Annotated in this window: 50 protein-coding genes and 1 pseudogene (1 of these 51 running past the window's edge); 40 read left to right on the forward strand and 11 right to left on the reverse strand. The window is 40.9% G+C overall.

Features of this window, described 5'->3' with window-relative positions:
- Positions 1-183: pseudogene (locus RI557_RS03075) on the forward strand (lytic transglycosylase F); the annotation flags it as partial.
- A gap of 2 nt (positions 184-185) precedes the next feature.
- Here the strand turns inward: RI557_RS03075 and RI557_RS03080 are convergent.
- The 3 genes from RI557_RS03080 to RI557_RS03090 are packed head-to-tail and all read right to left on the reverse strand — an operon-like array spanning position 186 to position 2,364.
- Entirely contained in the window at positions 186-911 is a 726-nt protein-coding gene (locus RI557_RS03080) for an outer membrane beta-barrel protein (RefSeq protein ID WP_310682050.1), read from the reverse strand.
- Positions 912-937: 26 nt separating this feature from the next.
- Entirely contained in the window at positions 938-1,282 is a 345-nt protein-coding gene (locus RI557_RS03085) for a hypothetical protein (RefSeq protein WP_310667592.1), read from the reverse strand.
- Positions 1,279-2,364, reverse strand: coding sequence for a M23 family metallopeptidase (locus RI557_RS03090; RefSeq protein WP_310682052.1), 1,086 nt, complete (start codon positions 2,362-2,364; stop codon positions 1,279-1,281). The genes RI557_RS03085 and RI557_RS03090 overlap by 4 nt, the downstream gene beginning before the upstream one ends.
- A 91-nt stretch (positions 2,365-2,455) precedes the next feature.
- Here RI557_RS03090 and RI557_RS03095 point away from each other — a divergent pair, with 91 nt between their 5' ends.
- From RI557_RS03095 to RI557_RS03155, 13 genes are all read left to right on the forward strand, one after another.
- The gene (locus RI557_RS03095) at positions 2,456-3,088 is read left to right on the forward strand and encodes an SRPBCC family protein (RefSeq protein WP_310682055.1); all 633 of its coding nucleotides are present in this window, start codon (positions 2,456-2,458) and stop codon (positions 3,086-3,088) included.
- Between the two features lie 60 nt (positions 3,089-3,148).
- Positions 3,149-3,757: a CPBP family intramembrane glutamic endopeptidase gene (locus tag RI557_RS03100; RefSeq protein ID WP_310667589.1), complete on the forward strand. Its 609-nt coding sequence runs from the start codon at positions 3,149-3,151 to the stop codon at positions 3,755-3,757.
- Complete coding sequence (locus RI557_RS03105) at positions 3,732-4,877, forward strand: glycoside hydrolase family 3 N-terminal domain-containing protein (RefSeq protein ID WP_310667588.1); 1,146 nt, start codon at positions 3,732-3,734, stop codon at positions 4,875-4,877. Before RI557_RS03100 ends, RI557_RS03105 begins: the two co-directional genes overlap by 26 nt.
- 2 nt (positions 4,878-4,879) lie before the next feature.
- On the forward strand, positions 4,880-5,329 hold the full coding sequence (locus RI557_RS03110) for a DMT family transporter (protein ID WP_310667587.1): 450 nt from the start codon (positions 4,880-4,882) through the stop codon (positions 5,327-5,329).
- Positions 5,330-5,410: 81 nt separating this feature from the next.
- The gene (locus RI557_RS03115) at positions 5,411-9,946 is read left to right on the forward strand and encodes a PKD domain-containing protein (RefSeq protein WP_310682058.1); all 4,536 of its coding nucleotides are present in this window, start codon (positions 5,411-5,413) and stop codon (positions 9,944-9,946) included.
- Positions 9,946-10,950 (forward strand): PorP/SprF family type IX secretion system membrane protein, encoded by a 1,005-nt coding sequence (locus RI557_RS03120; RefSeq protein WP_310667585.1) that lies wholly within the window; start codon positions 9,946-9,948, stop codon positions 10,948-10,950. The genes RI557_RS03115 and RI557_RS03120 overlap by 1 nt, the downstream gene beginning before the upstream one ends.
- Positions 10,950-13,157 carry a tetratricopeptide repeat protein gene (locus tag RI557_RS03125; protein WP_310682061.1) on the forward strand — a complete coding sequence of 736 codons (2,208 nt, stop codon included), beginning with the start codon at positions 10,950-10,952 and terminating at the stop codon, positions 13,155-13,157. Before RI557_RS03120 ends, RI557_RS03125 begins: the two co-directional genes overlap by 1 nt.
- A gap of 150 nt (positions 13,158-13,307) precedes the next feature.
- Positions 13,308-13,898, forward strand: coding sequence for a transposase (locus RI557_RS03130; protein WP_310682063.1), 591 nt, complete (start codon positions 13,308-13,310; stop codon positions 13,896-13,898).
- Between the two features lie 146 nt (positions 13,899-14,044).
- A complete protein-coding gene (locus tag RI557_RS03135) occupies positions 14,045-14,368 on the forward strand; it encodes a metalloregulator ArsR/SmtB family transcription factor (protein ID WP_310667582.1) in 324 nt (107 codons plus the stop codon).
- 11 nt (positions 14,369-14,379) lie between these two features.
- Positions 14,380-15,267 (forward strand): arsenite methyltransferase, encoded by an 888-nt coding sequence (locus tag RI557_RS03140; RefSeq protein ID WP_310667581.1) that lies wholly within the window; start codon positions 14,380-14,382, stop codon positions 15,265-15,267.
- Between the two features lie 9 nt (positions 15,268-15,276).
- Positions 15,277-15,906 (forward strand): hypothetical protein, encoded by a 630-nt coding sequence (locus RI557_RS03145; RefSeq protein ID WP_310682065.1) that lies wholly within the window; start codon positions 15,277-15,279, stop codon positions 15,904-15,906.
- Positions 15,899-16,933, forward strand: a complete 1,035-nt coding sequence (gene arsB, locus RI557_RS03150; RefSeq protein ID WP_310682067.1) for an ACR3 family arsenite efflux transporter — start codon at positions 15,899-15,901, stop codon at positions 16,931-16,933. The genes RI557_RS03145 and arsB overlap by 8 nt, the downstream gene beginning before the upstream one ends.
- A gap of 3 nt (positions 16,934-16,936) precedes the next feature.
- On the forward strand, positions 16,937-17,995 hold the full coding sequence (locus tag RI557_RS03155; protein WP_310682070.1) for an ArsO family NAD(P)H-dependent flavin-containing monooxygenase: 1,059 nt from the start codon (positions 16,937-16,939) through the stop codon (positions 17,993-17,995).
- A gap of 43 nt (positions 17,996-18,038) precedes the next feature.
- On the opposite strand, the gene RI557_RS03160 is transcribed toward RI557_RS03155, so the two are convergent.
- Genes RI557_RS03160 through RI557_RS03170 form a run of 3 tightly spaced genes read right to left on the reverse strand, consistent with a single transcriptional unit; the run spans position 18,039 to position 20,033 of the window.
- A complete protein-coding gene (locus RI557_RS03160; RefSeq protein ID WP_310682073.1) occupies positions 18,039-18,701 on the reverse strand; it encodes a hypothetical protein in 663 nt (220 codons plus the stop codon).
- Positions 18,701-19,606, reverse strand: a complete 906-nt coding sequence (gene rimK, locus RI557_RS03165) for a 30S ribosomal protein S6--L-glutamate ligase (RefSeq protein WP_310667576.1) — start codon at positions 19,604-19,606, stop codon at positions 18,701-18,703. Before rimK ends, RI557_RS03160 begins: the two co-directional genes overlap by 1 nt.
- Positions 19,581-20,033, reverse strand: a complete 453-nt coding sequence (locus RI557_RS03170) for a RimK/LysX family protein (protein WP_310682076.1) — start codon at positions 20,031-20,033, stop codon at positions 19,581-19,583. The genes rimK and RI557_RS03170 overlap by 26 nt, the downstream gene beginning before the upstream one ends.
- A gap of 134 nt (positions 20,034-20,167) precedes the next feature.
- On the opposite strand from RI557_RS03170, the gene RI557_RS03175 reads away from it, so the two are divergent.
- The 3 genes from RI557_RS03175 to RI557_RS03185 all read left to right on the forward strand — a co-directional run bounded on the left by RI557_RS03175 (position 20,168) and on the right by RI557_RS03185 (position 24,568).
- Positions 20,168-22,336: a T9SS type A sorting domain-containing protein gene (locus RI557_RS03175; protein WP_310682079.1), complete on the forward strand. Its 2,169-nt coding sequence runs from the start codon at positions 20,168-20,170 to the stop codon at positions 22,334-22,336.
- 5 nt (positions 22,337-22,341) lie between these two features.
- A complete protein-coding gene (locus RI557_RS03180; RefSeq protein WP_310682082.1) occupies positions 22,342-23,652 on the forward strand; it encodes an OmpA family protein in 1,311 nt (436 codons plus the stop codon).
- 70 nt (positions 23,653-23,722) lie between these two features.
- On the forward strand, positions 23,723-24,568 hold the full coding sequence (locus tag RI557_RS03185) for a universal stress protein (RefSeq protein WP_310667572.1): 846 nt from the start codon (positions 23,723-23,725) through the stop codon (positions 24,566-24,568).
- On the opposite strand, the gene RI557_RS03190 is transcribed toward RI557_RS03185, so the two are convergent.
- Positions 24,565-25,767: a PAS domain S-box protein gene (locus RI557_RS03190; RefSeq protein ID WP_310667571.1), complete on the reverse strand. Its 1,203-nt coding sequence runs from the start codon at positions 25,765-25,767 to the stop codon at positions 24,565-24,567. The two genes, RI557_RS03185 and RI557_RS03190, sit on opposite strands and share 4 nt — an antisense overlap.
- 110 nt (positions 25,768-25,877) lie before the next feature.
- Here RI557_RS03190 and RI557_RS03195 point away from each other — a divergent pair, with 110 nt between their 5' ends.
- The 5 genes from RI557_RS03195 to RI557_RS03215 all read left to right on the forward strand — a co-directional run bounded on the left by RI557_RS03195 (position 25,878) and on the right by RI557_RS03215 (position 32,940).
- The gene (locus RI557_RS03195) at positions 25,878-28,061 is read left to right on the forward strand and encodes a S9 family peptidase (RefSeq protein WP_310682095.1); all 2,184 of its coding nucleotides are present in this window, start codon (positions 25,878-25,880) and stop codon (positions 28,059-28,061) included.
- A 64-nt stretch (positions 28,062-28,125) separates the two neighbouring features.
- A complete protein-coding gene (locus RI557_RS03200) occupies positions 28,126-30,042 on the forward strand; it encodes a peptide MFS transporter (RefSeq protein WP_310667569.1) in 1,917 nt (638 codons plus the stop codon).
- 12 nt (positions 30,043-30,054) lie between these two features.
- The gene (locus tag RI557_RS03205) at positions 30,055-31,680 is read left to right on the forward strand and encodes a peptide MFS transporter (protein ID WP_310667568.1); all 1,626 of its coding nucleotides are present in this window, start codon (positions 30,055-30,057) and stop codon (positions 31,678-31,680) included.
- Between the two features lie 172 nt (positions 31,681-31,852).
- Positions 31,853-32,386 (forward strand): thioredoxin fold domain-containing protein, encoded by a 534-nt coding sequence (locus RI557_RS03210; protein WP_310667567.1) that lies wholly within the window; start codon positions 31,853-31,855, stop codon positions 32,384-32,386.
- Positions 32,386-32,940, forward strand: coding sequence for a DUF255 domain-containing protein (locus RI557_RS03215; protein ID WP_310667566.1), 555 nt, complete (start codon positions 32,386-32,388; stop codon positions 32,938-32,940). The genes RI557_RS03210 and RI557_RS03215 overlap by 1 nt, the downstream gene beginning before the upstream one ends.
- Before the next feature lie 63 nt (positions 32,941-33,003).
- Here RI557_RS03215 and RI557_RS03220 read toward each other — a convergent pair whose 3' ends face one another.
- The gene (locus RI557_RS03220; protein ID WP_310667565.1) at positions 33,004-33,621 is read right to left on the reverse strand and encodes a hypothetical protein; all 618 of its coding nucleotides are present in this window, start codon (positions 33,619-33,621) and stop codon (positions 33,004-33,006) included.
- 47 nt (positions 33,622-33,668) lie between these two features.
- Here RI557_RS03220 and RI557_RS03225 point away from each other — a divergent pair, with 47 nt between their 5' ends.
- From RI557_RS03225 to RI557_RS03260, 8 genes are all read left to right on the forward strand, one after another.
- Complete coding sequence (locus RI557_RS03225; protein ID WP_310667564.1) at positions 33,669-34,442, forward strand: hypothetical protein; 774 nt, start codon at positions 33,669-33,671, stop codon at positions 34,440-34,442.
- Between the two features lie 37 nt (positions 34,443-34,479).
- Positions 34,480-35,433 (forward strand): alpha/beta hydrolase, encoded by a 954-nt coding sequence (locus RI557_RS03230; RefSeq protein ID WP_310667563.1) that lies wholly within the window; start codon positions 34,480-34,482, stop codon positions 35,431-35,433.
- A gap of 33 nt (positions 35,434-35,466) precedes the next feature.
- The gene (locus RI557_RS03235) at positions 35,467-36,057 is read left to right on the forward strand and encodes a hypothetical protein (protein WP_310667562.1); all 591 of its coding nucleotides are present in this window, start codon (positions 35,467-35,469) and stop codon (positions 36,055-36,057) included.
- A gap of 241 nt (positions 36,058-36,298) precedes the next feature.
- Positions 36,299-37,315, forward strand: a complete 1,017-nt coding sequence (locus RI557_RS03240) for a hypothetical protein (protein ID WP_310682097.1) — start codon at positions 36,299-36,301, stop codon at positions 37,313-37,315.
- A gap of 25 nt (positions 37,316-37,340) precedes the next feature.
- Positions 37,341-37,754, forward strand: a complete 414-nt coding sequence (locus tag RI557_RS03245) for a hypothetical protein (RefSeq protein WP_310667560.1) — start codon at positions 37,341-37,343, stop codon at positions 37,752-37,754.
- A gap of 30 nt (positions 37,755-37,784) precedes the next feature.
- Positions 37,785-39,089, forward strand: a complete 1,305-nt coding sequence (locus tag RI557_RS03250; RefSeq protein ID WP_310667559.1) for a serine hydrolase — start codon at positions 37,785-37,787, stop codon at positions 39,087-39,089.
- A gap of 94 nt (positions 39,090-39,183) precedes the next feature.
- Positions 39,184-40,632, forward strand: coding sequence for an MBOAT family O-acyltransferase (locus RI557_RS03255; protein WP_310682099.1), 1,449 nt, complete (start codon positions 39,184-39,186; stop codon positions 40,630-40,632).
- A gap of 13 nt (positions 40,633-40,645) precedes the next feature.
- Positions 40,646-41,572 carry a hypothetical protein gene (locus RI557_RS03260; protein ID WP_310682101.1) on the forward strand — a complete coding sequence of 309 codons (927 nt, stop codon included), beginning with the start codon at positions 40,646-40,648 and terminating at the stop codon, positions 41,570-41,572.
- On the opposite strand, the gene RI557_RS03265 is transcribed toward RI557_RS03260, so the two are convergent.
- Positions 41,569-42,645 carry an acyl-CoA desaturase gene (locus tag RI557_RS03265; RefSeq protein WP_310682103.1) on the reverse strand — a complete coding sequence of 359 codons (1,077 nt, stop codon included), beginning with the start codon at positions 42,643-42,645 and terminating at the stop codon, positions 41,569-41,571. The two genes, RI557_RS03260 and RI557_RS03265, sit on opposite strands and share 4 nt — an antisense overlap.
- A 196-nt stretch (positions 42,646-42,841) precedes the next feature.
- Here RI557_RS03265 and RI557_RS03270 point away from each other — a divergent pair, with 196 nt between their 5' ends.
- Together RI557_RS03270 and nth are read left to right on the forward strand one after the other, a co-directional pair.
- Positions 42,842-43,465 carry a DUF4412 domain-containing protein gene (locus RI557_RS03270; RefSeq protein WP_310667555.1) on the forward strand — a complete coding sequence of 208 codons (624 nt, stop codon included), beginning with the start codon at positions 42,842-42,844 and terminating at the stop codon, positions 43,463-43,465.
- Positions 43,466-43,475: 10 nt separating this feature from the next.
- Positions 43,476-44,126, forward strand: coding sequence for an endonuclease III (gene nth / locus RI557_RS03275; protein WP_310667554.1), 651 nt, complete (start codon positions 43,476-43,478; stop codon positions 44,124-44,126).
- On the opposite strand, the gene RI557_RS03280 is transcribed toward nth, so the two are convergent.
- Positions 44,117-45,046: a diacylglycerol kinase family protein gene (locus RI557_RS03280; RefSeq protein WP_310682113.1), complete on the reverse strand. Its 930-nt coding sequence runs from the start codon at positions 45,044-45,046 to the stop codon at positions 44,117-44,119. The two genes, nth and RI557_RS03280, sit on opposite strands and share 10 nt — an antisense overlap.
- A gap of 29 nt (positions 45,047-45,075) precedes the next feature.
- Here RI557_RS03280 and RI557_RS03285 point away from each other — a divergent pair, with 29 nt between their 5' ends.
- Positions 45,076-45,981 (forward strand): App1 family protein, encoded by a 906-nt coding sequence (locus RI557_RS03285; RefSeq protein WP_310682116.1) that lies wholly within the window; start codon positions 45,076-45,078, stop codon positions 45,979-45,981.
- Between the two features lie 87 nt (positions 45,982-46,068).
- Here RI557_RS03285 and RI557_RS03290 read toward each other — a convergent pair whose 3' ends face one another.
- Complete coding sequence (locus RI557_RS03290) at positions 46,069-46,674, reverse strand: superoxide dismutase (protein WP_310682118.1); 606 nt, start codon at positions 46,672-46,674, stop codon at positions 46,069-46,071.
- Between the two features lie 280 nt (positions 46,675-46,954).
- On the opposite strand from RI557_RS03290, the gene RI557_RS03295 reads away from it, so the two are divergent.
- The 7 genes from RI557_RS03295 to RI557_RS03325 form a co-directional block, all read left to right on the forward strand.
- Positions 46,955-47,707: an isoprenylcysteine carboxylmethyltransferase family protein gene (locus RI557_RS03295; protein WP_310667550.1), complete on the forward strand. Its 753-nt coding sequence runs from the start codon at positions 46,955-46,957 to the stop codon at positions 47,705-47,707.
- Between the two features lie 33 nt (positions 47,708-47,740).
- Positions 47,741-48,061 carry a DUF6660 family protein gene (locus RI557_RS03300; protein WP_310667549.1) on the forward strand — a complete coding sequence of 107 codons (321 nt, stop codon included), beginning with the start codon at positions 47,741-47,743 and terminating at the stop codon, positions 48,059-48,061.
- A 71-nt stretch (positions 48,062-48,132) separates the two neighbouring features.
- Positions 48,133-52,503 (forward strand): CusA/CzcA family heavy metal efflux RND transporter, encoded by a 4,371-nt coding sequence (locus RI557_RS03305; RefSeq protein ID WP_310667548.1) that lies wholly within the window; start codon positions 48,133-48,135, stop codon positions 52,501-52,503.
- Between the two features lie 6 nt (positions 52,504-52,509).
- Positions 52,510-53,700 (forward strand): efflux RND transporter periplasmic adaptor subunit, encoded by a 1,191-nt coding sequence (locus tag RI557_RS03310; protein WP_310682120.1) that lies wholly within the window; start codon positions 52,510-52,512, stop codon positions 53,698-53,700.
- A complete protein-coding gene (locus tag RI557_RS03315; protein ID WP_310682123.1) occupies positions 53,700-54,578 on the forward strand; it encodes a cation diffusion facilitator family transporter in 879 nt (292 codons plus the stop codon). The genes RI557_RS03310 and RI557_RS03315 overlap by 1 nt, the downstream gene beginning before the upstream one ends.
- Positions 54,579-54,658: 80 nt before the next feature.
- Positions 54,659-55,753: an exonuclease subunit SbcD gene (gene sbcD, locus RI557_RS03320; protein WP_310682125.1), complete on the forward strand. Its 1,095-nt coding sequence runs from the start codon at positions 54,659-54,661 to the stop codon at positions 55,751-55,753.
- Positions 55,754-55,871: 118 nt separating this feature from the next.
- A protein-coding gene (locus RI557_RS03325) for an SbcC/MukB-like Walker B domain-containing protein (protein ID WP_310682128.1) crosses the window boundary here: on the forward strand, positions 55,872-57,671 show its 5' portion. It continues 1,215 nt past the right edge of the window; 1,800 of the gene's 3,015 nt are visible here — the first part of the coding sequence; the start codon lies at positions 55,872-55,874; the stop codon falls past the right edge of the window.

Below are 57,671 nucleotides of genomic sequence, written 5' to 3' on the forward strand. Positions count from 1 at the left end.
GATAAAGATCCCAACAAGTGGGATAACAATGTAGCGTCAATGCTGCTCAAGAAAAGTAATCCCGAGTTCTACCAGGATGAAGTGGTTTTACACGGTTATTGCCGCGGTGTTGAGCCGTACAATTACGTAAAATCTGTTTACAGCCATTACGATCACTACTCCAACTTTATGGATGAGAAGTGATACTAATCCCTCACCTTCCTCTCCATCGGAGGTTCAGGAAAGTAATAACGGAAGTCAAGGGTGAGATATGTTCCCTCAATATCGAGAGTGTTCTCCGTTAATGGTGAATCGTAAAAACCTATTTTAGAGAGATAAAAACTGTCAAATGGTTGATGGAATGATCCGCCAACGTAGAATATTCCGTGTTTTTTGTGCCTGAACTCAAAACCTAAATTCGCCATGACAGATCCCTGTATCCAACTCCTGCGAACCGTTTCGTGAACGTAGTCTCCGCGATCAGCTTCGCTGAATACATCTGACGGAAAAAGGTCGATCACGCCTCCCATTCCGGCTGTCATGTAAACACGATTATCGAGCTGAATGAAGACAAGCCCCATAACCGGAATTTCATATCCGATAAGGCGGTAATCCATATTGGCCTCAAAGCTGTTGTTGAGGCTATCGACTTTTAAATTGAAATTGCGCTGTACATAGGAAATACCTGATTCAATCGAGAAGCGGTCACTTATTCCGTAACGAATCATTCCGCCAGCGTTATAACCAAATTGCTGGTTATTGCTGTAAGTAACATTGTTTTCTGTCTTAGAAACTGTTCGTGCATTTAAAAAGCTCACCGGAAGCATGGGTTTGAACTGTAATCCAAAAGTGAGCACCCTGTCCTGAGCATTCAAACTCAAAGACCCCAGCGTTAATAAAGTGATACTAAATGCACTCAGTAGTTTCTTCATAATGACGTAACGCAATAATAAGAGTTTTATGCTTTGATGAGTCCTACAATTAACAAAGTGATCATGATCAAAAGAAAAACAAACAGGATAATCCGCAATCCTTTATAGGGGATGAAACGCTTGCGGTATTTCCCAATAGCCATGTTGTTCAGCGGTTTCACGTGTTTTACATCGTTGGCTCTGACCGCGAACATCACTTTCCTTGAATGATCCTGCTCTGTATCAACATCCTTCTCGTACCAAATCCCTTTTTCGATCAACAATTGCTCAAAGTAATCACCTTGCTGTTCTGACTTAAAGAAGAAAACTTCAATTCCTTTTGCTGTTGGATGCTTTCGCCAATTTGTGAGATCAAACCTGTCTAAACTCATATTACTCTTATCTTTTGTCCCACGTAAAGCGTTTGATTCCTGCTTATCCCATTCATTCTGCAAATCTCACTAACTGATGTCCCGTATTGCTTTGCAATTTTATATAAAAAATCGCCTCGTTTTACTTTGTGAAAGTGCGTGCCGGCAGGAAAAGCAGCATAGCCAAATTGTGTCTTTTTGAGAACCAACACATCGTTTTCTACCTGTTCAGAACCGAAATCGATAAACGTGTGCGGATTGAGCGGAACGCCCTTAAACCGAACTTCAAAGTGAAGGTGACTTCCTGTAGAGTGACCGGATGAACCACCCAAACCAACGACATCACCGGCTTTAACAAAATCGCCCGGTTTTACTTTGAACCGGTGCAAGTGAGCATAAATCGTTTCCAATCCGTTGTAGTGGCGAACAACCACTACTCTACCATAACCTCCGTAATATTTGGCAACTCTCACCATTCCGGGAAATGCAGACTTCACCGGATCCCACACCTGGAGGTCGATATCCACACCATTGTGGTTCCGACCATTACGCCAACCGAATTTAGAAGTGATCTTACCAGAATAAGGATGATGATAGTCCTCTAAAAGTTTGCTACCTGTAAGTTGCAAATTGATCACCGTATCAGAGGCAATTAACTCTTTTGAATTGTAGGGATTGGGAATGTTCGTATTCCATTCGGGATAATAAAATGAAGCGGGATAAGCTGATGTATCAAAACCCTCATTCTCCTCAAAGTTGTGGTGAGCAACAAAATAATTGATCTGGTTGATGAGCGGATAGGGAATAGTATCGAGCTCAAACAACGAGTCGATTACCGTAAAGACTTCATCAAACGTCATGGTTGGAATCGACAAATAGAGATCTAACTGTTGTATCAAATCAGATGAAGCATCGGGAAGCGCAGCTAAAGAGTCCCTGTAATGTAAGGCTTCAGGCCTGTTGAGTTCTTCCACTTCTTCAAAGAGCATTTTCTCTCCATACATAACCATAGCGGATAGAGTATCGCCTTTGGCATAAACATTATTGGCTCCTAAAAAGCTCAACAAAACGACTGTTATAAAGGTGTGACGCAATAGTTCCACGATTCGCACAAATATTTATATCAAAAGGGGTTACGCTAACACGCGTACTTCAACAGGTTTCATTATTTTGCACTACCAAAATTAACAAACCATGAAAGCTCTCAAAATTATAGGTTTTACTTTAATAGGCCTACTACTAATTGTAATTGTAGTTGGTTACATGCAACCGAGCAAGGTTGAGTTGAGTGTTTCTAAAGTGGTTAACGCTCCTGTTTGCGCTGCATTTGATCATGTTAACGATCTCGAAAAAAGAACTCAATGGTCTCCATGGGAGCAGGTTGATTCGGCAATGTCAATTCAATACGGACAGGTAAAAAAAGGTTTGGGAGCTAACTACAGTTGGGAAAGTCCGGATCAGGGTCATGGCGAATTACGTTACATTGAAGTTGAAAAGAACAAACGAATAAAGTCTGAAATCGATTTCGGTCAATCGACAAAATCATACGGGACAATGACATTTAAAGAAGTTCCCGATGGGACTAAAGTAACCTGGAAATTTGAAACCAACCTGGGCAGCAATCCTTTCCAGCGAATTTTTGGCGTAATTGTGAAAACAGCCATCAAAACTTCATTTGAAGGCGGACTGAAAAACCTTGCAGAGAACGCCTCAGCCGATCAAAACAATCCTAATTGCATTGAAGCTATACCATCAGAGGCTCAGCAACCTGCTCAGGATAGCGCAACGGTAAATACACCACAGCCCGATTCAACATCTGCAAGCTAAATTTGCGGTACTCTCATTAAAGTAGCACATTTGTTCAGCCTCACGAAAAGGTGAAGTTGAATGGATAAAAAACGCTTATATTTTCTCGGTCTCATCACCCTTATCGGGTTTCCACTTGTCGGAATCACAATTGTTGGTTTTGTAGAAGATCACCCCCGCTCCTTTCCCTGGGCATTTGAACAATCGTGGTATGTGCAGCTACTCATAGGAGCCGCAATTGGTACAGTAGCGGGTTTCATAGCCTGGCGCATCACACTCACAAAATTCATGAGCGATATTCTCAACCGCTACGGCAAACTCGTGAAATCCTTTAAAATGAATACCTGGGATTCACTTTTCATGTCGGTTTGTGCAGGTGTTGGTGAAGAAATCCTATTCAGAGGTGTCATTCAACATTACTGGGGAATTTGGATTACAGCTATCTTCTTTGTCGCCATTCACGGCTACCTCAACCCGCGCGACTGGCGCATTTCCATTTACGGAGCTTACATGACTCTCGTTATTGCCGGAATTGGTTATCTTTACGAATACTCCGGAATTGTAGCAGCAGCTACAGCTCACGTAGCCATAGACTTTGTACTATTCACCAAAATGAACAACCACCGTTACCAAACCAAAACAATTGAGGAAAAAGAACCAATCGATGAAAACGAAATTGATACTCTTTAGCTTGCTCGCTACTTTCAGCGCCTGCAACGGACAACCAAAACAAGAAAAATTGACGTCACAACGGTCAGAGCCGAAAAAGCTGTCGTTTACCCTCAATGACTTCTATTCCAATCGAGCAGAGTTGGACGAGAAAGTTGCCAAAGTTTTTGATCAACTCAACACTCAAGAGCGACTTGCGCAAATGATCATCACAAGTGCCGGAGAGCTGGGAAAACCACAAGCTACAGTTGCGAGTCTGGTAAAGAACAACAAAGTTGGCGGAGTTATCTTTTTGAAAGGAAACGGATCAGATCACCAGAAATTCATCGATTCATTAAACGCAATTTCATCAAAGCAAAATCAACTTCCACTTATCTACAGCATTGATGCTGAACCATCATTGATCAACAGTCGCTTACCGGATGTCAAAAAGAAATTCCCAAAAACGATCGACATCAAATCTCCAGAAGAATCAGCACAGGTTGCAACGGATATTTCCAAAACGATCAAAGATTTTGGGTTTCACTACAACTACGCTCCGGTTGTGGACCTCAGTCCTAACAACGAAGCCATAAAGTCGCGTAGTTTCGGATCTGACCGTGACAGTGTGATAGCAAAAGCAAAAGCATTTATCGAGGCAACTCAAGATGAAAATGTTGTTTCGTGCGCCAAGCATTTCCCCGGTCACGGATTTGTGGAAGGTGATACGCACAAACAATTGGTTTACATAGATGGTAAACTGCGTGAAATTGATGTTTACAAACCATTGATCGAAGAAGGTGTTTTGAGCATCATGATCGCGCACATCGCAGTTGAAAACAACGAAAAATACGGAACTGATGGAGCTCCGGCCAGCATTTCAAAAAAGATCGTGACAGATTTGCTACGCAACGAATTAGGGTTTGAAGGCATCATCACGACTGATGCAATGAATATGGTTGGCGCTACGAGCTCTGGTGAAAGTGCTCCATTCCTGTCTGCTGAAGCGGGTTGTGACATGATCCTGATGCCGCCCAGTGAAACTGCTCTTTTGAAAGAAATGCAGGCAGAATACGAACAAAATGAATCATTCAGAAGTCAGATTGATGAGAGCGTAAAGCGTATCCTCAAATTAAAAATCTGTCTTAGATTAATCGAATAATTATGAAGAGTTCAACTTTATTTATCGTTCTGTCATTAGCAGCCGGATTGGTAATTCCGCTACAGGGAGCTTTAAACGGTATTTTGGGTAAGCAAATGAATCACCCACTACAGGCGACTTTTATCTCCTTTTTGGGTGGCGTTTTTTTCCTTTTCATCTTACTCATCATCATCAATCCCGATATTCCAACCTGGAGCATGCTCAAGAGTAATCCGTGGTACATCTACACCGGTGGATTTCTTGGAGTTATTTTTGTGACCATGGCACTTTTGTCAGTTCCGATAATAGGAGCCGGAAACTTTTTAGCTGCGGCTTTGACCGGCCAAATGGTAGGGGCCATTATTATCGATCACTTTGGAATATTAAATGTTCCGGTTCAGCCTATTACGTGGACTAGAGTTTTAGGTGTTCTCTTTTTGTTCTTAGGTGTTTACCTTGTAAAAAGAGGGTGAAGCCGTCTTTTGCAGAATGATTTTCGTCTGTTCTAATGTGATTATCATTCTTATATTTGGTAACTTTCGATTTTAGAACACATGAAAAGACTCGGGGTTATATTGGTTTTTCTCGGACTGTGCAATGCATTGAGCTTTGCTGTAGAGTCTGGATACAAATTCATCATCAACCATGGTCAGTTCCACGAAAATGTACTTTTCAATGCTGAAATTCCCTCCGGAAATATATTTGCCGAAAAAGACGCTCTCACCTATCACCTATACGATGCACAACTTTTACAGGATCTTCACCACAGCCCTCAAGCAGACTCCAACCCTAACCAAAAGATGCAGCATCACGCCTTTAAAATGCAGTTTGTTGATGCAAATCCATCAATTGTTGAGGGTAAAGAAAAATACAAGCACTGGTTCAATTACTACATAGGGAACAATCCTGATAAATGGGCGAAAAAAGTTCCGGCTTTTAGAGAAGTGCAATGGCAGTCGCTTTACAACGGAATCGATATGCGGCTTTACACGAGCCAGAATCAGCTCAAGTACGACTTCATCGTTAACCCGGGATCTGACCCTGCTGTTATTAAATGGAATTATACTGGATTAGATGATGTTACCATTAGAAAACGATCGATTACTTTAAGTACATCATTGTTCGATATTTCTGAAAACAGGCCGTATGCTTACCAGCTTATCAACGGTGAAGAAATCGAAGTCAAGTGCTTTTTCAAACAACTAGAAGACGGATCAATCGGTTTTAAATTTCCTGATGGGTACAATCGGTCAGAACCACTTATCATTGATCCCACACTTATCTTTTCAACTTATTCAGGAAGTACAGCCAACAACTTTGGATATTCCGCAACTTTTGACGCGCGTGGATATCTCTACTCTGCCAGTACAGTATTTGACAACGGATATCCCACAACAATGGGAGCTTTTCAAACAAGCTGGGCCGGTGGCACCGGTGGTGCTCCGGTTGGTGCTCCAACATTGACCGGAACTGACATCGCCATTACAAAATGGGATACGAATGGTACAGCACCAATCTACAGCACTTACATTGGAGGTTCGGGTGATGAGCTTCCTCACAGTTTGGTTGTTAATGATAATCAGGAACTCTACCTCATGGGAACAACAGGATCTCAGGATTATCCTGTGATTGCAACGAGTTACGATACTTCATTTAACATAGATCAAAACAATGTCAATCAGGTCAATTTACTCGCTGGACTGGGAGTGTTCTTTGACAATGGATCTGACCTTGTGATCTCACGTTTCGATTCCAGCGGAAATAACCTATTGGGTTCTACATTCCTTGGCGGGACACACAATGACGGACTCAATGACGGCCCCACAAAATTCAATTATGCCGATGAAGTGAGAGGTGAAATCGCAATCGACAAAAACCAAAATGTTGTGATTGTAACCTGTACGAGATCTGATGATATTCCTATCGCTGGATCGCCTTTTCAGGCAACAAAACCGGGAGCTACAAACAACCTCGATGCAGCTATATTCAAAATGAGCTATGACCTCACATCGCTCACATGGTCTTCATACCTGGGAGGTATTGCTGCTGATGGTTTGTATTCAGTCGCTTTTGACGATCAGAACCGATTGTATGTTTCGGGTGGTACTTCATCCATTAATTTCCCAACAACGAGCGGAGTTATAGGGACAGCACATAATGGTGGAATCGATGCTTTTGTGTCACTTATCAGCGAAGATGGGAGTAGCCTGATCCACAGCTCTTACTGGGGCTCAAATAATTACGACCAGAGCTATTTCGTTGAAACAGACGACAATGACGATGTCTATATTTTTGGGCAAACAGCAGCTATTTCTGGCCAGTTGATATTTAATGCTCAGTACAATGTACCGGCTGGTGGCCAATTCATCACGAAACTCTCACCACAACTCGACAGCATAATTTGGTCTACCCGATTTGGTAGTGGCGATGGCGACCCTGATATTTCTCCAACAGCCTTTTTAGTTGACCTCTGCAACGCTGTATACCTCTCTGGCTGGGGAAGTTCAATTCAGGGAGGTAGTTTGAGTACAAATGGTTTACCTACTGCCGGAAATCCTATTCAGAGCACGACAGACGGAAACGATTTCTACCTCATGCAGCTCGCTGATGACGCCTCATCACTCGATTACGCAACATTTATGGGCGGATCCGCAGCAGAACACGTTGATGGCGGAACGAGTAGATTTGACAAAAAAGGGAAAGTCTATCAGGCTGTTTGTGCTGGTTGTGCAACTGCCTCCTCTCCTCCTTCCTCTGACTTCCCCACTCACCCTAATCCCGGAGCACACAGTACAACAAACAATGCCAATGGCTGCAATCTCGCTGTCTTTAAAATTGACTTCCTCTTGCCACTGGTCGTTGCAGATTTTCTCGCACCAGATCAAGGTTGTGCTCCTTTTACAGTAGATTTTGAAAATGTAAGCTTACAACAAAGTGCTACTAACTTTTACTGGGACTTTGATGATGGAGATACCTCAAACCTATTTGAGCCTATACACACTTTTGACTCAGCAGGAGTGTACAACGTGATGCTGGTACTTTCTGATACTGCTTCCTGTAATCTCAACGACACGCTCTTCAAAGAAATAACAGTAAGTAACGATACTTCTTACACACTCCCAACGGTAACAAAATGTATTAACGAAGAAGTTAAAATAGGACCTAACTCCACTCCTACTCCCGGAATCTCCTACAACTGGTCACCATCACAGTTTTTGTTGGATACAACAATCCCAAGAACTGCTACTACAATTCCATTTGATTTCACTTATGAATTAATCATCGACAATGGTGTTTGTCCTGATACTGTTTTTCAACCAGTAGAGGTAGATTCTGTGAAAATTGAACTTCCAAACGACACACTTCTATGCGATGATCAATTTCCGCTCAATCTTTCAGGAAACAGCTTTGGTACAGGAAACCAGTTTGTTTGGAGTACAGATTTGGCTCTGACCGATACACTCAATACTTCATTGACAGACTCTACATTACAGGCTGATTCGGCAAATACTTACTACTTCACAGCTATCTCATCAAATGATTGCCAGCGTACCGATAGCATTGATGTTTTATCAGTACAACAGCAAGATCCTTTAATCACCGGATTTGACGATCCGGGAACCGGCTGCACCCCTTACGATATTAACTTTAACAATACATCAACACACATTGATTCAGCCCAGTTTTTCTGGGATTTTGGAACAGGAGATACCAGCATGCAGGTAAATCCGAGTTACCAATTCAGCAATTCCGGCACTTTCACCATTCAACTTGTTGCTTTGGATACAGGGATTTGTACTCAAATTGATACAACAGAACTGCAAATTGAAGTGATTGAACCGGTTACTGAAAATGTGGCTGATACAGGTTGCCTCAATTCAACCATACAAATTGGTTCACAGTCAGAACCGAACACGACTTACTCCTGGGTTGAAAGCGGGCTCGTGGGCGACCCTAACGCCTCTTCAACTTCAGCACAATTGAATTCAGATACAACGCTAACATTGTTAGCTACATCAGTTTGTGTGGACACGCTCTACAACTCGATAAAAATCGACTCCATTACAGCTAACACTGACTCGCTGCTTATCGCGTGTTCTGACCAAAACCCGGTTCAGATTAACGGAACTGCACAGGGTGATAACCCAACTTTCCAGTGGGATACGCTCCCCGATTTTTCAAACCCTGTTGGTACACAGCAAACGCTCAACTTCTCTGCAAGTAGAGGTGTAAACACTCTCTATTTCAAAGCAACAACAGCTTTTGGATGTGAAGCAATCGACTCAACGAGTTTAGTTGTAAGTGATTTAACTGTCAAAACCGATGGCGACAGCATTGTTTGCTTCAACGATTCTGCTCAGTTGTTTGCCGAAAACCAATTTCCGCAAAATCAGCTCAGCTTTTCCTGGGAACCGATTGAAACGATCATCACTCCAACCGATAGCCAACGTATTGTTGCAACTCCCACAACTACAACATCATACATTGTAACCTCGATCAACGATAGCGGTTGTGTGGGAAAAGATACTGCTACAGTTGATGTTTCATCACTCAATCAGGGAGTAATGTCAGCACTGGCGAGTCAGGACACGATATTGAAATCACAAACGGTAGATCTGCTCGCAAATCCAGACTCGTCTATTTATTCGTACTCATGGTTTCCTGAGGATGTTCTCGTTTCAAACGGGCTCGCAAGTGTTATCGCTCAGCCCCAGCAAACCACAACTTTTGAGGTGGCTGTAACTGATAGCCAGTACCCGCAGTGCTCTGACCGAGCTGAAGTAACCGTTGTGGTTGAAGAACTCATTTGTGGTCCACCTGAGATTTACGTCCCCAATGCATTCACTCCCGATGGAGATGGCTTAAATGATGAATTGCTCGTTAAAGGTGAAAACATCAGCGAGCTTACATTTAAGATTTACAACCGCTGGGGTGAGCTCGTTTTTGAATCGACCAATCAGCAAGAGGGCTGGGACGGCATTTGGAACGACAGCCGCGTTGAAAACGGTGTTTATGTGTATCACCTCGATTTGACGTGCATTGACGGGCAGGAATATTTTGAAAAAGGAAACGTGACGATATTAAAATAGTGCGCAGACTGGTAATTTACATAGCGTTTTTCTTTTTCGTCATCGGGCTGAAGGCTCAGGATGCGCGCTTCACTCAGTTTTTCAATGATCCGCTTTACACGAATCCGGCTCTGACCGGCAATTTTTTGGGAAAATACCGCTTTGGTGCGCATTATCGCCATCAATGGGCATCTGTAACACGAGCTTTTCAAACGGGTGGAGTCTCTGCTGATATCGCCAACATCCTCCCTTCTACCGGAGTAGGATTGATGATTTACAACGATATTGCCGGTGACGGAGATTACAGCAATACGCAAATATCAGTTCCGCTCAGCTATACTTTCAAGCTATCGGCTGATTCTACCCAGCGATTGACACTGGGAGCTCAACCTGTTTTCCAATTCCAACAACTCAACTTTGGTGATTTTTTCTTTGATGATCAATACGATAACGGCTCGTTCAATCCCAGCATTCCAACTGCTGAGACTGGTTTTTTGCAATACGAAACGCAACGCTTTTTCAATCTACATGCCGGAGCTGTGTACACTTCTCAAAAATCAAAACGTGAATATTTTCAAGCTGGATTAGCCGTTCACAATGCACTAGAACCTGAAAACTCGTGGTTTGGTCAAACTGCTCAAATGAACATGCGCTACAGCGTTCACGCTAATGCAGCTATAAAGTTCACTGAGGGATTCAACGTAAATCCCGGAATTCGTTATATGAGGCAAGGGCCACATCAGGAAATTATGGGCGGAGCTAATTTTGCCTTCCACTTCAGCGATTCACCGTTTGAAAACAAAAGCATTGAAGTGGGTCCGTGGTATCGACACAACGATGCCGCCATTCTCTATGCCGGTGCGCATATCGATAAATGGAAACTAGGACTGTCTTATGATATCAACATTTCATCACTGGAAAGAGCAAGTAACAACCGCGGTGCATGGGAAATTGCGCTGCTGTATACCATTGAATACATCAAACCTGATCGAAATAAATTCAAAAACTGTCCAACCTTTTTGTAATGAGAATAAAGTCGCTCATAGGATTTATCTTTTTGTTGATGCTGGGTAGCAACAGTTTTGGTCAGAGCCCTGATCAATTCCGCGAGCTGGCCGATGACGCAATCCGTGAGGGCGATCACTACGGGGCAGCGGTGTATTATCAAAAAGCTTTTTTACTCGATAGTCAGAACCTGGCCTACCCCTACAATGCGGGTAAAGCTTTCCGCAAAACGAATGACTACGAGAATGCTAAAGAGCTCTTTTCTTATGTAGTTGAAAAGGACGACATGGATGAATATCCGCTCGCGTTATACTACCAGGCCGAGATGGAAAAATACAGAGGCAATTACCTGCAGGCCCGCGAATTATTTGAGCAGTACAGCAAGATTTACCGCTATAAATCTGCATGGCATACCAAAAAAGCCAAAAAAGAACTTGAATCCTGTGAATGGGCTTATGAACATCAATTCGACAGCAACAAAGTAGAGTTTTACCGCTACGAACATCCTATCAACACAATTTACTCAGAGTTGAGTCCGTGGTTGAGCTATGACTCGAGTTTTTATTTTGCAGCTCTGCGCTACGACACCGGCTATTCGTGGAGAATCCCGAACGCTGACCAGAGCTACTTCACTGAGGTTCTGACCGTGGAAAAAGATACCAACGAAGTTTATTCGATTAGCGAAGTTGATGACATCAACGAGAGCTTTGTCCACACAGCTAATTATTTCTTCGATTCAACATTTGCTGTAGTAACACGCTGCGATGATAATTGCCACATTTACGCTGCTAAAAAGGAAAATGGCGAGTGGTCGTCCTTCGAATACGTGGAGCAACTCAACCGCAGCGGATATGAATCTACCCAGGCTTTTCCTGTCATGATCGATGGAAAACGGTATGTGTTTTTCTCGAGCGATTTCAGGCGCGGTGAGGGCAAAATGGATATCTGGTACAGCTCGTTGATGCCTAATGGTAAGTTTTCTCAGCCACAAAACCTCACGGCTATCAACACGCCCGGAAATGAGATCACACCTTATTACGATACAGCACACAAAGCGCTCTATTTCTCGTCAGACTGGCACAATGGATTTGGCGGACAGGATGTTTTTCGTGTGACAGGTTTCCCAAATGAATTGTCTGAACCGGAAAACCTCCTCCATCCTATCAATACATCGGTGAATGATTTATACTTCAACCGAAACGATCTTTACGGCATGGGCTTTTTAGTATCAAACCGTGAAGGCGGCATGGCGATCAAAAGCAAAACCTGCTGCAACGAGATTTACGGCTTTGAAAAAATCGAAGCTCCTGAAGTTGAAGAAGAACCGGTTGAACCAGATACGGTTATTGAACCCGATACTCTGATCGTAGAGGATGCCCCGAATGAAATTACGCAAAAGCTGGTCAATTTAAAGCTGTTGCCGCTCGAAATGTATTTTCCCAATGATCAGCCGGATAAAAACACGTATGCCACAACAACTGAACAAACCTATTTTGATGTCATAGAAACCTACCGTAAAGAACTGTCAACTTACACAGAAAACAACGCTGGTTTTAAGTCTGAATTCTACGACTATTATGTTGTTGACCGCGATGAAATCCTCACTGCATTGATGGACACCATCAGTTCATTGATCGGAAATGGAAAGCGCATTCAGCTCGGTGTTCAGGGTTATGCCTCTCCCATCGCATCCAGCAAATACAACCTCAACCTCGCCAAGAGACGAATTCACAGCTTGGTCAACACCATGACCACCGATTCGGTTCTGAACGAAGCCTACATCCGTGGAGATCTCCTCTTTTATGAAATTCCGTTTGGCGAGTTTTTCAGCACAGATGAAGTGAGTGATTCAGACAGCAACCAAATAAACTCTGTTTACAGTAACAGCGCTGCTCTCGCAAGAAAAGTTTCCATCAACTGGATCGAGATGAAAGACCAAAGCGTTCAGCTACCAACTTTTCGTTTCAGTGATCCGGTTATCGAAACTTTACCAGTTGATGAAATCACGACCCAAATCACGAATACCGGTAATGAAACGCTGAAATTCTCTATCGGTCAGAGCCCGGCTAGCATTCGTTTCACCCAGCAGAGTTGGTCTGTTCCGATAAACGAAACAGCAGAGTTGAAAATCGACATCTCTGACCTCAAACCCGGAGTGCATAAAGTCGTGTTTAACTCCAACAGCTACTCTGAAAAGCATGAACTGTTTATTAAGGTTTTGGAGTAGGTTGCTTCTGTTTAGAGTTTAAGGTTTAATGGTTTAGTTTCAAAATTTGACTATATTAGTTATAGTATATAACTATAATACAAAAGTAATTTGCATTAACATCCTGATCTTATTACACAATGCAGAAAGCCTTAATCCAAAGAATTTTGCATGAATTACAACCCCAATAAACATCACCGAAGATCCATTCGCCTAAAAGGTTACGATTACAGCAAGAAAGGACTATATTTTATTACCCTCTGCTGCCAGGATAGGATACACCATTTTGGGGAAATCAAAAAAGGAAAAATGAGAATGAACAGAGCAGGAGAAATCGTGAAAGAAGAATGGGAAAAAACTCCTCTCATTCGTGATAACACAGCACTTCATGAATTCATCATAATGCCAAATCATTTTCATGCAATAATCGAAATCAAATTTTCAAAAAATAAAGAAGGCAACGTAGGTGAATTTAAATCACCATCTCATACAATCGGGGCGATTATTCGCGGATTTAAAGGAGCTACCACAAAAAAGATTAAGGAATATTATTTTTCAAAAAATTCCCGTACGGGCGAATCGCAATTCGCCCCAAAGCAATTCGCCCCAAAGCAATTCGCCCCAAAGCAATTCGCCCCAACGGATAAAATCTGGCAGCGAAATTACTACGAGCACATCATCCGCAGCGAAAAATCATATCATAACATTAGCAGATATATCAAAAATAATCCAGCTAATTGGAATAAAGATAAATTTCATTGATAATAGGCACGGGCGAATCGCAATTCGCCCTATCTATAATCCAACTAATTGAAGAAAAGATGTATTTATTCCTCTAAATAAAAAGAGGATGATGAGTGCGCCCATTCAAATAATTTATCGTAATATTGCGATTAAACAATGTAACGATGGGAGTAACACGTACTGATCTCTTCACAGAACAACAAAACGAATTGGCCAAGATTGCCAGGATATTAGGGCATCCTGCACGGATTGCGATCGTTCAGCATCTGTCAAGAATCAATGCCTGTATCAACAGTGACCTGGTGCAGGAATTAGGATTGGCACAGGCTACGATTAGTCAGCACCTGAAAGAACTCAAGAATGTGGGAATCATACAGGGAACTGTAGAGGGATCTTCAATGAGCTACTGCATCAACGCAACGAAATGGAACGAATGTAAAGACCTGCTAACTGGTCTGTTTGATGAATACAAAAATGAATGTTGTTAAAATAAAATATCATGAATAAATCAGAAGAATTAAAAGAGACTGTTCGCAAGAAATACAGTGAAATAGCTGAACAGGATAAAGCAGAAAATCAATCTTCCTGCTGCGGAGCGGGCGGAACTTCACAAAAAGTGTACAACATCATGACGGATGACTACACAAAAGTTGAAGGCTATAATGAAGAAGCTGATCTCGGACTGGGATGCGGACTACCCACTCAGTTCGCTCAAATCAAAGAAGGTGACACGGTAATCGATTTGGGTTCAGGTGCCGGAAACGATTGCTTTGTAGCTCGCCACGAAACGGGTAAAAAAGGAAAAGTCATCGGGATTGATTTCACTGATGCGATGATCACGAAAGCACGTGCAAATGCTGAAAAGCTGGGCTACAACAACGTAGAATTTAGGCAGGGTGATATCGAAGACATGCCGGTCAATGACAACGTTGCTGATGTTATCGTGAGCAACTGTGTGCTCAACCTCGTTCCCGATAAGCAAAAAGTGATTCAGGAAATTCACCGTACGCTCAAGCCGGGTGGACACTTCAGCATATCGGATATCGTGCTCGTTGGCGAGCTTCCCCAGGAACTGCGCAACGATGCCGAAATGTATGCCGGTTGCATTGGAGGAGCAATTCAAAAGGACGACTACCTCGGTCACATCAAAGAAACCGGATTTGAAAACATCACCATCCAAAAAGAAAAGACCATTACCATTCCAGATGATATCCTTTCAAAATACCTCAGCAACGAGAAAATGGAAGAATTTAAAAATGGTGACATCGGTATTTTCAGCATCACCGTTTTTGCTCAAAAAGCCGGAGCTGAAAAGAAGGAAGTCAACATGGCAATGGCCGGTGATGCTGCACAATCAGAATGCTCTCCGGGTGGCGGTTGCTGCTAATCACAGTTTATGTCACAGTCAGATCCAAACAAACGGCTGAAGTTATTGACGGAATCACTCAACGATTCTGAAATCAAACCATCACGAATTGAGCGACTCAACAATATTGCTGAGTCGCTCAGTTCTGTTTATAGCGAAGCGAATACGCTCAGCCTGAATTTTATTTGCACCCATAACTCAAGGCGTAGTCAGCTCGCTCAGGTTTGGTCGCACTACTTCAGCTACCTCTACGATCTCAAAATCCACTCCTACTCCAGCGGAACCGAAGTCACAAAGGTTCACCCCAACATATTGAACGTTCTTGAGGAAGCCGGTTTTGAAATAAAAAAAGATACAAGGCCAGTTGATAATCCAATTTTCAAGCTATCGTTTTCAAAAAAAGAGAACCTTATCGAGCTCTTTTCCAAGTCTATCGATGATGAATCGCTTCCCAAAAACTATATTGCCATCACGACCTGTTCTCAGGCAGATGAAAATTGCCCGTTCATTCCTCAAGCCAGCATGCGTTTTTCACTCACCTACTCAGACCCGGGCAGCTATGATGGCTCTGACCGTGAAATGGAATTTTATAGAGAAACTAACATGCAGATTGCAAGAGAAATAAAATACTTGATCAAAAAAATAAAAACAGATGAGTAAAGAGAAAGGCGGAATTGGCTTTTTTGAAAAATACCTTACCGTGTGGGTGTTGATTTGTATTGTAGTTGGTGTTGCAGTAGGATCGATTTTTCAGGATCAAATGGCTGTGATTTCATCGTGGGAAATAGCTCACGTCAATATTCCGGTCGCTATTTTGGTTTGGATGATGATATTCCCCATGATGGTTCAAATCGACTTTTCTTCACTTAAAAAACCAGGTAGGAATATCAAAGGTCTCAGCCTAACCGTGATTGTGAACTGGTTGATAAAACCCTTTACAATGGCCTTCTTTGCCTGGTTGTTTTTTGATAACCTATTCAACGCCTTTATTACGCCTCAGCAGGCTGATGAATACATAGCCGGAGCCATAATATTAGGAGCCGCTCCCTGTACAGCAATGGTATTTGTTTGGTCTTATTTATCAGGTGGAGATCCAAACTACACGCTCGTTCAGGTTTCAATCAATGACCTTATTCTACTCGTTGCTTTTATCCCAATAGTTCAATTTCTACTTGGAATTACCGAATTTCAAATTCCATTTGATGTACTCACTACTTCTGTAATCGTATTTGTTGTGATTCCCCTCGTAGCTGGATACCTAACAAACAAGTACCTCATCAGGCGAAAAGGAAGAAAATGGTTCAATGAAAAGTTTTTGCCAACCTTAAAACCCGTTTCAATCATAGCTGTTTTGTCCACTCTCCTACTCCTGTTTTCCTTTCAGGGTGAAACAATCCTCAACAAACCCGCTCATATTTTGCTCATTGCTATACCGTTAACCATTCAAACATATTTCATCTTTTTCCTAACCTGGTTTACCGGAAAATTTTGGAAATTGCCTTACCGTATTTGTGCGCCAGCTTCAATGATTGGATCCAGCAACTTCTTTGAGTTGGCTGTGGCTGTGGCAATTGCAATTTTCGGGCTCAACTCCGGAGCTGCTTTGACAACTGTTGTGGGAGTCCTAATTGAAGTTCCCATAATGCTTTCACTGGTTCAAATAGCTAAACGCTGGAAATACGAATAAAACATGAAAAAAGACCTCATCATAATTGGCGCGGGACAGAGTGCGCTCGCCTGTGCCTACTATTTGCGCAGGACTGATATCGATTACACAATTCTCGATGCATCCCGGCAATGTGGAGGTTCGTGGAACGAGTACTGGGATTCATTGACGCTATTTTCGCCTGCAAAGCACAGCTCACTGCCGGGTTGGTTCATGCCGCCTTCAAAAGAGCGTTACCCAACGCGCAAGGAGGTGATCGACTATCTCTGCAAGTACGAAAAGAAGTACAACGTACCGGTGGAGCGCCCTGTGGAAGTTGAGAGTCTGCACAAAGAGAATGATCTTTTCACTTTAAAAACGTCTAAAGGTAACGTTCAGAGCCGGGCAGTCATCACGGCAACGGGCACATTGCGAAATCCTTACATCCCGAATGTCCCGGGAAAAGAACTATTCAACGGAAAGCAAATGCATTCTGCTCACTATCAGAAACCTGATGGGCTCACGGGCAAAAAGGTTCTGATCGTGGGAGAAGGAAATAGCGGAGCACAGATTTTAGCTGAAGTCTCAAAAGTTTCTGACACTCACTGGGCTACCAAAAACTCACCTGACTTCCTCCCTGATGATGTGGACGGACACGTTCTGTTTGATGTGGCATCAGCAAAATACTACGCCAAACAAAAGGGTGAACATTTTGATGCGAGCCAGTACAACCTGGGTAATATTGTCATGGTTCCGACTGTAAAAGAAGCTCGTGAGCGTGGCGTTTACGAAAATCCAAAACAACTGAAAAGCATCTCAGAGAATGGAGTATCATGGACTGATGGAAGTTTCGAGGAAATTGATGTTATTATTTGGTGCACAGGATTTGGCTATGCTACCCAACACCTCAAACCTTTAGTGAAAACAGATCAGAAAGGAAAAATTGAGACAGATAAAACACGTGCAATCAATCATCCCGGGTTGTGGCTCGTTGGATATGGTGGGTTTACGGGTTTTGCATCTGCTACATTAATCGGAGTTGGAAGAACAGCGAAGCAAACAGTTAAAGAAATTGAGGAATTTCTTTCTAAGCTCAATGATTGATGAATTGACAGTAATTTGCTGCTACTGTGAAATTGAGAAAAAACTAACCTTCTTTTTTATCTGGAAACGATACCGGATACTTCTCGTTGTACTTCCTCACATAAATGTACATGGCCACATTGCGCTCTCTGCGTTTGAGGTTCATAAATTGCTGATAGAGCTGCTCATCATCCTTAATGAATTCTGCCACATTTTGCGGAGTCATTTCCTTGATTTCTCCACTCTGGAATTCAAAAATGAAAGAGCGCATTTCATTTGAATAGCCTCCAACCGGAATTGAAACTCCTGCTGCAGTACCAAAACTTCCTGCGGCTAAACCAACCTGTGGTTTAAATCCGCTTTGCACATCGTTAATGAGAAAATACGACAATTTCCCGAGGACCATTATCTTGTAAAAACCGCCACCGGCCTGCACATAAGGATTTCCGTTTGCGCACAACCCAAAGACTTCATCTGTAAAAACATTCACAAGCTCACCGTTTTCGTTTTCATATCTAAAGCTCGTGAGCTCAAACAATTTCGTGAAAAATTCAGGGTCATTTTTATCTAGAGGTGTATAAACCTCCTGCGGCAAGAGCGGATCATTGAGCTGAAAGTCTTCATATTTTAAATATATTCCATCCCTGAAATCAATATTAGTGAAGTTTCGCTGAGCAATTGTCAATGAAGGGATAACAACTAACAGAAATATGAAAAACCTCCGCATTACGCTCCCACTTTATCGACCTTTATTCTCTTCTCTGTTCCTTTTTCCACGAACTGGATAATGCGAGTGGCGATATCTTTTTTGAGAGCCTTTTCAATTCCTTCCAACCCCGGAGATGAGTTTACCTCTAAAATCAGTGGTCCGCGAGAACTCTGTAAGAGATCTACACCAGCAACAGATAATCCCATCGCTTTCGCTGAAGCAACTGCCGCTTTACGTTCAGCAGGTGATAACTTAACTGCTGATGAAGTTCCGCCACGGTGTAGGTTACTTCTGAATTCACCTTCAGCTCCCTGTCTTTTCATGGCACCAACAACTTTTCCGTTGACAACAAATGCCCGAATATCAGCTCCGTCAGCTTCCTTGATGAATTCCTGAACGAGTATATCAGCTTTGAGACCGTGAAAAGCTTCCACTACACTCTTGGCTGCTTTGCGCGTTTCGGCAAGGACAACGCCAATTCCCTGTGTTCCTTCAAGTAACTTAATCACTACTGGCGGACCACCGATTAGCGTAATCAGGTTGTTAATGTCTTTAGCGTGATTGGCAAAAACCGTTTTGGGAATACCAACGTGATGACGTGATAGAATTTGGATGCTGCGCAGTTTATCCCGGGCTCTGACTATTGCCAATGATGAATTTGCAGAAAAGACCTTTTGCATTTCAAACTGGCGAACAATTGCCGTTCCGTACATCGTAACAGAGTTCCCAATGCGCGGAATTATCGCGTTGATGCCTTTTACTTCTTTACCGTTATAAAATACTTGAGGATTGCCGATTTCAGATGTAACAGAACATTTTAAATGATCCAATACAATGGCTTCATGCCCTCTCTGCTCGGCAGCCTCAACGAGTCTTCTTGTCGAATATAAATTCGCGTTACGAGATAATATTGCTATTCGCATCCTTGTTTATCTTCTTTTGATCGTATGATAAATTCTTTTTACTCACATCTACTACGTAACGGTTGCGCAGTAATCTACGGCCCAGTAAAACCGGATAGCGCATTTCTTTTCTGCGCGCCAAAGTAAAGTCAGTCAGGGTCCTGTGACCAAAGATCTCGACCCTTAACTTTACTACAAATCGCTTTTGTGTTTGTCCGTTACTACTCTTCACCTCTCTTGTCCAATACTGGTCAAAATAGTACGTTTTTTTTCGATTTCCCAGCAGGCAAAAGCGCAAAATCTTCTTACCATCTTTCTCTGTCTCTTTGATGTAGCTGGCTCTGATCGATGAGCTCTTGGCTCCTGTGTCAATTCGTGCCTCTACATTTTCGAGTTCTAATTCCGGAAAATCGATACGGTCAGAACCGCCAATAATTCTTTTCATCATAATTTACAGCTAATAAGATTAGCGATAATCCAACACAATTGCAAATTACAGGTTAAGTGTTAGTAAACAATAAACTTTACGAAAACTTCTTTTAATACAAGAATTTCGTACATTAGAAACGAAATTGTAAAAGTATGCTAAAGCAGTTTATAACAGTTGCAATCTTTGGTATTTGTAGCGTTAGTTTATCTTTTAGTCAACAAGAACATCAGCCTAAAAATTTCACAGCTAAAAAGATCAATCAATACACGCCTAACAATAAAACACCAGATTTTGATGCCCGAATAAAAAACGTAGAAGCTCCAACTCCTGGTGGCGATTCTTATAAATCTTTTTTATTGCGTCAAAAAATTAAAGGGTCACGGCTTCACAAAAAAGGAGCTTTTAAAGCTACCAATTCAATCAACATGAACGCTCCAGCGCCCACAATCAATTGGCAAATGGCGATGTATCGTTACCTGGCTCCTCTCGATACAAATTATTTACTCTCAGGTGGTGTTCCGCTTGACAATACTATAGCCGTCAATAATGACAACATTCTTTTAGCCTCGGTCAACTCTTACCTGTGGGGTTACGATCTCGAAGCTGATACAATTCTTTTCAAGGATCAAATTGGTTCTACAAAAACAATTTCATTCAAGGAATTTGCTGGAGATTCAATCAGTCCATCAAACGAAAACACTTTCCCATTTGATCCCAAGCTACTTTACGACCCTAACCACGACCGATTCATCTTTGCCTTTTTGGATGGCCGCGGGCCAGATGACAGTCAAATAGTTGTGGGTTTTTCAAACACGTCAGATCCGAGAGATGGATGGTCGGTTTATGCGATTACAGGGAATCCTCGTGATGTAAACGAGTGGACAGATTATCCGGCTCTGACCATTACTGAAAATGAGCTTTTTGTAACAATCAATCTCATTGAAAATAATGTGAGCTGGCAGGAAGGCTTTCGCGGATCAGTAATTTGGCAAATGGATTTGGATGGCGCTTACGCAGGAAATTCTGAAGTTGATTTACAGCTTTGGGACAATATTAAATACCAGGGACGTTACTTGCGAAATCTCAATCCCGTTGAAGGCCCTGACGGTCCATCAGGCCCAAACGCTTACTTCCTCAGCAACCGCAATTTTGATGTGCAAAATGATTCTGTTTTTATTGTAGAAGTTACAAATACTATGCAGAGTGGAGAAGCTGCGCTCAACATTGGGATGGGCAAACTCGATCAGCCTTATGGTGTTCCACCAAATGGAAAACAAGGTGACACACCTCCCGGCAGTGCAGATTCTTTGGGCTTGCAAACAAATGATGCGCGCTGGTTAGGTGCTATTTTATTTGAAGATGAAATTCACTTTGTGGGTAATACACGTGATTTTGAAACGAATAACGCTGCAGTTTATCACGGTGTAATTGATTCGCTAAACGGAAACAGAACTTTTACCGGAAATATTATTGCTAGCGACACACTCGATTTCGGTTACCCCAAACTGGCTTACACCGGAATGAGCGATTGCGATAATACGTACATGATCGGTTTTAATCACACCTCTCCTACTTTTCACCCGGGTGTTTCGGCAATTTACTACAACCATAACACTCGCGAATATTCGCCAAGAGTGACGCTCAAGCGTGGTGAGGGCGTTGTCGATAAACAACAGGGAGCTACTGAAAGATGGGGCGATTACTTTGGCATTCAGCGCGTTTATAACAATCCCGGAACTGTTTACACAGGAGGTTTTTACGGCAAAGGTGGAAATCAAAGCAATACATGGTTGAGTAAACTCACCATTGCTCCCGCTGAAACCAGCGATCCTCAATTAGCTGTTGACACAACATTCTCACCTGCTAATCGCTGCGAAGTGAAACTTTCAGCAAATGTAAGTGGCGGAAAGGCACCTTATACTTTTTTGTGGAACGGTGAACAATCAGATAGTTCTTACACGTTCAACGGGTGTAATGGCCCGTTTGAATTGAAAGTTATTGATGACTGGAACTGCGAAGTTTCGATGAGTGGTAATATCGCTGAGGAAAATCAATTCAGCGTTGGAAAGTCACGCATTTTTCCAAACCCTGTTATCAATGACCTCACGATTGATTTCTCAATGAGTCAGCAACAGAAAGTCGATGTTTACATCATTGACGCAACCGGCAAAATCGTTAAAAAATTGATGAGTACAAGCGTTCAGGAAGGAAACAATCAGCTCATTTTCAATACCGCCCCACTCCAAGAAGGCATTTACCGCGTTGTCATTCAAGCGGGCGATAATCAACTTTTAGAGGAACCTTTCGTTAAACTCCGCTAATCTTTATGTCTAAGAAATTATTCATCGCACTATTTTTGCTGTCTGCAGTTTCGGTCAGAGCCCAACTGCTGATTGACGAAATCAAAACACTCGACCATGTGGTCAACAATGTACTCACAAAAGGTGAGTTGGAAACGCGAAACCTCGATTACACACGAGGAGCTCGCGGCAGTTTCAAGCTTTTCGAAAACGAGAATTCAATACTACCCATTAAAAGAGGTGTTGTTTTGAGTACCGGAAGTGCCGGCATTATTCCAATGCAAAATGTTGAAACCGGTGCGAGTGGTTCAATGGGCGTTCCCGGAGATCCAGATCTTGACAGAATAGCAAAAGGAGTCACATTTGATGCAACGGTCCTCACCTTCGACTTTGTACCGCAACAAAACACCGTCTCATTCCGCTATGTTTTTGGATCTGAAGAGTATCCAGAATATGTAAATCGCGGTTTTAATGATGTTTTCGTCTTTTACCTAACTGATCTCAAAACGCAGGAAAGACAGAATCTTGCGGTAATTCCAAACACTGATGAAGCAATCACAATTGACAACATCAACAGTGAGCGATACAGTCAGTTTTACATCGACAACACAAATTTCAAACCGATGTCTGTAGCGCAAAAAACGATTGAATACGATGGAATTACCAAACCATTGATCGCATACGCTAAGGTGAAACCGGGAAGAGCTTACCGAATAAAAATTGCAATTGCTGATGCAGGAGATTCACGATACGATTCTGCTGTATTTTTGGAAGGTGGCTCGTTTAAGAGTCAGGACGAAGAGGAGTTCATCATGGAAAACAGGCGCTATTTTGAGCAATTTGAACAGGAAAGGCTGAAAATTGAAGGTTCAGAACCGCTTACTCAAAAAGAGCTCGAAAACCAGGAAATACAGGTACTTGAGACTGAAAGTAAGGATCTGACCGAAACCAAACAAAAGGAAATTAAAACGGTTGATGATCCTGAAAAAGTTAAGGATAAAAAGAAGTACGAGTATGCTATTTACTTTGATTTTGACGAGCAAATTCCAAATGAAAACCAGATTGCACGATTTTCAGAATGGCTTGAGGAAATCCCTAATAATTTGGATGTGAAGCAAGTGAAAATTGAAGGACACACTGATAATAAAGGAACAAAAAAGTACAATCGAACACTCAGCTACCAGCGAGCCATGTGGGTTCAAAACTATTTAATTGATCAGGATGTTGAATGGGATATGACACCTAAAGCTTTTGATTTTTCAAGGCCGGCTTCTGATAATAATTCTGAAGAAGGAAGAGCTAAAAACCGCAGAGTCAGAATTATTTTTGTTCAATAAATGTTGAATAATTTGATTTAACAAATAACTATTCTATTTTCGAAACGATTCATGAATTAAACCTAGATTAATGAGCACACAAGACACAAACAAAATTGCAGTTTGCACTGACTTCACTTCTATAGCTCAGCATGCATTTGAAGAATCTATTGCACTAGCCAAAAAGCTGAGAGCTGAAATACATCTGGTTCATGTTCTTTTAGAGGACTCTGAAACAGAAGTTACTGCTGATAGAAAGATGGCTAGAATGGTTGATCAGGCAAAAGATCAACTGGGTGATGTGGAAGTGAAATTCAATATTGTTGATGGTGGTGGCGATATTGTAGAAGAATTAAACAGAGAAGTAACCAAACTCGCTCCGGCATATTTTGTTGTTGGATATCAAGTTAAAAAAGGTCTTGATCGCTTTTTTGGCCCCAATATCATGAAGATTGTTCGCGGCACTAAGCTTCCCGTTTTAGCGATTAAAGAAGACGAAACGCTAAAAGATCTCGAGGACATCGTTTTCCCATTAAACCTTTGGGATTATGCCAGGCAAAAGACTTTTGCTACAATAAGATTAGCACAGCGACTAGGTGCTACAATCCACCTCATAGGGCTTGATGTTGATATGACTGACGGAGATCGTAGAGATCTCAAGATTTTCATGAATCAACTCAAAAAGCAGTTTGAGGAATACGGAATAAAATACACAGATGCTATTTTACAGGGCGATGATGAGGTTAGTGTTGTGGTTGACTTTGCCAATAGAATAGATGCTGACCTTGTTGCCAAGGTATTCCACCACGATCCGGGATTGATCAGTAGACTGAGAGGAAATCAAGATGAAGAAACACTTGTGAAATCAAATATGCCCCTATTCGTTATTAAATCAACTGATTACATGCAGGGAAACTGGAGTGCAATGAGAGGTTAATCTACCTGCTTACGTTGCGTATATTCTAAATCATTGATGAGTCTCTTTGTTAACTTATCGAGTTCATCACTACTATTTTCTAAAAGCCGCGCATAATGCGTGGCTTTTTCTTTATCTTCAATATTTTCAAAGAGTAAATTAGTTAATCCCAGTATATTAGATATGGGTTTACGCAATTCGTGCGAAGCTGAAAATGCATAATTTTCAATCTGTTTAATGTATGATTCGCGCTCTTTTTTATAATTGATTTGGTCTGTAATATCAATGGTGATTCCTCGAAAGGTAGAATTTCCATTAATCATACTCTTCCAAACCTTGTTTGAAACCCATTTGATGTTACCTATTTCATCCTTGATTCTGTAAACGATTTCTTTTTGATACGTAGGGTGTTTTTGAAATTCATCCAATACCTTATCAACCTTTGGTTTATCTTCACTTAAAATATACTTGTACCAGTACATAGGATCGTTTTCGAGTAGTTCAATATCCTTTGCATAGAGATCTTCAGCAGCCTGGCTCACATAGAAAAAGCCATCATCAGCGCTGGAGTCCCACCAAATTGTATAGTCGATACCATCGAGAACCTGCTGTAACCGCTCCTGGCTCTTTTTTAATTTTCTTTGACTCCTGATTTTTTCGGTCAGATCCTCAACCATAATGAGTCTTTCCACATTATCAGAGTCGTGAGTTACAGAGTGTGAAACAATAGAGACCTCAGCAACATCACCGTTGATTTTGTGAATCTTCCACCCCAAAGACCTGTATTTGGATTTTGTACGTGCTGTATTCACCACCTTATTAAAGCGTCCATATTGATTGTGATCAAGAAACTCATTGATTCCGATTCCTATCACTTCTTCTTTTGTTCCCTGCAAAAAGGACAGGGAAGCTCTGTTAGCATTTACAATTTCTAACGTATTGGTGTTGTAGATAACAATTGGATTGGGGTGGTTCTGAAAGAAATAGCGGTATTGTTTATTGGAATGCTCTATACGTCCTGAAAAATTGCGAATTAAAATCAATAATAATAGAGCCGTTGTAATGACAAAAAACAGTCCCTTGATTGTTTGAAAAACGCCATATCCGTTTAATTCAGGAAATAATAATTCTCCTACATAATCTGAAAGAAGAATGTAAACACAGCCTATTGATGCGTATGTTAAGACAATGCTAAAGCTATTTTGATCTGGACTCCACATTTTCGTTCAACAATGTATAAAAATAGTTTCATCTAACAATATTGTTGAGTCCTTCTAAAGTTACCCGCTTTTCAACACAAACTATTATATTGCGCAAAAATATTTTGGAAATGAATGTAAAGTCTATCACAATTGCTATTCTGGCAACAGTATTAAATACAATTGCCTTTTCTCAAGACAAAGAAATTCAAACCAGCGACATTTGGTTAAAAGGAATGTTCAGGCAGGATCGTGTGTGGGGATTGAGATCGATGAATGACGGAATCCACTACACAACTCTTGATAGAAGCAAAAAAGGACTGCACATTGTTAAACATGCTTATAAAAATGGCGAGGTTGTAGATACATTATTCTCAACTACTGATCTTGATAAAGAAAACTTCCTGTTCAGTGGATACAGCTTTTCAAACGATGAAGCTCAATTATTACTCAAAACTGAAGTTGAAAAAATCTACCGCCATTCCACTAAAGAGTACAACTTCATCTACGACCTCAAAACGAAACAACTCACCAAGCTACCCAGCGAAGCAAAACAACTATTCGCTACATTTTCTCCTCAAGGTGACAAAGTAGCTTATGTAGCTGAAAACAACCTTTACATTTATGATATCGAGTCTAAAGAGACTACTCAAGTCACTAAAGACGGAGAAAAGAACAAAATCATTAACGGTGGAACAGACTGGGTTTACGAAGAGGAATTCGCATTTGACAAGGCCTTCTTTTGGTCACCAGATGGCGAGCACATCGCCTATTACCGATTCGATGAAGAACACGTGAGAGAATTCTCAATGGCTATGTATCAGGGAGACCTTTACCCTGAAAATTACAAATTCAAGTATCCTAAAGCAGGCGAACGAAACAGCAATGTTCAAATTAAGCTCTACAACTTAAATAAAGGTAGCTCAAAGAAAATCGCTGAAACCAACAAGCCTTACACTGAATATTTCCCTCGCGTAAAGTGGACTAAAAACCCAAACATGGTTGCTATTCAGAGCATGAACAGACACCAAAACCACCTAACAATCAAAACATTCAACGCCAAAAGTGGAGAGGAAAATGTCATTTATGAAGAAGAAAACGACACCTACATTTCTATAACTGATGACTGGACATTCCTCAAAGACGGAAAATCATTCATCATGAGCTCTGAAAAAAGCGGCTTTAATCATCTCTATGAAGTGAGTTTGAAAGATGGTAAGGCAAAAGCTATTACAGAAGGCAACTGGGTAGTAACCGATTTCTACGGAATCGATGAAGAAAGCGGCTACCTCTATTACCGCTCTGCTGAGCAGAGCCCCATGAAGCGCGATGTTTACCGAATCAAACTCAACGGAAAACGCAAACAAAAAATAAGCAGCCAGGATGGCTGGAACTCTCCCAGCTTCAGCGAAGGAATGAAGTTCTTCATCAACACTTACAGCACTGCTAACTCCCCAAACTACATCACGCTCAATAACGCAAATGGAGATGAAATCAGGGTTCTGAAAGACAGCGAAAACCTCAAGAACAGATTGAAAGAATACGCACTTTCAAACAAAGAATTCTTCAGCTTTAAAACTGAGAAAGGACACGAACTCAACGCATCAATCATCAAACCCATTGACTTTGACGCTACAAAAGAATATCCGGTTCTGATCAATATTTACGGTGGCCCGGGATCACAAACAGTAACTGACGAATGGGGTGGCGGAAATTACATGTGGCACCAAATGCTCGCTCAAAAAGGCTACATCGTTATTTCAGTTGACAACCGCGGAACAGGTGCACGCGGAGTTGATTTCAAAAAATCGACATACAAGCAACTCGGTAAACTCGAGTTGGAAGATTACATCGAAACTGTGAAATACCTCGAAAAACAAGATTATGTTGACGATGAACGCATCGGGATTTGGGGTTGGAGCTTTGGCGGTTACATGAGTTCACTCGCCATCACAAAAGGAAGTAAGTATTTTGATGCTGCAATTGCCGTTGCTCCGGTAACAACCTGGAGGTATTACGATAGCATTTATACTGAGCGGTACATGCAAACACCAGAGGAAAACCAGGATGGGTACGACAACAACTCCCCCATCAACTATACAGGCGAGCTAGAAGGAAACTATTTACTCGTTCACGGAACTGCCGATGATAATGTTCATTTCCAAAACGCTACAGAGATGATCAACGCATTGGTCAGATCCAATAAACAGTTCGATCTCTACGTCTACCCCGATCGCAATCACGGTATTTACGGAGGAAATACACGCAACCACCTGTACGACAAGTTTACGAACTGGTTAGAAGAAAATCTTTAAGAATACCTATATTCGGCCCGTCAATTTAGAATCAATTCACAAACCAACGTAATAACACAATCTAATGAACGAAGGAGCACACAAGATAGAACGCAAAGAGCTTTTTGGTCATCCCATGGGACTTTACATTCTCTTTTTCACAGAGTTGTGGGAAAGATTTTCCTATTACGGGATGCGTGCCATTTTGGTACTTTACATTATCAGTTCAGTTTCAGATAAAAATCCCGGCCTCGGCTGGGAAGAGAGTGACGCACTCGCACTTTATGGCTGGTACACCATGTTGGTTTACGTAATGTCCATTCCAGGCGGTATTATCGCTGATAAATGGCTCGGACAAAAGAAAACAGTTCTATACGGTGGACTCCTGCTCTGTGCCGGTCACGGTATTTTGGCTGTAGAGCAAATGTGGGCCTTCTACACTGGTTTAATTCTCATCGTATTGGGTGTAGGCGGTTTAAAGCCAAACATATCCACAATGGTTGGCGGTCTTTATGGCCCGGGTGACGACCGTAGAGATAAAGGTTTCACAATTTTCTACATCGGGATCAATATTGGAGCACTCGCTTCATCTCTACTCGTTGGGTACATCGGTGAAACCATTGGCTGGCATTACGGCTTTGGATTAGCCGGTATTGGAATGGCTCTAGGCCAAATCGTGTATATGGCCGGTCAAAAATACCTTGAAGGCATTGGTGAAAAACCAGAATCAGTCATCAAAACCAACGAAGCTGGTGAAGAAGAAATGCCGAGCAATATGCTCAAGCAAATTTTTGAAAAACCACTATCACGTTATGTTACACTCGCCATAATTGCACTTGGTGTTTACCTGATAGCTGTCGAAGGGATTATCGGCTACGGTATCCTCACAATTGCATTGAGTTTTGGTATTGGTGTTATTATGGTGATTTACCAGGATATTACACAAATTGAACGAGACCGAATGACCGTTATCCTCATCTCCTTCCTCATTGTAATCGTCTTTTGGGGAGCATTTGAGCAAGCAGGCGGACTCATGAACATCTACACAAAACAAAAGATCAATCGTGTTGTAATGGGATATGAAATACCGGCATCAGCCTTTCAGGCAGTAAATGCGGCATTTATTATTCTATTCGGAACCGCTGTTGCAAACTTTTGGGTTTGGTGGAAACACAGGGGGAAAGAATCCTCTTCCATCCTCAAAATGTCAATGGGTACCATTATCATGGGTATCGGATTTATCTTTATGGCAATCGCTTCACAACAAGCCGGAACTGAAGTTGGCGCTAAAGGAATGCTGATTTTCCTCATTCTCGCCTACCTCTTCCACACACTTGGTGAGCTATCAGCCTCTCCGGTTGCCCTATCGTTTATCACGAAACTGGCACCGGCAAAATACGTGTCCATTATGATGGGCTTCTACTTTGCCGCAACCGGACTTGGAAACAAGCTGGCCGGAGCCATTGGAGAATCTGCCCAGGCTGAACCTATTAAAGTTGAAGTGAAAGCTGAAAAGGATCAACTCACTCAGTTTGTAGCTGACACAACAATCGAGAATGGCCACAACTTTGAACTTCACGGAGATCTGACCATTGTGAATCAGAACCAAATCAATGTTGATAAAGATGGTCAGAACCTGAGCGAATTCATCGTTCTCAATGAAGAAAACATCAAAACAATCAGGACACGCGTCAATGAATCTAACGAAAAGGATTTAACGGCTGTCATCAAGTTTGAGCAGGATGAAGAAAAGAAAAAAGAAGTTGACGCACCAATACAAGCTTACAAGGCTGAAGTTGAAATTTTTGAACTTGAAAACGATCGTGAATTCAGCACATTCATGCTGATCTTTGCATTTACTGCAGGATTTGGAATTCTGTTGATCATGTTCCTCAAGAAACTCAAAAAGCTTACTCACGGAGCTGAAGATACTCGTAAAGGCTCAGCTCACGAAGAGCAAGAAGGCTTTGAGGTTGCTGATAAGGAGGATGACGACAAATAAAAATCAGATCGTATGGATTTGACTTATTGGATCATGATATTTGGCTGGGTATTCGTTTTAATATGGATACCCGCCATTATTTATTCCAATAAGAACACGCATCCAAAAGCGCTGTTTATTCTCTTTTTTGCCGAGATGTGGGAACGCTTCTCCTACTATGGCATGCGGGCATTGCTCACACTTTACATGGTTCAGGTTTTGTTCGCAGAATTGTCACAGTCTGCTGCCGATACAAAAGCGCTTGGTATTTATGGCTCTTACACAGCCATGGTGTACCTCTTTCCTGTTATTGGCGGTATCGTTGCCGATAAGATTTACGGCTTTAGAAAAGCGATTATATTGGGCGGAATACTCATGATCTTTGGTCATTTTTCGCTCGCTCTGGAAGGTATGTTCTTCGAGGGAAACATGATGCTCTTCTTTCTTTCGCTCGCCTTAATTATAGTGGGTAACGGGCTCTTTAAACCCAATGTATCTTCCTTTTTAGGGAAATTCTACACAGCTAATGATCCGCGAAAAGATGGTGGCTTTACGATCTTTTACATGGGCGTAAACATCGGGGCGTTTTTGTCGATTTTAACCTGTGGGTATGTCGGTCAAACAATTAGTTGGCACTATGGCTTTGGACTCGCAGGAATTGGCATGTTCCTTGGTCTGCTCGTTTTTGTGATGTTTGGTCAGAACGCTTTTGGTAACAAGGGAATTCTACCGAGTACGATCAGCAACGCAGATGATGAGGACGAGGGTTCTGAAAGTGAAACTTCTACTACACCAACAACACTACCTCAAAAAATCAAGACACAGCAACTACTCACAACCATTGCAACAATCGCAGTTGTGCCGGTTTGTGCATTTATGCTAGGCTACAGTGAAGCGATGACCTATATCCTCATCTTTTTGAGCATCGGAATATTGGGTGTGCTGGTTGCACAATCATTTGCAATGGAGAGCAAAGCTGCCGGGCAAAGACTTTTGGTAGTTGTAGTACTTTTCGTTTTCCACGCTATGTTTTGGGCACTGTTTGAGCAGGCAGGCGGATCGATCACATTGTTCACTGAGCGGAATGTTGACCGCGTGGTTTTTGGATCTGAAATTCCCGCTTCCATATTTCAATTCTTCAACTCACTATTTATCATTCTGCTCGCTCCGGTATTTAGCTGGATGTGGGGAAAAATGAGTAAAAAAGGAGCCGAACCCTCTACACCAATGAAATTCGTATTGGGATTGAGTCAGCTCGCCTTGGGATTCGCAGTACTTGTCCTGGGAGCCAAATTCTTTGCTGATGATGGCCTCATGCCAGTTTTATTTCTGGTGATCATGTACCTTTTCCACACAACCGGAGAATTGAGTATTTCACCCGTTGGTTTGTCAATGATCACTAAATTGTCTCCGGCTAAAGCAGTAGGGTTTGTGATGGGCGCATGGTTCCTTTCGATGGCGTTAGCCAATAAAATGGCCGGACTCATTGGAGAGCTCACAGCCAGTGATGACAGTGATAGAAAGCTGAGTGTAATGGAGAGCCTGCCCGTTTACACCGATACTTATTTGATTTGGGGTGTTTTCGTTGTGGCAGCCTCTGCCATTTTACTCGTCTTGTTAGTGCCGCAGCTCAAGAAATGGATGCACGGAATCCACTAAAATTGCTGTTAATTTGGAGTTAATCAAAGTATAAACAGGCAATCATTCTTTAATTCTCCGTTGTTAATCATAAATTTGAGGTTATGAAACGAGTCATGAAAAAGATTTTTCATATTAGAGAATGATAAAATTATGACGAGTTCCATGTTACCTTAAAATAAATTATGAACACATGAAAGCAAAAATATTTTCTCTTTTACTCGTTATAGCGAGCTCTGTTTCAATGGCACAGGTTAACTGGATGTCTTTTGAAGAAGTCAAGAAAGCCATGAAAGAAGAGCCCAAAAAAGTAATTGTTGATGTGTACACAAGCTGGTGCGGCCCCTGTAAAATGATGGAAGCTCGTACATTTAGCAATCCGCAAATCGCTTCCTACATCAACAAGAACTTTTATGCTGTAAAGTTCAATGCTGAAGGTCCAAAACCAGTAAACATACTCGGAAAAACATTTGAAAATCCCAATTACGACCCCAACAAACGCGGTAGGAACGGAACTCACCAACTCACCAGAGCAATTGCTAATGTAAATGGCAGAGTTGCCTACCCAACTGTTGTGTACATGGATCAAGACTTTAATATAATTACACCCGTTCAGGGATTTATGCGTCCTAAACAAATAGAACCCATCTTGCATTTTGTTGTTGATGAAGCGTATAAAGATCAGGAATGGGAAGCCTACCAGGAATCATTTGAATCTAAATTGTAATGAATAAAGCACTTACTACACTCACAACTCTTTTGTTTTTCACTGTTTTAGGTTTCGGTCAGAGCCAAATCAACTGGCTAACCTGGGAGGAAGCCTCTAAAAAGATGGAAGAAGAACCCAAAAAGATTTTCATCGATCTCTACACCGATTGGTGCGGATGGTGCAAGAAAATGGATCAAACAACTTTTAAAGATCCCGAGATCATCAAAGCGATGAACAAAAACTTTTACGCAGTTAAGTTTGATGCAGAACGAAAAGATACTGTCGTTTTTGACGGGTACACTTTTGTGAATCCAAAACCAAACGGAAAACGGAGTACACATATGTTTGCCGCTTCACTGCTCAACAAACAACTCTCCTACCCTTCTTTTGTCGTGTTAGATAAGAACTTTAACAGACTACACATCATCAAAGGCTACAAGCGTGTAGACCCGATGAAAGGCTTGCTCTATTTTTTTGGTACAGATCAGCACAGATCTTACCAGAACTACGTAGTGCAACAAATACAACAGCGCCAACAACAAGCTCAACAGAAAAAGAATAACAAAAGATGATTTAATCATGATCATCTTATTCTTTTATGCTGGAAAGATCGTATGAAGTTAAATCTGTAGATTTTATTTTATTGATTTTCTAAAAAACAAAAACTCAAATTCTTCTCCGTCCTTGAAGTTCCCGCGTTTAAAGATTCCAATTTGCGTGGTTGAATCAGCTAAGTTTTGCCTGATACCGTAGCCGTGTAGTTCTTTGTTTCGAAATGATCCGGCTTCGTAGAGCTGGTTCTGAATAGAGTGAACGCCCTTCACAAAATCGTCTTCTACAAACTTGCCGCGGTAATACTCGGTTTGTTGGGCATTCGTCCTTATTCCCTCACCGTGAAAATTGCCTGCTTTCATTTCTCCTTTGTAAACGTCTCCGCTGGCGAGGTGATACTCTCCCACTCCATCGGGTTGGCTGAAAGCGAAGTCGCCTCGATACCAACTGCTATCGGCAAAAGTGATTTTCCCCTTTCCGTGTGCCATGTCATTTTTGAAATCACCCTCGTAAACGAGATTTTCTTTGATCATTTTTCCGCTCACCTTTTTGCCACCTTTGAATTGTCCTTCAAAAATGTACCCACATTCGCATTTCAACTTGCCATAGCCATTTTCACAGTTTCCGCTAAGGCACTCGTCCTGTGCGGTGACATGGATCTGACCGAAAAATAAGAACAACAGAAGAATTTGCCATTTCATGGGCAAAAGTTAAGAATAACATCCCAAATTTTACATTACTTTGAACCATGGATGTAAGGCAAATACTTTTAGATACAGAATCTACCCTGCGAGATTTTGTTTCCATGATTATGGAACAACAGCATGGTGAGGACTGGATTCAAAACAGCGGTTTATCCAGTGAGCGCATCAGGTTACTGGAGGAAGAAAAAGATGCAAATGATGAGCGCAAAATCTCTATCCAGGATGAAAACAGGCTCATCAATAACACGAATATCATCGATCTTAAAACGATTATTTCAAAAAACTGGACGGGTGATTTTGAAGTAGCTTTTGGTGATTGGGATACGCTCAGTATTTACCTCTCTACCCTTTACCGCTACTACGATACTGATAGTCATCAACGAGCCTTACTCACTCATCAAAAGCACTTGATTTTAGGAATTTCCGGTTTTATCAGAAATCGTATTGTTGTTTACCGGAGCTGGAAAGACGGCAACAAAAAAGGCTTCCCTAAAATTGAAAGTGTTCGCGATAACCTGGGCAATATTTGGGTACCGGGCAAACCGAAAAAGATCAAGACCGGACTTACTCTACATCCGGGAGATACCCTAGAGTTTGTTATTACTGGAAAAGATCCTAAAGACCAGGATTTGAGCTACCGCATTTATCCGTCAAAATGGAGCACTAATAATGTGCAGCTCATTGAGTTGACAGAAAAACATATTGGGTCACAAACCGTTTTTCACATTGGTATTCGAGGTCCGCAAAAACATCATGCCTATCCTTTGGGGCACGATGATCGTGTAACTTTTGAATACGAAGTGTTACCCAACGACTAAAAAAATCGTAAATTTGATTGTTACGCCTTCTTGAACGATGATGGAATTTGACGATTTTTTAACCCGTGACATAGAATTAAAAGATGATTATGAAGGGCACGCAAAGGCCGTGCTGGTTCATTATACGCCATCGTCAAGTCACGAAAAAGCAGTACTCTACGTCCACGGTTTTGCCGATTACTTTTTTCAAAAACACCTCGCCCATTTTTATAATGATGAGGGATATGCATTTTATGCACTCGATTTACGCAAACACGGCAGATCCATGATGGATCACCAACGCCCCAACTTTGCACGATCTATTACTGAATACTACGAAGAGCTTGGAAAAGCAGTAGAAATTATTCGGTCAGAGCACAATTATCTTCTGCTCAACGGTCACTCTACTGGCGGACTCATCACCCCGCTGTTCGTGGCAGAGGATCCGAAGGGGAAACTCGTTGATGCTCTTTTCCTGAACAGCCCGTTTTTCGCTTTCCCCTATCCCAACTGGATGAAGCGCATGTTACTTCCTGCAATTATCAATACCGGGAAATTTTTTCCTTACAAACAATTGCCTGCTAAATTCTCAAAGTGTTACGGTCAGAGTATCAACAAAGCACACCATGGCGAATGGGAGTACGACACCAGCCTAAAACCGATTGAAGGATTCAATGTGTATTTCGGATGGGTTTACGGAGTTTATAGAGCCCAGAAACGTTTGAGACGAGGCTTACACCTCAATATTCCGGTATTCGTTATACACAGTGATCACAGTATATTTAAAATAACTGGCTGGAGCAAAGAATTACAACAAGCCGATGCCGTGTTGAATGTCAACGACATCAGAAAACACAGCGAAAAAATAGGAGAAAATGTAAAGCGCGTTGAAATTGAAAACGCCATGCACGATGTGTTTTTGAGTCCGCCCGATATTCGTCAAAAAGCCTTTGAAGAACTCCACCACTGGCTGCACGATTTAGAGGTTGACCGGGAGTGGAATGAGGGATAAAACTGCTCATAAATAAACAAGTATATCAGACAGATGATTAAATCAGCTTTCATTTTTCTGCTCACATTGAGTCTATTTTCTTGTTCATCTAAAACTAATAGCACTCATTTTAAACCTGAAATAAAAGTTCTATCAGACAGTACTATACTTTTCAATAAGAACCTTATCAAGATTGACAGATTAGAGGATAAGCTCAATTTACATACTCGAAAATACGGAGATGTTAATCACGTTATAGTAGAGGCTGAAAGAAATCAGGATATGAGCATTATTGAAGAAATACAAAGACTATTGGCAGCTGATTCTGTCAACACGATAACTTATGTACTCGAAGGAGATTCGTCAACTGCTTCATTAATAGATGCTTCTAATCTTACTACTCTTAAACTTCACAAAGATGGTATCGTATCAGTTGATGGTCAAAAAGCGAAAAGCAATACCGCAATTCAGAATTTGATTCAGCAAAGTATCAACAATAATAAAGATCAGGTTATTGAGCTATCAATTGATACCGGAGTTGGCTATGATATGTACATAGCAAAAAAGCATGAGCTTCAAACAGTAGTGAGTAGAATCGATTCTTCATTATATATTGAAGAAGAGTCTTTTCAATATTATAGATAGTCTATTATTTTAAGTTCAAGAACAGTCTTGATTTTTAGATGGTAATTTGAATTGTATACTAATCTTATTAAGTTTATAATCACTTTACCTAAAAACAGATATGAAACAACCAATCATCTTGATTGTGGGAATTTGCTTTCTTTTTTGCTTTAACGGGTGTGAGAAAGAAAGTGAATCCGAGAGTAAACAGTCTTCCGGTATTAAAAATCTCAAACTTTCTGGTTCTGACTGTGAAAGCTTTGTGAGATTAATCAGTGGACCTCATTTTGAAGAATTCAATGATATCATTCAGACCAATGATGGAGGTTATGCATTTTGTGGCTACACAAATACAGAGGCAGAAAGCGAAAAGGATATTCTCATAGTAAAAACTGATTGCTACGGTAAAACAGAATGGATGCAAAAAGTATCAAACGAACATTCTGATTACGGGAAAAGTATCATTCAATTATCGACAGGTGACTATTTAATATCAGCTACTTACATGGAAAATCAATTAGTGGCTCATGGCAACTCACAATCAGCTCAATTGATAAAGATTGCCGAGAATGGTGAATTATTGTGGAAAAGGGATGAGGATTCACATGTTTCCAACCAGGAAATAAGAAAGACTAAAGATGAAAATCTATTGCTTTTCAGCTCGTATGAAAATGGTGATTACACGTTAAAAAAAATCACACCTTCGGGTAATGAACTATGGAAAAAGACCTATGAAATTGTTGGTACAATAACTGATGTAAAAGTATATGACAATGGCGAAATAATGCTGAGTGGTTCGAGTAGTGATAGTATTGTTTTGACTAAGCTATCGAGACAGGGAGATACCATTTGGGCTAAGAAAAGTGCCCGGGGAAACAGCATTGGCCTTGTTGTTTCAGATTCGAGCATATTCGTCAACAGCGAACAAAGAAAATCAAATACAGAATTTGAATATTTTATATCGAAATTTGATTTTAAGGGTGATTTAGTTTGGCAAAAACCATTAGAAGAATTTGGAGTTAATACATCGAATTTAATCACTAAAACTCATGATAATCACTTATTGATCGTTTTCAATTATTCTACTGGCTTAAAGTTTCTAAAGCTGAATAGCATTGATGCAACAGTTTTAAATGAAACACAGCTCAATCTCCCTAATTCGTTTTTTAAAGATTTAATCTCAACTGATGATAACGGCTTTATCTTATGTGGCAGGAATCGAATTTCTTTAGGAAATTCTGAAGGGCTTGTAGTAAAAACTGATCAATATGGAAATTGAACTTTATAGACAAAACCAAAGAAAAATGAATCAACTTGTATTCTTTTTATCCTTTTTGATGTATTTGACTTCCTGTCAAAAAGATGATGAAAAAACTGAAGTCATTGAAACTGTTGATTACAGGAATGAAATCGTAGGTGATTATAAAGGAGTATATGTTTACAGTTCCTATGATAACAACAATGACACATTAAATCATGATACAAATGATGTGGTTATTACTTTAAAAAAGAAAGAACATGACTCTTTAGTTGAAGCTGAATTTGAACCCACTCTTACTGAATCCAAAAAAACTTTTAACTTAAAATACAGAAATGGAAAGTTGATCTCGAGTATAGAGAACCACCCTCCTTCCTTTAGTTTTTCAGGCGATAGTTTGTATTTCTATTATCATCCGGTTTCAGGACCTATATTTCACAGATGCTACACAATTAAATAGTATATTAGCTTTGACTATCAATTAATAAAGATGAAAACGAAAGCATTCAATATCTTACTAGGGCTAGTACTTTTTTCACAATGTATTAATGCTCAAATGTACTTCCCTCCTAACAATTCAAATGATTGGGAAACAACTTTACCTTCAAGCCTCAATTGGTGCCAAAGTGAAATTGATAGTCTTTACGCTTTTTTGAATATCAATAACACCAAAGCATTCATCTTACTTAAAGATGGCAAAATCGTCCTGGAACATTATACAAAAGGTCATTCTGCCTCATCAAACTGGTACTGGGCATCAGCGGGTAAAACGATTACGGCTTTTGCAGTTGGGATTGCACAACAGGAAGGCTACTTATCTGTTACTGATAAAACCTCAACTTATCTCGGTCAGGGTTGGACGAGTTGCACGCCTCAACAGGAAGAGAAGATTACTATTTGGAATCAGCTTACCATGACAACCGGTTTAGATGACAATGTCTCTAACCCTTTCTGTACTGAAGACTCCTGCCTGCAATATCTATCTGATGCGGGAACAAGATGGGCATATCATAATGCTCCTTACACACTGTTGAGAGATGTAATTGAAAATGCAACGGGACTTGGGTTGAATATCTACATCAACCAAAAACTCAAAAATCCTACCGGGATGAATGGGTTATTTGTTCAACAAGGTGACAACAGCGTTTATTTTAGTACGGCAAGAAGTATGGCTCGCTTTGGACTACTGGCACTCAACAATGGTAACTGGAATGGAACTCAGGTTCTGACCGATTCCAATTACTTCAATTCAATGGTGAATACATCCCAAAATCTAAACAAATCATACGGCTATTTATGGTGGCTCAACGGAAAAGAGTCTTACATGATACCACAGTCTCAAATGGTTTTTCAAGGCAGTAAAATTCCCAATGCTCCTGATGATATGTATTCTGCAATGGGACTTAATGGACAATTCATCAATGTAATTCCTTCAAAAAACATGGTTTGGATAAGAATGGGAGAAGCTCCGGATAACTCTCTTGTACCGTACGTACTCAATAATGAGATTTGGAAAAGGATAAATGATCTGGAATGTGAAGCACTATCAACTAAGGAGAAAAGCAATAATAGTGAATGGAAAATATACCCTAACCCTGTAACAGATTACCTTAAAGTATCGTCAGGTAAACTTCATACTCCGTTTAAATATTCCATCTATAACACGAAAGGTATTCTCGTTAAAGAAGGTGTTTACAGAAAAGGAATTGACTTATCACAGCTATCAAATGGAGTATACTATTTATCAGCCAATAATAAAGAGGGTAACAATGTGATTAAGTTTATTAAGAACTAGTTGGTACTTTAATGAGATTTAGGCTAAAGCTCCTAAAATAAATTAGTTTTGGAGAGATCAATGAATAAAGGAAAAAGCTCTACCAGGTTATAATATGCTCTTCAACTCTCTTGACTTTGCTGTTTTTCTGCCTATCGTTTTTATCCTTTACTGGTTTGTCACCAACAAAAACTTAAAATTTCAGAACCTGTTAATTGTTGTAGCCAGCTATGTCTTTTACGGATGGTGGGACTGGAGATTCCTCTCTCTTATATTCTTCAGTACGATTGTGGACTACTCAGTTGGATTGGGTCTGAATAAAACCTCATCAAAAAGAAAAAGAAAGTTGCTATTATGGACGAGCATTGCCGTTAATATCGGCTTTTTAGGCTTTTTCAAATACTACAACTTTTTTCTCGAAAACTTTATAGCTGCTTTTTCACTCTTCGGAAAAGAGATCAGCGGGAGTTCGTTAAACATTATTCTACCGGTAGGCATCAGTTTTTATACATTTCAAACATTGAGTTACACGATAGACGTCTATAAAAAGAAACTAGAACCCACTTCAAACTTTATATCTTTTTCGGCTTTCGTGAGTTTTTTCCCACAGTTAGTTGCCGGGCCAATTGAACGAGCTACCAACCTACTACCACAGTTTTACAAAAGAAGAGTCTTCGATTACACAAAAGCTGCGGACGGAATGCGGCAAATACTTTGGGGGCTTTTCAAAAAAGTAGTAATCGCTGATAACTGCGCTGAGTTTGCCGATCAAATCTTCAATAACTCTGCTGATCTAAATGGAAGTACTTTATTACTGGGTGCCTTCTTCTTTACTTTTCAAATTTACGGGGACTTCTCAGGTTATTCTGATATCGCTATCGGAACAGCGAGATTATTCGGTTTTAATCTGATGAAAAACTTTGCCTTCCCCTACTTTTCTAGAGACATTGCTGAATTTTGGAGACGCTGGCACATATCGCTCTCAACTTGGTTCAGGGACTATCTTTACATCCCGCTCGGTGGCAGCCGTGGATCTAACGCAATGAAAGTGAGAAACACATTCATCATTTTTATTGTCAGTGGGTTTTGGCACGGAGCAAACTGGACATTTATCGTTTGGGGAGCTCTCAATGCACTCTATTTTCTCCCTTTACTAATCACAAAAAACAATCGGAATAACATGGAGGTCGTTTCCGGTAAGTATTTGCCCGGCTTCAAAGAATTTGGTTTAATAACACTAACATTTTCACTTACGGTTTTCACCTGGATATTTTTCAGAGCCGAAAACATCTCTCACGCTTTTAGTTACATCGGTGGAATATTGAATGAGTCGTTATTTGATATTCCTGAATTTGAAGGCAGACTCAAAGCCTTGAGAACGATTATTCTAATCGCATTTTTTGTTCTTGCAGAGTGGTTTGGCAGAAAAGAGAAATTTGCAATAGCGAATCTCGCTAACGTTAACAAAAAAGCTATCAGATGGTCAGTTTATTGTTTAATCATGTTTCTAATCGCAATGTATATGCAAACTGAAGAAACTCCATTTATATACTTTCAGTTTTAATGGTCAGATCCAAATGAAAAAATACATACGCAACATATTTCTGCTCACCGGCAGCTTCATAGTTTTCTATGTTGTGGGAATCATTCTGTTTGGAGAATTAACACCATCATTGTTTACCCAAAATTTGAACTACAGAATAGGAACTTACGGTCACTCCTTCACTCGCCTCAAAGAAGTGAAAGATGTAAAAGATGTGGACATCTTATTCTTAGGCTCCTCTCATGCTTACAGAGGGTTTGATCCAGGAATTTACAAAAGAAATGGATTAAAAGTCTTTAACCTGGGCACGAGCTCCCAAACACCAATTCAAACTCACCTACTCTTAAACAGATACTTAAAAAACCTCAACCCAAAACTCATCATTTACGATGTTTATCCTGAGACATTTTCCTCAGATGGTGTTGAATCAGCTGTAGATATCATTGCCAATGACAAAAACGATATGAATTCGTTAAAAATGGCTTTCAACATCAACCATATCAAGGTTTATAATACTTTAATCTATGGTATTTATCGAGACTTACTTAACCTAAACGAAAATTATAAAGAACCTGAATGTAAACGAGGTGGCTGTTACATTTCAGGTGGGTTTGTGCAAGAAAAGTTATCCTTTTATTCGAAAAAAGAATTGAAGGAGAAAAAAATCGAAATAGACCCAAAACAGCTTAAAGCATTTGAAAACATCAGGAAAGAACTTGACAAAAAAAGGATACCGCTAATCCTGGTTTACTCTCCTATTACATCAAACGACTATCAGCGGTACACGAACAACGATAGTTTTGACTCTCTCATGCAGAGCTACTCTACCTACTACAACTTCAATAAAAATCTAAATCTTAATGACTCAATTTATTTTTACGACTCTAACCATCTCAACCAACTGGGAGTCAATATCTACAATAAAGAAATCTTATCAAGATTAGAGCTTATTAAAGACTAACCTTTACCCATTTTTTTCAAATGCAAAAAGTGGCTCTTAACAGCTGAGGCAAATGAAGGCTGATTGTAATAGGGAAGATCCATTTCTTTAGTCGTTTCCCTAACTATTTTAGAAATTGCAGGATAGTGAATATGACAAACATTGGGGAATAAATGATGCTCGACCTGAAAATTTAGTCCGCCTATAAACCATGAGAAAACAGGTGCATCAATTGCATAGTTTGAAGTAGTTCGCAATTGATGAACATACCAGTTTTCATCTACTTCATTTTCGGGTAAATCGTAAAACTCAGCCTCAGGAGTGACGTGTGCCGGCTGGAAAATGAGACTCAAAATCGTTCCGGTAGTCACATGCATCGTCAGATACATTAGGATTATGGTTCCGACCGAAACCGGTAAAATATAAACAGGTAATCCAATGATCAGAGCCAAATAGAGCACTTTCTTTACGATTATGGTAGCGAATACTTTGCGAAACTCAGCTCCTCTTTTCACCAGGCCTTTTTCGCGATACTGGAATAACTTCACAAAATCCTTTATATAAACCCAAAACACAGTTGACAGCGAATAGAAAAACATCGCGTAAATATGCTGGTACTTGTGAAACCATCTCAAGGGCTGGTGTTCTGAAAAACGCAGCACAAATCGCGGATCAATATCTTCATCAGCTTCTTCAATATTGGTAAACGAGTGATGAAGTACATTGTGTTGGAGATGCCAAATGAGCGGACTCATACCAATTATGAAGGTTGAAAACCCCATCAGTTTATTGACCCATGATTTTTGAGAATAGGATCCGTGAAGAGAATCGTGCATAACTAACATCCCGATGAAAGAGGTACCCACTCCCATCAAAATCCACATTGAAAATAAAAAAACGAGATCGTGAATTCCGCTCATCAACATAACAACAAATGGAGCGATGTAGAAAGACAGAGCAAACACAGACTTTACAGCCATGTTCGTATTACCATTCCTGCTGATATCATTTTCTTTAAAATAAGTATTAACACGCTTGCGAATGGTCTTTGAAAAATCGCGATTTACCTTCCTCGAGAACCTGTAGTTAATCATGTATCCCTCTGCCTTTACTTTTTAAAATTTCTTTTTGAAGGCCTTCTATCCAACTTCAAAACTAAACTTATCATTTTTATTGACAAGTGATTGAGGCTGAAACAAAACATATAGTTTTCATAAAACACCTGTTTAAAGAGCTATTCCTAACAAGCATTTTAATGGCTTTTAGTATTTTCGTTCCAAAACAAACGAGATGAAAAAGATACTGTTATCATTTTTTGCTTTTCTATTAACCGGATTCGTTTATTCTCAAAGTTTTGAAGGTGTAATTGAGTTTAAAATTGAATCACCAGGTATTGATGAATCAATGAAATCAATGATGCCCAAAAAAACCACCTCATTCATTAAAGATCAAAAAGTGCGCACTGAAATGGACAATCCAATGACCGGTAAATCCATTACTATCGTTGATAATGAACAAAAAAAAGTGTTTCAACTCATGAATATGGGCGGTGCTAAAAAATGTATTGTGATTGATATTGATGATGAAGATGAAAACAAGGAATCTGAAATCAACAAGCTTGAGGAAACAAAAGAAATTGCCGGTTACACTTGCAAAAAAGTAGAAATTATTCAGGATGAAAACATTACAATTGCCTGGGTTACTGATGAGATTCAAGCTCCTGCAAACAGGAAGTTTAATGAAAAATTAGATGGATTCCCATTATCCTATGAAGTGGAAAATAATGGAATCACAATGATCATGACAGCTACAAATGTTGAAGAAAAACGTGTTAATGATAGCAAGTTTGTAGTTCCTCAAGGCTATGAAAAGATTTCAATGGAAAAAGCACAACAAATGATGATGGGTCAATAAATCTCTATTTGTGACAAAAAAGGAAAAAGCACAATACATAGCTGGAGAACTGGAAAAACTCTACCCTGAGACTCCAGTTCCGCTCGATCACCAGAATCCGTACACTTTATTAATCGCTGTTTTGTTATCGGCACAATCGACTGACAAGCGCGTTAACCAAACCACTCCTGCTCTATTCAAACGTGCTGATAATCCGTTTGATATGGTGAAATTATCGCCCCGGGAAATTGAAGACATAATCAGGCCATGCGGACTGGCACCTGCCAAATCGAAAAACATTCACAAACTCTCTCAAATTCTAGTTGAGAAATACAACGGTCAGATCCCCAAAACCCTCAAAGAACTGGAGGAACTCCCCGGAGTTGGTCACAAAACAGCTTCGGTTGTGGTTGCTCAGGCATTTGGAGAGCCGGCTTTTCCGGTTGACACGCACATTCACAGATTGATGTACCGCTGGGGATTATCAACCGGGAAAAACGTCAAAAAGACTGAAGAAGACGCAAAACGATTATTTCCAAAAGACATTTGGAATAAACTTCACTTACAAATCATTTTTTACGGCAGAGAATACTCGCCAGCTCGCGGACTCAAACTTGAAAAAGATTTCATCACCCGTGAAGTTGGTAGAAAATCAATTCTCAAAGAGCACGGCTATGCCTGATTTTTGAAGTCTTCACTGCAATACACCTCAACGACTGACGGCAGAATACTCACATCAATTTTTGAGACAGGTTTTTGCAATTCCCCATCAATCTGAAACGATTGTGCTGGATCTAACTCAATAGTTGCTTGTTGGACTGATATAATTTCAACCTGATCGGCATCATATTCAACATTACCTGTAATAATTGAGCCTGCCGATTTTAAGATCGATAAAGCTGATGCTTGCTTGATCACACACAACTCTACCGTTCCGTCACTCACATTACCTCTGGGATTGATAATAGCTCCCGTTCCAAACATCCTGGCGTTGGCTATGCTCAACATGTAAGCTTTACCGCTGTATAGCCGGCCGTCATCGGCTCTGACCAAATAACTAAATGCTTTTTTACTCGTGTATTTTTGAAAAAACTGATGAGCATAAGTAGCAAAACCGCGAGAGTCAGATTCGTCAAATCCTTTCACAATTTCTGCATTGAGCCCAACATCAGCAAGATGAATGCTGTACTCTCCGTTAATGCGAACCATATCTACTTTAACAGAGTGACCTTCTTCAATAATTCTCCAGGCTCTTTTGAAAGATTGCTGATCGAGGATAGGAATATTGAGCATCATCGTGGGCAAATCAAGCTCTGCAGCCATTCCATTAGCTGAACCTACAGGAAACAATCCGATGGGAATATTTTTGTCCATCACCACTTCAGCGGCCATGAGAAGCGTTCCATCACCACCGGCTACGAGAAGCTTATCAGGATTTAAAGATTCAACCTTTTCTTCCAATTTAGCGTAGTCGTTATTCCCGGTAGTTTCAAAGATTTCTAAATCAAAACCCTTACTTTGCGCCTGTTCCTGCAAAAAATAGGTGAGCGATTTTTTATTTGAGTCGCCCGATACGGGATTGATAACAACTAAATAGATCATACGCAATATTAAAAACCGAACTTACAACATTGAATACGATTTTACTGCATAGAGGATTTGGTTCAAAGAAAAAACTTTTCATCTGTGGTCACGCTTTCAGGAAGTACCCTGTTCGCAGGCACGACCGCAAACGCAGTAAACTCCGCAACATTATCAACAACATTAGAAGGTTTGCACCAACAGTTTATAAAAATGTTGAAATAACGGTTTCGGTCAGATCCCAAAACTTCACGACAAAAAGCGATAAATCGGGATACTTCGAACTCGAAATTCCAATCGAACACGAACGCGAGGGTTGGCATTACTATTCGGCTACTTTTTCCGGCTCTGATCGTGAATTTGAAGGAGAGTATTACATAGCAAAGGAAGATGGAGTTGGGGTAATCAGCGATATTGATGACTCATTACTCGTTTCTCACTCGGCCTACAACCTGAGGAAGTTATACACGCTGCTCGTCAACAACTCTCACTCTCGAAGGGCTGTTTCTAACATCGATGAGCTGGAAAATATTTGGGAATTGGAAAACCAGGGAAACACACCTGATTTCTTTATCTATCTCTCAAATAGCGAGTGGAATCTCTATGATTTCCTCATCGATTTTTTTGATGTCAATGAGTTGCCGCGCGGAGTTTACCTCCTCAACTCTATCATTACTCACTTCTCTGAGTTTTTCACCAAGCAGGGCAAAAAGCTTCACAATAATCATAAAGTAAAATCGATAGAAAGACTGATCAGCTACTTCCCTGAAAAACGCTGGCTCTTGGTTGGAGACACTGCACAACACGATGTCAATATTTTTGAAAGTGTAATCATTGCTCACCCAAATTCAATTCAGGCAATTATCGTGAGAGAAATCAAGGAAAAGCACGAACGCAAAACAGCTGATATTAAAAAACTGTCAAACGAAAAGAACATCCGGTTTTACACCTACTAATTTATTCTTTGACATTAAAAAAGCCGATTCTCATTTTTCGGAGAACCGGCTCAATAATATCAACCATGAAACCTATAATCTGAGAAATTATTTGTTGTCGTTGTAGCGCTTATTAACTTCTTCCCAGTTAATCACATTGAAGAATGCGTTAATGTAATCTGGACGCTTGTTTTGATACTTCAGATAGTAAGCATGTTCCCAAACATCAAGACCTAAAATTGGTTCCCCGTCACAGCCAGAGTTTGGCATAAGTGGATTGTCCTGATTTGGTGTAGAGCAAACTTCTAATTTTCCTCCTTTGTGAACACATAACCATGCCCAACCTGATCCGAAACGTGTGGCAGCAGCGTTAGAAAATTCTTCTTTGAATTTGTCGTAAGAACCAAATTGTTCATTGATTGCATTAGCAATGTCACCTGATGGTTCTCCACCACCATTTGGAGACATCACTTCCCAAAACAATTTGTGATTCCAAAAACCACCACCGTTGTTGCGAACTGCTGTGTTGTCTAAATGATTTGCTAATAAGTCTTCGATACTTTTATCTGCTAGATCAGTACCATCGATTGCTGAATTGAGTTTTTTCGTGTAACCAGCATGGTGCTTTGAATGGTGTATCTCCATTGTTTGAGCATCAATGTGTGGTTCTAATGCATTGTAATCGTAAGGTAAATTTGGAAGTTCAAATGCCATAATATTTATATTTTATTGATGTTTAATTATAAATTCTCTACAAACTTATATGTTCACAAGTTATTTTAAAAGTGTTTCTCATAAATAAAGGTTATAGTTTGATTAATAAAAACCATTCTAATTTTAAACCTGCTTTAAAGATAACTGATTCCAGCAACACTACTAAAAACAGCTAATGTTCTCCCGGGCTTATAATCATATTGAAAGTTTTTTGAAAATCTCTTACTACAAATGAAAAAATACATAGTAGTTTTACAGCCTTTTCACAGATTTATAAGAAATGGCATTACAGGAAGAATTCAAATCACAGGGCGATTTTCTATTCAAGAACAGAAGTTACATCCCTTTGATCGTGCTACTCGTTGCACTCATTCAAATTTATTTTCAGGCAAACAAAGGACTCGACTCTCACTGGCCTTTCAGTTACAACGGATTAGAAATAACGGGAATTGTCATCGCATTCATCGGTTTTTTCATTCGTGTGGTTACGATTGGTCAGTCAGCTAAAAATACTTCAGGTAGAAACACATCTGAAGGTCAGGTTGCCGATCATCTCAACACTTCAGGCATTTACTCAACTGTTCGCCATCCGCTATACGTAGGAAACTTTTTCATGTGGCTTGGGCCGGCAATAATGACACAAAACCTTTGGTTTGTACTGGCATTCATTCTTTTCTACTGGGTTTACTACGAAAGAATCATGTATGCTGAGGAGCAATTCCTTAGAGGTAAATTCAAGGATGCTTACCTCAACTGGTCAAAACAAGTACCGGCATTTGTCCCAAAACTATCAGCTTACCGTTCAAGTGATCTCGACTTCACCTGGAAAAAGGTGATCAAAAAAGAGAAAAACGGTTTTGCAGCTATATTCATTGTTTTTGCAGTGTTCAGAGCCGTTCACGATTACGGAATCTACGGAAGAGCTACTTTCGAAGCCTGGATTTACACAGCAGCTATTGTTGGTGTAATTATTTACCTCATCATCAAATATACGCGAAAATTCACACATTTATTTGATGAAGACGACCGTTAGTCCAGTTTACACAAAAGTTTTAAATTTGTAACTGTGAAAGCAATTGCGGTTATATTGAGTGCTTATTTATTACTCGTTGCATTTATCCCGTGTTCTGACCATGCAATTGGTTTGCAGGATGATGAAAGTGTGGAAAACATGACTCCAATTGGCAATCACGATCATCATCTACCACATTCTGTAGATGACTGCTCTCCTTTTTGTTACTGCCATTGCTGCCTCATTGATGTCTCTGTTCCCGGTATGAAGACTTTTGAAGAGCCTGTATCCTACAGGACATCAAATAGTATATTACGCACTCAAAACCTCAAATCAGGTTATTTAGATTCTCTTTTCCGGCCTCCCCAGGTTTAGTTCCATTTGATTTGAAATGACTGGTGAATTGTCATTAGTCTCAATACATCATTGAACTAAACTTTAATTTTATGATTAACAGAATTATATCCTTTTCAATAAGGAACAAGTTCATTGTTGGTCTTCTGGTAGCTGCTATAGCCGGTCTTGGAATTTACTCCATGTCCACTGTAAAGCTTGGCTCAGTTCCAGATATCACCAACAACCAGGTGCAGGTAATTACTGTATCTGAAAACCTCTCAACAGAGGACATCGAGCAATTTGTCACTTATCCGGTTGAGCTCGCAATGGGAAACTTGCCCGGAGTTGTGGAAATACGATCTATTTCACGCTTTGGGTTATCAGTGGTGACAATTGTTTTTGAAGATGATATGGGAACTTACCTCCCACGTCAACTCGTGCAGGAAAAACTCAGCACGGTCAAGAAGGAAATTCCCGAGAAATTCGGCAGTCCTTTCATGGGACCAATTGCGACCGGACTGGGAGAAATATACCAGTACACAATTTCACAAAAAGAAGACGCTGACACGAGTTACACTCCTCAACAATTGCGAACAATTCAGGACTGGTTGATCAAACGCCAACTAACCTTAATTGAAGGTGTTGTAGATGTCAATTCTTTTGGCGGATTTCTAAAGCAATATGAAGTTGCTATCAATCCAGATAAACTCAACGCTCACAATGTCACAATCTCTCAGCTATTTTCCGCTTTAAAAGAGAACAACGTAAACACTGGAGGTTCTTACATCGCGAAAAATAAAATGGCAAACTTCATTCGTGGTGAAGGGCTTGCCAAATCGATTGAGGACATTGAAAAAATCGTTGTCCAAAACGAATCAGGAATTCCGGTAACCGTAGCTGATGTTTCAGATAGCGTGTATTTTGGAAACCAGGTTCGGTACGGAGCTTTTACGCGTGATGGTCACGAATCTGTTGGCGGTATTGTAATGATGCTCAAAGGCGCCAATCCAAATACGGCTATTGAAGCGGTTAAGAAGCGAATGAAGACTGTTGAAAAATCACTCCCTCCGGGTTTAACTATCAAGCCATTCCTCGATCGCAGCGAGTTGATTGCGCGTACAACAAGCACTGTTAGTCAGAACCTTATTGAAGGGGCTCTGATCGTGATTTTTGCGCTCGTGTTGTTGCTGGGTAGTTTCCGTGGCGGACTCATCACAGCCACTACGATTCCTCTCTCCCTGCTTTTTGCCTTTATTCTCATGAAGCAATTTAACGTTTGGGCAAACCTGATGAGTTTGGGAGCTATCGACTTTGGGATTATCGTGGACGGTGCTGTGATCATTATTGAAGGTACGGTTTATGAAATCCAAAAACGACTGAAGAGTGGTAAATCCATCACACGCAAAGATGCTGATGAACTGGCTTATCAATCGGGAAGTACGATGATGGGATCAGCCTTTTTTGGTCAGCTTATCATCCTCATCGTGTTCACTCCTATCCTTTTCCTCACCGGTGTAGAAGGGAAAATGTTTAAACCGATGGCTTTCACCTTTGGTTTTGCCATGATAGGAGCTATAATTCTGTGTCTCACTTACGTACCAATGATGAGCGCGCTCTTTATGAAACCGATGAAGAATCAAAACCACTGGTTTGCCAAATTTGAACGCAGACTCGAAACCTTGAGTAACCACATAATTGGGTTTTTCCACAAAGCATACGAGCCGGTTATCAAATTAGCACTGAGATTCAAAGCAGCTATCATCATTTTAGCTGTCGCCATTTTTGGAATTACAACTTTCACCTTCAGCCGCATGGGAGGTGAATTCATTCCACAGTTAGATGAAGGTGACCTGGCAATGCAGGTTTTGATCAGACCCGGAAGTACAGTCGATGAATCGGTCGACTTATCCATCAAGATTGAGAATATTCTGCTGGAAAACTTCCCAAACGAGATCAAAACTGCTGTTTCCAGAATTGGTGTTGCTGACATTCCAACTGATCCAATGCCGATGGACATTGCCGATATGGCGATTATATTGGAAAAAGATCACGACAAATGGACCGCTGCAGATTCAAAAGAAGAACTGATCGAAAAAATTCGCCATAAACTCAACGAAGAGCTGGCCGGATTCAAACTGGTTTTTAGTCAGCCCGTTGAGTTACGATTCAATGAATTGCTCACTGGTGTACGCGAGGATATCGCAATCAAGCTGTACGGTGAGGATCTAACCGTTTTATCAGATAAAGCAGAAGAAATTGGCCAACTCATTGCAGATATTGAAGGTGTTGGTGACGTCAACACAGAACGCATTTCAGGATTGCCACAAATCACAGTTGATTTCAACAGAGATAAAATCGCTCAGTACGGACTCAACATTGCCCGACTCAATGAATATGTGAGTACTGCATTTGCTGGCGGAAAAGCAGGAGTCATCTTTGAAGGTGAAAAGCGTTTCAATCTTGTATTGAGACTCAGCAAGGATCAGCGAAGCAGTATTGAGGATGTTAGGCAACTGCTCATCGATTTGCCAAATGGTCAACAGGTTCCGATGGAAGAAGTAGCCAACATCGAGTACAAACCCGGGCCTATGCAAATCTCGCGTGACAACACCTACAGGCGAACGTATGTTGGCATCAACACGCGCGGAAGTGATGTGGAAACTGTTGTCACCAATATCCATGAAAAACTCGATGCAGAGCTCGACTTACCTCCGGGTTATTACATCAACTATGGTGGTGAATTCGAAAACCTGGAACGCGCAAAAGGCAGACTCAGCATTGTTGTGCCAATTGCTCTATTCCTTATTTTCATTCTCCTCTACTTTGCGTTGAAATCATTTAAGCAATCACTGATGATTTACATTGCCATTCCGCTCGCTGCTATTGGAGGAGTTTACGCGCTCTATTTGCGCGGAATGCCTTTTAGTATCTCAGCCGGAGTTGGCTTTATCGTACTGTTTGGTGTAGCGGTTTTGAACGGGCTCGTTCTCATCAACCGGTTCAACGAGTTAAAAGAAGAAGGCGTGAATGACATCAGGGAACGTATCATGCTGGGAACGAAAGAGCGTATTCGCCCAATTATGCTTACCGCCACAACTGATATCTTCGGCTTTTTGCCCATGGCATTTTCAACATCAGCCGGAGCTGAAGTTCAGCGACCACTGGCAACTGTTGTGATTGGCGGAATGTTGACCGCTACGCTACTCACACTCGTTGTTATACCAGTCCTCTACTCCATTTTAGAAAAACGTAAAACAATGAATAAATCAACAAATGCATTGACTGTTTTGGCTTTGCTGTTTATGAGTCAGTTCAGTTTTGGTCAGAACCAAACTGAGCTCCAGCCCATATCAGTACAACAGGCTGTAGACAAAGCTGTCAATAACTATCCGGCTTTGAAAGTTGCAGCTTTGGAAGTCGAGCAGCAGGAAAAGCTGAAAAAGACGGCTTATGATTTTGGGAACACACAACTGTACAGGCAACTTGAAGAAGCCGGAAATGGCATTGAAGGAGTTCGTACAAATTTCGCTATTCAGCAACAACAGATTGATGTTTTTGCGATTCCGGCTAAACTGAAAGTACAACGCAAGCAAATTGCCGCTGCACGCGCTAAACAGGATCTGACCGAAATACAGATCAAGCGCAATGTACAATCAGATTGGGCACGTGTTGTGGCAGCGAGAAAACAACTCACTGTTTTTTCACAACTCGATTCTGCATTTGCAAAGTTGATGAACGCTGCTGAAATTCAGCGGGAAACTGAAGAGATCTCTGAACTGCGTTTCCTGGCTACTCAAAACCGCAGACATCAAATCGCACTACAAAAAGAGCAATCCTATCGCGATTACACGATTGCGCTGCAAAAAATGAATAGCTGGTTCGTTGAGGATACGCTCTACACTGCTTCGATTGAAGACTTGAATGATGTTGCATCTCCAATTGTTGACGTGAATGATTCTGTCAACACACATAGCGAGCTCAATATCCTACAAAGACAAATCGAAGTAGCCGATGCTCAATTGGGTCAGGCAAAAAGTCAATTTCTTCCCAAATTACAGGGATTGTACGGTGTTCAGGAGATCAACGGACAGGATGGATTTCAAATCTATCAGTTTGGAGTGCAAATTCCGCTTTTCTTCTTTTCAGAGCTTGGAACAACGCAAAGTGCAGGATTGCAAAAGCAAATTGCACAGGAAAATTACAATGCTCAAAAGCTAAAATTCTACGCCAGGTACTCTCAAACGAAAGAGAACTATGTGAAATGGCTCAACTCGTGGAAGTACTACAAAACGAAAGCGCTTCCGCTTGCACAAAAACAGCGAAGAGGCGCGCTCATCGCTTTTGAGCAGGGCGCAATTGATTATGTAGCATTCCTTCAAAATATCAACGATGCCATTCAGCTCGAGATCAGTGCATGGAGTGCCTACGAGCAAATGCTGATCAATAAATTCTCACTCGAATATTACACAAACAATAAATAAGAAGTTATGAAACCGACATATATATATTCATTATTCATCTCGCTAAGCTTGCTACTTGGTTCATGTGGCACGAGTAGCGATGGATCTAACAGTGAACAAAACGCCAGGGAAAAACAAACTGATCAGGTTGATAATTTGATCTCACTAAATCAAAAGCAGGTTAAAAACCTTGACATCACTATTGACACGCTTCCGCAAAGGTTGATGGGAAAATCGATTCAGGTAAACGGAATGTTGCGCGTTCCACCTCAACACGAAGCTAAGATTACGTCAATCATTGGCGCTAATGTGCAGTCGATCGCGGTGATCGAAGGCGACAAAGTTCAAGAAGGTGATTTGTTAGCAACACTCTCTCACCCTGATTTGATCAGTTTACAAACAGATTACATCAAATCTTACAATCAGCTCGAATTTGCTCAGAAAGAATACGAACGTCAAAAGAAGCTCTACGAAGAGGAAGTTGGATCAGGAAAAGCTTTCCAGCAAATTAAATCTGAATACTTTTCGCTCAAAGGTGAAGTAGCCGGATTTGAAGCTCAACTGAAACAGCTCGGTATATCGCCATCTGCAATTCAAAACGGAGATGTACGCAAAGATGTACCGGTTGTGAGTCCGTTCGATGGATACGTTGAAAAGGTGAAAATTCAAATTGGCCAGTATGTGGCTCCGTCAGAACCGATGGTGATGATTTTAAACAACGAACACGTTCATGCCGATTTCATGGTTTTTGAAAAGGACGCACACAAAGTAAAAATCGACCAACCGATTACCTTTTCACTCTCTTCAATGCCTGAAAGAAAATTTGAAGCACGTATTTATTCAGTTGGGAAAAAGTTTGAGCAAAACCCCAAAGCAATTCACGTTCACGCTGAGATTAAATCGCACAGTGACACGCTCATACCCGGAATGTACATCAATGGAGCTGTTCACCTCTCAGATGAAAAAAGATACATTTTGCCGGAGGGTGCTTTTGTTGACGAAGAAGGAAAAACGCTTATTTTCCAGGTTGTTGAACAGGGATCTGACCAAAACGACTGGCATTTTAAGGAGGTTGAAGTAAAACGCGGAATCCAGCAGGGAAAATGGGTTGAAGTGAAACCGCTATCAGATTTCGATTTTCAGGCTAACTTTGTTCACCACAATGCATACTACCTGATTAGCGAAATGAAGAAAAACGAAAGTGGTCACAGTCATTAATGGGACATCATCACCATCATCATAACGGTCAGAGCCTGAGGACAGCCTTCCTACTCAATTTATTCTTTACGATCATTGAGTTTGTGGGTGGTGCTTTCGTCAACAGTGTTGCAATACTGAGCGATGCTGTTCACGACCTCGGTGACAGCTTATCGTTAGGAATGGCGTGGTATCTCGATAAAAAATCAAAAAAGAAAGCCTCGAAGAACTTTACGTTTGGCTATTCGAGGCTTTCTTTACTGGGCGCTCTCATCAACTCGGTTGTACTTATTGCCGGATCCGGATTTGTGATCTACGAAGCTGTAAATCGCATTATGCAACCTGAAATGCCAAATGCTGAGGGCATGATCGCTTTTGCAATTCTGGGTGTTTTGGTAAACGGATATGCAGCCTGGAAAGTGAGTTCCGGTAAATCACTGAACGAAAAAGTTGTTTCCTGGCATTTGCTGGAAGATGTTCTCGGCTGGGTAGCTGTACTGGTTGTAGCGATTATTTTGAAATTCAAATACATCCCGATTTTAGACCCTGCTCTATCACTACTCATCGCAGCTGTAATCTTGTGGGGAGTTGTAAAACGACTCAAAGAAACCATGACCATTTTCCTGCAAGGTTCACCGGATGATGTCAACCTTGAAGAAATCACTAACTCGATAAAAAGTGTTGAAAACGTGCAGTCTCTTCACCACACACACGTTTGGTCGCTCGATGGAGAACATCATGTTTTCACGACACACATAAAGCTGAAAAACATCAGCTCATTATCTGAAGTCCTGAGCGTCAAAAACGAAGTCAAATCGATCATGAAGGAATACCCCTTCCAGCACTACACCATTGAAACGGAACTCGACAGCGAGACGTGCGGATTGGAAGTTGAGTAAATACATCTTTTCTAATTTTATTAACTCCGTAAATACATTACGTTACTCGTGTTTACCTTCGTATTCGTAAATCGAGTAACATGAAAATACTACACACTGCAGACTGGCACATCGGGAAGCGGCTCTACCAAAAAGAGCTTCATAATGACTTTTCGCTTTTTATCGATTGGTTATGTCAAACAATCAATGATCAACAAGTTGATGTCTTACTCGTTTCAGGTGATGTTTTTGATCTCGCCAATCCATCGGCTGAGGCGCGTCAACTCTACTACTCAGCTCTACACAAGCTCTCAAAACTCAATATTCAAATCGTACTCACTGGGGGCAATCACGACTCGCCTGCTATGTTAAACGCTCCGCGCGAATTGCTCATGGCTCTGAACATTACAGTCATTGGCGAACTACCGGCCAACCGGGAAGAGCTCATTATTCCGCTCGGGTCACGGTCAGAGCCGGAGGCTGTCGTAGCCGCCATTCCGTTTATCCGCGATAATGAATTGCGAAAGCTGGCTCCCGGGCAATCTTACGAGGAACGACAGGAAGCAATCACTGATGGAATCCGCGAGATTTTCGATGAATCGGCAAAGTTGATCCAAAAACACTACCCTTCAGCAACGCCATTAGCGATGGGACACCTTTTTGCTCATGGAGCTTCAACCTCTTCAAGCGAACGCGAGATTCAGGTTGGTAATTTAGCCGGATTTGAGAGCAATCAATTTCCAAAAGAATTTAAATACATCGCCCTCGGACACATACACAAGCCGCAACGAGCCGGATCTGACCATATCCTCTACTCCGGTTCGCCTGTTCCGCTCTCGTTTGACGAAAAAAATCACGATAAACGCGTTATCATCATCGATCTGAATGAGGAAAAACTAAATCCCGTTTCAGTTCCCGTTCCTTCATGGCGAGAGCTGAAAAGATTGAAGGGAAATTTGACCGAAATCAGGAGTGAGCTTTCCGGATTTTCCGGATCTGACAAATTGCCCGCTTTCCTGGAGATTGAACTGGTTGAAGAACATCGTAATCCGGCTGAGATCATGGAGCTTGAAACGCTTGTAGAACAATTCAATGAAGCTGATAACAATGCAGAAATCCTCAAGTATTTCATCACGATTACGGGCGAATCGATCACTTCTTCAAGCCTGTTTCAAAATCAAAAAATCAGGAGCTAAAACCGAGGGAAGTATTTTCAAAGTGGATTGAAAAATCTGAAGTGGATGAGGAAACAGGAAGGTTGATGAACGAGGCATTTGAGGATATTTTGCAGGAATACCACCAAAACGAGAAGCTATGAAAATCAAGGAAGTAACGTTTAAAAACATCAATTCGCTCAAAGGCGGGCACACCATAAATTTTGATCGCGAACCACTCAAAAATGCAGGGCTATTCGCTATTACCGGCCCTACCGGAAGCGGGAAAACCACTCTGCTCGATGTCATCTGTTTGGCACTTTACAACCAAACACCCAGGATGAAAACCGTTTCAAAAAAATCAATTGGAGAAAGCGGTGCCATTCTCACGCGCAACACTCGAGAAGCAAGAGCCTCAGTCACATACGAATGCAAAGAAGGCGTTTTCACAAGTGAGTGGTCGATCAGAACCACGCGTAACGACACGTTGAGTGATTACGATATGAGTCTGTTCGATGAAAACGGAACTTCAATCGTTCAAAAGAAAAGTGAAATTCCGGCAAAAAACGGAGAGCTCATCGGGTTGGAATACGACCAGTTTGTTCGCTCCATTCTACTGGCACAGGGCGATTTTGCTCAATTCCTCAAAAGCGGTCCAAAAGAACGCGCCAATTTACTCGAAAAAATCACCGGAACATTTATCTATCGAGAACTTGGAAAAATGGCTTACCAAAAAGCCAAGGAAATAATGGTCAGAACCGAAAAGGTTGAAAACGCCATTGCCGACTGGAAGGAAAAAATGATTCCCAATGAGGAGCTGAAAGAAAAAGAGACTGCTAACGCTGATCTTTCAAGAAGTCTAAAAACCAAAAGAGAAGCGCACGATAAAACAGTACAACAGATCAAGTTGAAAACGGATATCAGCTTGATAAAACAGGATATTGAAAAAGCTCAACACTCAATCAAAAACCTCAATGCCGATCTCGAAAATTTTTGGAAAAACGAGGGACTCAAACTGCAAAAACACAAACCACTAAAGCCACTTTCAGAACCACTTTGGGAATGGAAACGAATTAATAGTCAAATCGCTGCAGACAAAGAGAGAGTTGAAAAGTTAAAGACTAGATTAGAGAAACTAACCACACAACAAAACAACTTAATCGATCGAATTGGATCTATCACACATAAGGCTGTAACCGAAGCAACAGCAATCGATGAACTTTCTGCTTTTTACCAGCAGTACAGAGATTTAAATACTAAAAAGGCTGACTTACTCGAAAACTATGAGCGTACGAAAAGTCAGCTCGTGAACTTAGAGGTTTCTTCAAGAGTTAAAAGCAATGTCAATAACCCGAAAGAAGTACTCGAAGAACTCCACGAGATCAAAGATCAGGCTGAGTCTTCCATCAAAAAATTCAGCCAGAAAAAGCAGGAATTCGCACTTGAAGATTTTTCTGCTAAACATTTGAATGAACTCTCGGGAAACGCACGTGAATTGGTGAGTTTAGAGAAGGAGACTAAGACCTTAAAAGAAGAAATCTCAGAAAAGGAAAAGTCTGTAGAGAAAATCAAAGCTGAACTCAAATCAGCTCCCGAAAAAATAGAAAAGCAGCAAGCCATTTTCGATAAAGTAGATGCTGAGTTAGAAACTCTGCGCTCTCAGATTGAATTGAAGAAAGTAAAAGCCAATCTCGAAGATCTGCGCAAAGAGTTGAAAAATGGAGAGCCCTGTCCGCTCTGTGGATCTGACCATCATCCGTGGGCGCATGATGTACCAAAAGAAAATGTAGATGATGAGCAATTGAAGAAAAAGCAATTGACTTTGGATGCAGAACGAGAATCATTGAGCAAACTCAAAGCGAAAAAAGAAAATGATGAAAATGAGCTGAAACGAGAAATCAGTGAACTCTCAGCCAAAAATGAAAAACGGGATGCGTCACTCAAAAGACAAAAAGTATTG

Origin of the sequence: Salibacter sp. (assembly GCF_031581065.1) — a bacterium.
Taxonomy (GTDB): Bacteria; Bacteroidota; Bacteroidia; order Flavobacteriales_G; family Salibacteraceae; genus Salibacter.

Coding starts and splice junctions, on each gene's coding strand:
- RI557_RS03080 (WP_310682050.1), bottom strand. CDS start 911: ATGAAGAAACTACTGAGTGCATTTAGTATCACTTTATTAACGCTGGGG.
- RI557_RS03085 (WP_310667592.1), bottom strand. CDS start 1,282: ATGAGTTTAGACAGGTTTGATCTCACAAATTGGCGAAAGCATCCAACA.
- RI557_RS03095 (WP_310682055.1), top strand. CDS start 2,456: ATGAAAGCTCTCAAAATTATAGGTTTTACTTTAATAGGCCTACTACTA.
- RI557_RS03100 (WP_310667589.1), top strand. CDS start 3,149: ATGGATAAAAAACGCTTATATTTTCTCGGTCTCATCACCCTTATCGGG.
- RI557_RS03105 (WP_310667588.1), top strand. CDS start 3,732: ATGAAAACGAAATTGATACTCTTTAGCTTGCTCGCTACTTTCAGCGCC.
- RI557_RS03110 (WP_310667587.1), top strand. CDS start 4,880: ATGAAGAGTTCAACTTTATTTATCGTTCTGTCATTAGCAGCCGGATTG.
- RI557_RS03115 (WP_310682058.1), top strand. CDS start 5,411: ATGAAAAGACTCGGGGTTATATTGGTTTTTCTCGGACTGTGCAATGCA.
- RI557_RS03125 (WP_310682061.1), top strand. CDS start 10,950: ATGAGAATAAAGTCGCTCATAGGATTTATCTTTTTGTTGATGCTGGGT.
- RI557_RS03130 (WP_310682063.1), top strand. CDS start 13,308: ATGAATTACAACCCCAATAAACATCACCGAAGATCCATTCGCCTAAAA.
- RI557_RS03135 (WP_310667582.1), top strand. CDS start 14,045: ATGGGAGTAACACGTACTGATCTCTTCACAGAACAACAAAACGAATTG.
- RI557_RS03140 (WP_310667581.1), top strand. CDS start 14,380: ATGAATAAATCAGAAGAATTAAAAGAGACTGTTCGCAAGAAATACAGT.
- RI557_RS03145 (WP_310682065.1), top strand. CDS start 15,277: ATGTCACAGTCAGATCCAAACAAACGGCTGAAGTTATTGACGGAATCA.
- arsB (WP_310682067.1), top strand. CDS start 15,899: ATGAGTAAAGAGAAAGGCGGAATTGGCTTTTTTGAAAAATACCTTACC.
- RI557_RS03155 (WP_310682070.1), top strand. CDS start 16,937: ATGAAAAAAGACCTCATCATAATTGGCGCGGGACAGAGTGCGCTCGCC.
- RI557_RS03160 (WP_310682073.1), bottom strand. CDS start 18,701: ATGCGGAGGTTTTTCATATTTCTGTTAGTTGTTATCCCTTCATTGACA.
- rimK (WP_310667576.1), bottom strand. CDS start 19,606: ATGCGAATAGCAATATTATCTCGTAACGCGAATTTATATTCGACAAGA.
- RI557_RS03170 (WP_310682076.1), bottom strand. CDS start 20,033: ATGATGAAAAGAATTATTGGCGGTTCTGACCGTATCGATTTTCCGGAA.
- RI557_RS03175 (WP_310682079.1), top strand. CDS start 20,168: ATGCTAAAGCAGTTTATAACAGTTGCAATCTTTGGTATTTGTAGCGTT.
- RI557_RS03180 (WP_310682082.1), top strand. CDS start 22,342: ATGTCTAAGAAATTATTCATCGCACTATTTTTGCTGTCTGCAGTTTCG.
- RI557_RS03185 (WP_310667572.1), top strand. CDS start 23,723: ATGAGCACACAAGACACAAACAAAATTGCAGTTTGCACTGACTTCACT.
- RI557_RS03190 (WP_310667571.1), bottom strand. CDS start 25,767: ATGTGGAGTCCAGATCAAAATAGCTTTAGCATTGTCTTAACATACGCA.
- RI557_RS03195 (WP_310682095.1), top strand. CDS start 25,878: ATGAATGTAAAGTCTATCACAATTGCTATTCTGGCAACAGTATTAAAT.
- RI557_RS03200 (WP_310667569.1), top strand. CDS start 28,126: ATGAACGAAGGAGCACACAAGATAGAACGCAAAGAGCTTTTTGGTCAT.
- RI557_RS03205 (WP_310667568.1), top strand. CDS start 30,055: ATGGATTTGACTTATTGGATCATGATATTTGGCTGGGTATTCGTTTTA.
- RI557_RS03210 (WP_310667567.1), top strand. CDS start 31,853: ATGAAAGCAAAAATATTTTCTCTTTTACTCGTTATAGCGAGCTCTGTT.
- RI557_RS03215 (WP_310667566.1), top strand. CDS start 32,386: ATGAATAAAGCACTTACTACACTCACAACTCTTTTGTTTTTCACTGTT.
- RI557_RS03220 (WP_310667565.1), bottom strand. CDS start 33,621: ATGAAATGGCAAATTCTTCTGTTGTTCTTATTTTTCGGTCAGATCCAT.
- RI557_RS03225 (WP_310667564.1), top strand. CDS start 33,669: ATGGATGTAAGGCAAATACTTTTAGATACAGAATCTACCCTGCGAGAT.
- RI557_RS03230 (WP_310667563.1), top strand. CDS start 34,480: ATGATGGAATTTGACGATTTTTTAACCCGTGACATAGAATTAAAAGAT.
- RI557_RS03235 (WP_310667562.1), top strand. CDS start 35,467: ATGATTAAATCAGCTTTCATTTTTCTGCTCACATTGAGTCTATTTTCT.
- RI557_RS03245 (WP_310667560.1), top strand. CDS start 37,341: ATGAATCAACTTGTATTCTTTTTATCCTTTTTGATGTATTTGACTTCC.
- RI557_RS03250 (WP_310667559.1), top strand. CDS start 37,785: ATGAAAACGAAAGCATTCAATATCTTACTAGGGCTAGTACTTTTTTCA.
- RI557_RS03255 (WP_310682099.1), top strand. CDS start 39,184: ATGCTCTTCAACTCTCTTGACTTTGCTGTTTTTCTGCCTATCGTTTTT.
- RI557_RS03260 (WP_310682101.1), top strand. CDS start 40,646: ATGAAAAAATACATACGCAACATATTTCTGCTCACCGGCAGCTTCATA.
- RI557_RS03265 (WP_310682103.1), bottom strand. CDS start 42,645: ATGATTAACTACAGGTTCTCGAGGAAGGTAAATCGCGATTTTTCAAAG.
- RI557_RS03270 (WP_310667555.1), top strand. CDS start 42,842: ATGAAAAAGATACTGTTATCATTTTTTGCTTTTCTATTAACCGGATTC.
- RI557_RS03280 (WP_310682113.1), bottom strand. CDS start 45,046: ATGATCTATTTAGTTGTTATCAATCCCGTATCGGGCGACTCAAATAAA.
- RI557_RS03290 (WP_310682118.1), bottom strand. CDS start 46,674: ATGGCATTTGAACTTCCAAATTTACCTTACGATTACAATGCATTAGAA.
- RI557_RS03295 (WP_310667550.1), top strand. CDS start 46,955: ATGGCATTACAGGAAGAATTCAAATCACAGGGCGATTTTCTATTCAAG.
- RI557_RS03305 (WP_310667548.1), top strand. CDS start 48,133: ATGATTAACAGAATTATATCCTTTTCAATAAGGAACAAGTTCATTGTT.
- RI557_RS03310 (WP_310682120.1), top strand. CDS start 52,510: ATGAAACCGACATATATATATTCATTATTCATCTCGCTAAGCTTGCTA.
- RI557_RS03315 (WP_310682123.1), top strand. CDS start 53,700: ATGGGACATCATCACCATCATCATAACGGTCAGAGCCTGAGGACAGCC.
- sbcD (WP_310682125.1), top strand. CDS start 54,659: ATGAAAATACTACACACTGCAGACTGGCACATCGGGAAGCGGCTCTAC.